The sequence below is a fragment of the Streptomyces nogalater genome, assembly GCF_039532885.1.
In the GTDB taxonomy this organism is placed as follows: domain Bacteria; phylum Actinomycetota; class Actinomycetes; order Streptomycetales; family Streptomycetaceae; genus Streptomyces; species Streptomyces nogalater.
In genome coordinates this window covers 1-56,910 of sequence record NZ_BAAASM010000057.1, presented here as the reverse complement: position 1 = coordinate 56,910, position 56,910 = coordinate 1, and the positions used below count along the sequence as shown (strand labels likewise).

At 72.6% G+C, this 56,910-nt stretch carries 50 protein-coding genes and 2 pseudogenes (1 of these 52 only partly in view); 18 read left to right on the top strand and 34 right to left on the bottom strand.

The genetic code is table 11. The features are described 5' to 3' along the window. Positions 1 to 638, top strand: partial view of an adenosylcobinamide amidohydrolase gene (locus ABD350_RS31215; RefSeq protein ID WP_344352287.1) — the 3' portion only. It extends 112 nt beyond the left edge of the window; the window shows 638 of its 750 coding nt (coding positions 113-750); the start codon falls outside the window, past its left edge; its stop codon occupies positions 636 to 638. Positions 639 to 677: 39 nt separating this feature from the next. On the opposite strand, the gene ABD350_RS31210 is transcribed toward ABD350_RS31215, so the two are convergent. The 5 genes from ABD350_RS31210 to ABD350_RS31190 all read right to left on the bottom strand — a co-directional run bounded on the left by ABD350_RS31210 (position 678) and on the right by ABD350_RS31190 (position 4,019). Then, positions 678 to 1,619 carry a LysR family transcriptional regulator gene (locus ABD350_RS31210; RefSeq protein ID WP_344352286.1) on the bottom strand — a complete coding sequence of 314 codons (942 nt, stop codon included), beginning with the start codon at positions 1,617 to 1,619 and terminating at the stop codon, positions 678 to 680. Positions 1,620 to 1,712: 93 nt separating this feature from the next. Next, complete coding sequence (locus ABD350_RS31205) at positions 1,713 to 2,171, bottom strand: SsgA family sporulation/cell division regulator (protein WP_344352285.1); 459 nt, start codon at positions 2,169 to 2,171, stop codon at positions 1,713 to 1,715. Positions 2,172 to 2,232: 61 nt separating this feature from the next. After that, entirely contained in the window at positions 2,233 to 2,508 is a 276-nt protein-coding gene (locus ABD350_RS31200; protein ID WP_344352284.1) for a WhiB family transcriptional regulator, read from the bottom strand. A gap of 65 nt (positions 2,509 to 2,573) precedes the next feature. Beyond that, complete coding sequence (locus ABD350_RS31195) at positions 2,574 to 2,966, bottom strand: SsgA family sporulation/cell division regulator (protein WP_344352283.1); 393 nt, start codon at positions 2,964 to 2,966, stop codon at positions 2,574 to 2,576. A gap of 201 nt (positions 2,967 to 3,167) precedes the next feature. Next, on the bottom strand, positions 3,168 to 4,019 hold the full coding sequence (locus ABD350_RS31190) for an NmrA/HSCARG family protein (protein WP_344352282.1): 852 nt from the start codon (positions 4,017 to 4,019) through the stop codon (positions 3,168 to 3,170). A 463-nt stretch (positions 4,020 to 4,482) separates the two neighbouring features. Between ABD350_RS31190 and ABD350_RS31185 the strand changes: the two genes are divergently transcribed. The 3 genes from ABD350_RS31185 (at position 4,483) to ABD350_RS31175 (ending at position 8,292) form a co-directional block, all read left to right on the top strand. Further along, positions 4,483 to 5,727 (top strand): MFS transporter, encoded by a 1,245-nt coding sequence (locus tag ABD350_RS31185; RefSeq protein WP_344352281.1) that lies wholly within the window; start codon positions 4,483 to 4,485, stop codon positions 5,725 to 5,727. Between the two features lie 426 nt (positions 5,728 to 6,153). Then, entirely contained in the window at positions 6,154 to 7,224 is a 1,071-nt protein-coding gene (locus ABD350_RS31180; protein ID WP_417801524.1) for an AraC-like ligand-binding domain-containing protein, read from the top strand. Positions 7,225 to 7,302: 78 nt separating this feature from the next. Further along, positions 7,303 to 8,292: an alpha/beta hydrolase gene (locus ABD350_RS31175; protein ID WP_344352280.1), complete on the top strand. Its 990-nt coding sequence runs from the start codon at positions 7,303 to 7,305 to the stop codon at positions 8,290 to 8,292. A gap of 70 nt (positions 8,293 to 8,362) precedes the next feature. Here ABD350_RS31175 and ABD350_RS31170 read toward each other — a convergent pair whose 3' ends face one another. The 4 genes from ABD350_RS31170 to ABD350_RS31155 all read right to left on the bottom strand — a co-directional run bounded on the left by ABD350_RS31170 (position 8,363) and on the right by ABD350_RS31155 (position 11,128). Next, on the bottom strand, positions 8,363 to 8,512 hold the full coding sequence (locus ABD350_RS31170) for a hypothetical protein (protein WP_344352279.1): 150 nt from the start codon (positions 8,510 to 8,512) through the stop codon (positions 8,363 to 8,365). 70 nt (positions 8,513 to 8,582) lie between these two features. Next, a complete protein-coding gene (locus ABD350_RS31165) occupies positions 8,583 to 9,131 on the bottom strand; it encodes a hypothetical protein (protein WP_344352278.1) in 549 nt (182 codons plus the stop codon). A gap of 257 nt (positions 9,132 to 9,388) precedes the next feature. Further along, entirely contained in the window at positions 9,389 to 9,697 is a 309-nt protein-coding gene (locus ABD350_RS31160) for a hypothetical protein (protein WP_344352277.1), read from the bottom strand. 513 nt (positions 9,698 to 10,210) lie between these two features. Beyond that, a complete protein-coding gene (locus tag ABD350_RS31155; protein ID WP_344352276.1) occupies positions 10,211 to 11,128 on the bottom strand; it encodes a LysR family transcriptional regulator in 918 nt (305 codons plus the stop codon). Positions 11,129 to 11,261: 133 nt separating this feature from the next. Here ABD350_RS31155 and ABD350_RS31150 point away from each other — a divergent pair, with 133 nt between their 5' ends. From ABD350_RS31150 to ABD350_RS31120, 7 genes are all read left to right on the top strand, one after another. Continuing rightward, a complete protein-coding gene (locus ABD350_RS31150; protein ID WP_344352275.1) occupies positions 11,262 to 12,257 on the top strand; it encodes a fumarylacetoacetate hydrolase family protein in 996 nt (331 codons plus the stop codon). Next, a complete protein-coding gene (locus tag ABD350_RS31145; protein ID WP_344352274.1) occupies positions 12,254 to 13,210 on the top strand; it encodes a cyclase family protein in 957 nt (318 codons plus the stop codon). The genes ABD350_RS31150 and ABD350_RS31145 overlap by 4 nt, the downstream gene beginning before the upstream one ends. Before the next feature lie 24 nt (positions 13,211 to 13,234). Continuing rightward, positions 13,235 to 14,365, top strand: coding sequence for an FAD-dependent oxidoreductase (locus tag ABD350_RS31140; RefSeq protein ID WP_344352273.1), 1,131 nt, complete (start codon positions 13,235 to 13,237; stop codon positions 14,363 to 14,365). Beyond that, entirely contained in the window at positions 14,362 to 15,363 is a 1,002-nt protein-coding gene (locus ABD350_RS31135; RefSeq protein ID WP_344352272.1) for an amidohydrolase family protein, read from the top strand. The genes ABD350_RS31140 and ABD350_RS31135 overlap by 4 nt, the downstream gene beginning before the upstream one ends. A 4-nt stretch (positions 15,364 to 15,367) precedes the next feature. Continuing rightward, complete coding sequence (locus ABD350_RS31130) at positions 15,368 to 16,300, top strand: VOC family protein (protein ID WP_344352271.1); 933 nt, start codon at positions 15,368 to 15,370, stop codon at positions 16,298 to 16,300. 95 nt (positions 16,301 to 16,395) lie between these two features. After that, on the top strand, positions 16,396 to 17,367 hold the full coding sequence (locus ABD350_RS31125; protein WP_344352270.1) for a fumarylacetoacetate hydrolase family protein: 972 nt from the start codon (positions 16,396 to 16,398) through the stop codon (positions 17,365 to 17,367). Next, complete coding sequence (locus tag ABD350_RS31120; protein ID WP_344352269.1) at positions 17,364 to 18,116, top strand: SDR family NAD(P)-dependent oxidoreductase; 753 nt, start codon at positions 17,364 to 17,366, stop codon at positions 18,114 to 18,116. Before ABD350_RS31125 ends, ABD350_RS31120 begins: the two co-directional genes overlap by 4 nt. Positions 18,117 to 18,260: 144 nt before the next feature. Here ABD350_RS31120 and ABD350_RS31115 read toward each other — a convergent pair whose 3' ends face one another. The 3 genes from ABD350_RS31115 to ABD350_RS31105 all read right to left on the bottom strand — a co-directional run bounded on the left by ABD350_RS31115 (position 18,261) and on the right by ABD350_RS31105 (position 22,487). Then, a complete protein-coding gene (locus ABD350_RS31115; RefSeq protein ID WP_344352268.1) occupies positions 18,261 to 19,562 on the bottom strand; it encodes a C-glycoside deglycosidase beta subunit domain-containing protein in 1,302 nt (433 codons plus the stop codon). Between the two features lie 56 nt (positions 19,563 to 19,618). Beyond that, entirely contained in the window at positions 19,619 to 20,953 is a 1,335-nt protein-coding gene (locus ABD350_RS31110; protein WP_344352267.1) for an MFS transporter, read from the bottom strand. A gap of 262 nt (positions 20,954 to 21,215) precedes the next feature. Next, positions 21,216 to 22,487: an ROK family protein gene (locus ABD350_RS31105; RefSeq protein WP_344352266.1), complete on the bottom strand. Its 1,272-nt coding sequence runs from the start codon at positions 22,485 to 22,487 to the stop codon at positions 21,216 to 21,218. A 110-nt stretch (positions 22,488 to 22,597) separates the two neighbouring features. Between ABD350_RS31105 and ABD350_RS31100 the strand changes: the two genes are divergently transcribed. Genes ABD350_RS31100 through ABD350_RS31090 form a run of 3 tightly spaced genes read left to right on the top strand, consistent with a single transcriptional unit; the run spans position 22,598 to position 26,120 of the window. Then, positions 22,598 to 23,665 (top strand): Gfo/Idh/MocA family protein, encoded by a 1,068-nt coding sequence (locus ABD350_RS31100; RefSeq protein ID WP_344352265.1) that lies wholly within the window; start codon positions 22,598 to 22,600, stop codon positions 23,663 to 23,665. Next, entirely contained in the window at positions 23,662 to 24,582 is a 921-nt protein-coding gene (locus ABD350_RS31095) for a sugar phosphate isomerase/epimerase family protein (protein WP_344352264.1), read from the top strand. The genes ABD350_RS31100 and ABD350_RS31095 overlap by 4 nt, the downstream gene beginning before the upstream one ends. Positions 24,583 to 24,602: 20 nt before the next feature. Further along, a complete protein-coding gene (locus tag ABD350_RS31090) occupies positions 24,603 to 26,120 on the top strand; it encodes a GMC oxidoreductase (protein ID WP_344352263.1) in 1,518 nt (505 codons plus the stop codon). A gap of 28 nt (positions 26,121 to 26,148) precedes the next feature. Here the strand turns inward: ABD350_RS31090 and ABD350_RS31085 are convergent, their stop codons facing one another. The 7 genes from ABD350_RS31085 to ABD350_RS31055 form a co-directional block, all read right to left on the bottom strand. Further along, positions 26,149 to 27,855 carry a RecQ family ATP-dependent DNA helicase gene (locus ABD350_RS31085; protein WP_344352262.1) on the bottom strand — a complete coding sequence of 569 codons (1,707 nt, stop codon included), beginning with the start codon at positions 27,853 to 27,855 and terminating at the stop codon, positions 26,149 to 26,151. Positions 27,856 to 27,931: 76 nt separating this feature from the next. Continuing rightward, a complete protein-coding gene (locus ABD350_RS31080; RefSeq protein WP_344352261.1) occupies positions 27,932 to 30,451 on the bottom strand; it encodes a prolyl oligopeptidase family serine peptidase in 2,520 nt (839 codons plus the stop codon). Continuing rightward, the gene (locus ABD350_RS31075; RefSeq protein WP_344352260.1) at positions 30,427 to 32,208 is read right to left on the bottom strand and encodes an N-acetylglutaminylglutamine amidotransferase; all 1,782 of its coding nucleotides are present in this window, start codon (positions 32,206 to 32,208) and stop codon (positions 30,427 to 30,429) included. The genes ABD350_RS31080 and ABD350_RS31075 overlap by 25 nt, the downstream gene beginning before the upstream one ends. Positions 32,209 to 32,432: 224 nt before the next feature. Then, positions 32,433 to 33,623 (bottom strand): carboxylate-amine ligase, encoded by a 1,191-nt coding sequence (locus ABD350_RS31070; protein ID WP_344352259.1) that lies wholly within the window; start codon positions 33,621 to 33,623, stop codon positions 32,433 to 32,435. 190 nt (positions 33,624 to 33,813) lie between these two features. After that, positions 33,814 to 34,998, bottom strand: a complete 1,185-nt coding sequence (locus ABD350_RS31065; protein WP_382466861.1) for a PP2C family protein-serine/threonine phosphatase — start codon at positions 34,996 to 34,998, stop codon at positions 33,814 to 33,816. A gap of 99 nt (positions 34,999 to 35,097) precedes the next feature. Beyond that, positions 35,098 to 36,315, bottom strand: a complete 1,218-nt coding sequence (locus ABD350_RS31060) for a PP2C family protein-serine/threonine phosphatase (RefSeq protein WP_344352257.1) — start codon at positions 36,313 to 36,315, stop codon at positions 35,098 to 35,100. A gap of 261 nt (positions 36,316 to 36,576) precedes the next feature. Continuing rightward, the gene (locus ABD350_RS31055; protein ID WP_344352256.1) at positions 36,577 to 37,056 is read right to left on the bottom strand and encodes an ATP-binding protein; all 480 of its coding nucleotides are present in this window, start codon (positions 37,054 to 37,056) and stop codon (positions 36,577 to 36,579) included. A 139-nt stretch (positions 37,057 to 37,195) separates the two neighbouring features. Here ABD350_RS31055 and ABD350_RS31050 point away from each other — a divergent pair, with 139 nt between their 5' ends. Next, positions 37,196 to 37,615 carry an STAS domain-containing protein gene (locus tag ABD350_RS31050; protein ID WP_344352255.1) on the top strand — a complete coding sequence of 140 codons (420 nt, stop codon included), beginning with the start codon at positions 37,196 to 37,198 and terminating at the stop codon, positions 37,613 to 37,615. A 110-nt stretch (positions 37,616 to 37,725) separates the two neighbouring features. Here the strand turns inward: ABD350_RS31050 and ABD350_RS31045 are convergent, their stop codons facing one another. The 3 genes from ABD350_RS31045 to ABD350_RS31035 form a co-directional block, all read right to left on the bottom strand. After that, positions 37,726 to 38,040, bottom strand: a complete 315-nt coding sequence (locus tag ABD350_RS31045; protein WP_344352254.1) for an STAS domain-containing protein — start codon at positions 38,038 to 38,040, stop codon at positions 37,726 to 37,728. A gap of 430 nt (positions 38,041 to 38,470) precedes the next feature. Further along, positions 38,471 to 38,800, bottom strand: a complete 330-nt coding sequence (locus ABD350_RS31040) for a putative quinol monooxygenase (protein WP_344352253.1) — start codon at positions 38,798 to 38,800, stop codon at positions 38,471 to 38,473. A gap of 48 nt (positions 38,801 to 38,848) precedes the next feature. After that, positions 38,849 to 39,580 carry an IclR family transcriptional regulator gene (locus tag ABD350_RS31035; protein ID WP_344352252.1) on the bottom strand — a complete coding sequence of 244 codons (732 nt, stop codon included), beginning with the start codon at positions 39,578 to 39,580 and terminating at the stop codon, positions 38,849 to 38,851. A 337-nt stretch (positions 39,581 to 39,917) separates the two neighbouring features. Here ABD350_RS31035 and ABD350_RS31030 point away from each other — a divergent pair, with 337 nt between their 5' ends. Together ABD350_RS31030 and ABD350_RS31025 are read left to right on the top strand one after the other, a co-directional pair. After that, positions 39,918 to 40,427, top strand: a complete 510-nt coding sequence (locus ABD350_RS31030; protein WP_344352251.1) for an RICIN domain-containing protein — start codon at positions 39,918 to 39,920, stop codon at positions 40,425 to 40,427. Between the two features lie 176 nt (positions 40,428 to 40,603). Further along, positions 40,604 to 41,746, top strand: a complete 1,143-nt coding sequence (locus tag ABD350_RS31025) for a glycoside hydrolase family 183 protein (RefSeq protein WP_344352250.1) — start codon at positions 40,604 to 40,606, stop codon at positions 41,744 to 41,746. Between the two features lies 1 nt (position 41,747). Here ABD350_RS31025 and ABD350_RS31020 read toward each other — a convergent pair whose 3' ends face one another. The 8 genes and pseudogenes from ABD350_RS31020 to ABD350_RS30980 form a co-directional block, all read right to left on the bottom strand. Then, complete coding sequence (locus ABD350_RS31020) at positions 41,748 to 44,633, bottom strand: nSTAND1 domain-containing NTPase (RefSeq protein ID WP_344352249.1); 2,886 nt, start codon at positions 44,631 to 44,633, stop codon at positions 41,748 to 41,750. A gap of 344 nt (positions 44,634 to 44,977) precedes the next feature. Further along, a pseudogene (locus ABD350_RS31015) lies at positions 44,978 to 45,247 on the bottom strand (transposase); the annotation flags it as partial. A gap of 196 nt (positions 45,248 to 45,443) precedes the next feature. Beyond that, positions 45,444 to 45,869: a hypothetical protein gene (locus ABD350_RS31010; RefSeq protein WP_344352248.1), complete on the bottom strand. Its 426-nt coding sequence runs from the start codon at positions 45,867 to 45,869 to the stop codon at positions 45,444 to 45,446. Positions 45,870 to 46,441: 572 nt separating this feature from the next. Next, entirely contained in the window at positions 46,442 to 47,434 is a 993-nt protein-coding gene (locus ABD350_RS31005; protein ID WP_344352247.1) for an AraC family transcriptional regulator, read from the bottom strand. 219 nt (positions 47,435 to 47,653) lie between these two features. Then, positions 47,654 to 48,178, bottom strand: coding sequence for an anthrone oxygenase family protein (locus ABD350_RS31000; protein WP_344352246.1), 525 nt, complete (start codon positions 48,176 to 48,178; stop codon positions 47,654 to 47,656). A gap of 86 nt (positions 48,179 to 48,264) precedes the next feature. Beyond that, the gene (locus ABD350_RS30995) at positions 48,265 to 48,630 is read right to left on the bottom strand and encodes a hypothetical protein (protein WP_344352245.1); all 366 of its coding nucleotides are present in this window, start codon (positions 48,628 to 48,630) and stop codon (positions 48,265 to 48,267) included. Positions 48,631 to 49,042: 412 nt separating this feature from the next. Beyond that, positions 49,043 to 49,870: an NmrA family NAD(P)-binding protein gene (locus ABD350_RS30990; protein WP_344352244.1), complete on the bottom strand. Its 828-nt coding sequence runs from the start codon at positions 49,868 to 49,870 to the stop codon at positions 49,043 to 49,045. An 891-nt stretch (positions 49,871 to 50,761) separates the two neighbouring features. Further along, a complete protein-coding gene (locus tag ABD350_RS30980) occupies positions 50,762 to 51,130 on the bottom strand; it encodes a hypothetical protein (protein ID WP_344352243.1) in 369 nt (122 codons plus the stop codon). 685 nt (positions 51,131 to 51,815) lie between these two features. Here ABD350_RS30980 and ABD350_RS30975 point away from each other — a divergent pair. After that, positions 51,816 to 53,192 carry an MFS transporter gene (locus tag ABD350_RS30975; RefSeq protein ID WP_344352242.1) on the top strand — a complete coding sequence of 459 codons (1,377 nt, stop codon included), beginning with the start codon at positions 51,816 to 51,818 and terminating at the stop codon, positions 53,190 to 53,192. 50 nt (positions 53,193 to 53,242) lie between these two features. Here ABD350_RS30975 and ABD350_RS30970 read toward each other — a convergent pair whose 3' ends face one another. The 4 genes and pseudogenes from ABD350_RS30970 to ABD350_RS30955 form a co-directional block, all read right to left on the bottom strand. After that, on the bottom strand, positions 53,243 to 55,162 hold the full coding sequence (locus tag ABD350_RS30970) for a helix-turn-helix domain-containing protein (RefSeq protein ID WP_344352241.1): 1,920 nt from the start codon (positions 55,160 to 55,162) through the stop codon (positions 53,243 to 53,245). A 75-nt stretch (positions 55,163 to 55,237) separates the two neighbouring features. Next, entirely contained in the window at positions 55,238 to 56,110 is an 873-nt protein-coding gene (locus tag ABD350_RS30965; protein ID WP_344352240.1) for a 3-hydroxybutyrate dehydrogenase, read from the bottom strand. A 54-nt stretch (positions 56,111 to 56,164) separates the two neighbouring features. Continuing rightward, positions 56,165 to 56,644 carry an NUDIX hydrolase gene (locus ABD350_RS30960; protein WP_344352239.1) on the bottom strand — a complete coding sequence of 160 codons (480 nt, stop codon included), beginning with the start codon at positions 56,642 to 56,644 and terminating at the stop codon, positions 56,165 to 56,167. Positions 56,645 to 56,724: 80 nt separating this feature from the next. Beyond that, positions 56,725 to 56,910: pseudogene (locus ABD350_RS30955) on the bottom strand (branched chain amino acid aminotransferase); the annotation flags it as partial.

Here is a 56,910-nt window from a genome sequence, read left to right as displayed (position 1 = left end):
ACGGCTGGCGGATGATCAGCAGCGCTGTGCTCGGCGGGGGGATCGGGGAACGCTCCTGGGTGCTCAACGCGCAGGTCTCCCACGGCTACCGGCGCACCGACCCGGACCGCCACCTCGCCGAGCTGGCCCGCGCCGCCGGCGCCCACGGGCCGGGGGTGGGGCTGATGACCGCCGCCGATGTCCGGGCGTACGGTCACGCCTGCGACGGCGGTGTGGAGGCGGTCGCCACCGCCGGGCTCGGGGTACGCGGCTGGGCGGCCTCCCCGGCGGAGGGCACGGCCGTGGCGGCGCGGCCCGGCACGGTCAACATCCTCGTCGCGCTACCGGTGGCGCTGACCGACGCGGCGCTGGTCAACGCGGTGGCCACCGCCACCGAGGCCAAGGTGCAGGCACTGCTCGCGGCGGGCTACGACTGCTCGGGCACGCCTACGGATGCCGTGTGCGTGGCCGCCCGGTCCCCGCGCGCCGACGACGAGGTCCACGCGTTCGCCGGCCCCCGTTCACTGTGGGGCGCGCGGCTGGCCCGCGCCGTCCACCAGGCCGTGGGCACCGCCGCCCGGCACACATATCCGACCCCCGAAGCACGGGCGGCGGAAACATGTGTCTCGGACAGCTATCGGGCACAGAGGGGTTCCTGACACCTGTGTCCTGCGGGGTCCCGGGGCGGCCCGCGGCAGTCATGTGATGTGGTTCAGCAGTGCGGCGACCGCCGGGGGCGCCTCTCCGGGAGGCCGTACCACCATGATCTTCCAGCTCGGCGCGTGCCGGTGGAACGGGTACCGGCGCAGGTCGGGGAACCGGTCCGCGATCGACCTGGGCATGATGCAGACCCCCAGGTCGTTGCGGACCAGTTCGGCTGCCGCGACGATGTCGTTCACCTCGAACGTGGTGGTGTGTTCGACGCCGGCGGCGCGGAAGGACCGGTCGACCGCGTAGCGGATGGCCCAGCCCGGTGAGAAGTCCACCATGGGCAACCGGGCGATGTCGGCGAGATCGACCTCGCCGTCCTGCGTCGTCCCGGGGAGATCCCGGTGCGGCGAGGCCACCAGCACCATGTCCTCGCGGGACAACAGGCGTGTGGTCAGCCCGCGTTGCTGTTGCCGGTCGAGTGCCACGACGGCCAGGTCCACCGTACCGTCGCGCAGTGCCTGGCGGATGTCGGCGACCGCGGCCTGCCGGAGCTGGACCACCACGCCCGGATGCTCCCTGCGCAGCGCGGCGAGGGCATGGTGCAGGCCCGCCCACACCCCCTGCATGGTGCCGACCGTGATCCGGCCGCGGAGCTGTCCCTTGACCGCGTCGACCGCTTCCCGCGCCAGTTCGGCCGCGCGCAGAGCGGCCCGGGCGGCGGGGACGAACGCCTCTCCCGCCGGGGTGAGCGAGACGCGGTGTGTGGTGCGGTCGAAGAGGGGCGTGCCCAATTCGCGTTCGAGGGTCCGGACCGTGCCGGACACGGCGGACTGGACCACGTGCAGACGCCGCGCCGCCGCCGTGAAGCCGCCCGTGTCGGCCACCGCGACGACGACCTCCATCTGCCGCAGATCCATCATCCGCTCCCGCTCACGCAGCGCTCCGCCCGGCGCGGAGCAGACCGTCACCGCCGCATCGTACGCGGGCACGGACGCCCCGTGATGGGGCCGGGAGCGGACGAGGAGCGGGCCCCCGGGTGCCCGGCCACCGTGCCGGAGCGCTACGTCCTGTCCACCGGGCACTCAGCGGTCGCCGAGGAGTCTTCCCACGAGGGTGTCCCAGTCGATCCACGCGTTCTCCTCGCCGGGCGGGACGGCCTCCCATGTGCGTACCAGCCATTCACGCAGCGGCTGACTGGGCACATCCAGCAGAGCCGAGCCGGTACCGTCGCGCAGGAAGAGCCGTACGTCGGCCCTGTTGTTGCAGCGGCACGGCGGCCAGACGCGCACATCGCCCTCCCCGGATGGTCTGTGCATCCCCGACTGCAGGAGCTCGCGGGCGAAGGACCATCGGGCGCTGCCCCCGCCGCCGGGCCTGGGCATGTCCAGCAGCACGGTGAAGGGGTGCAGACGGTCGTAGGAGAAGCGCACGGCAAGAGGCACCGCCTCGGTCCGGCTCATCACCAGGTTGGTCGTGACGGTCAGGGCGACGACGCCGTCCGGTGGCCGTACGCCCTCCTCCGGAAGCGGGTGGGGGTTCATGACGGAACTGCCTTTCGACATAGGGGCGTAGTACGGCCGGCCAGGGGCGGACGCCCGCTCGCTACTTCCGGTCCATCACACGGACCGCGGAACGGCGTTCGGTCTCGGTGTATCCGCCCCAGACGCCGTAGTGCTGCCGGGACGCCAGGGCGAAGCGACCGCACGGACCGCTCACCGGGCAGCTGCGGCAGATCGCTCGCGCCGCGTCCTCGCGCCGTCGGCGGGCCCGGCCCCGCTCACCGGCGGGCGGGAAGAAGACCGAGCTGTCCATGCCGCGGCAGGCGGCGTCGGCCTGCCATTCCCATACCCGCGCGATCGGCTCCGTCCGTATCTTCATCGGCTTCTCCTTCCATGGCACGGCCGTGTCAGACGAGGTATTTCGTCAGGGCGTTCACCTCGCGGTCAGCCGCTTCTTCCCGTGAGTGCGGTGATGACGCCGTCGAGGTCCAGGTGCTCGCTTTCGGTCCCGGGAGGCACCACGTCGAAAGTCCGCCGAAGGAACGCGGCCACCTCCGCGGCCGCCAGTTCGACCAGCGCCGTACCCGTCCCATTGCTCAGGACGATGCGGAGGGTGCGCGGTGTGCGGCAATGCCAGGGAAGCACCTGCACATCACCGGGGCCGGCGGGCCGTGTCAATCCCTCGGCGAGCAGTTCACGGGCGAAGACCCAGGTGACGGGCGGTCCGGTCGACGGTCCAAGGGAAAGCCGGACGGCATAGGGGTCGGTGCTCCCGTAATGCAACTCCGCCGGCAAGGGCAACGATGTCCTCTTCAGGGCACTGACATGTGCCGTCATCGGGCACGTGACCGTGCTGAGGCGTTGTTTCATAAGGGCCCTCGAAACAGAAAATGCGATTACTTCCTATGACCCTAGGGCTCGCTGTCCGGCCGGCTTGCCGGGGAACGCACAGGGCTTTGCCCAAACGAGCACTTCCGCCCGACTTGCGCCAGGCGGAAGCTCCCGCCCGGTGCGCGGGCCCCGCCCCCGGCGGCCGGTTCAGCGCCCGACGGCCCAGGCACGGTCGGCCCAGTCCGCGAAGCGGGTCCAGCGGATGTCCGGGTGGGCGTCATGGAGTGCGGGGATGTCGACGCGGTAGCCGGGGCCGTCGAGGAAGGCCCACATTGCGTGCATGTCCGGGTTGCCGATCGCCGCCAAGGGCGTCTGTACGTGGCGGACTTCCCTTCCCAGCGCCTTGCCCAGCGATGCCGCCATGTCCGCGGGGGTGGGCGCGTCGCCGGCCAACTCGATGCGCTGCCCGGTGTAGGGAGCGGGGTCGAGCATCACTTCCGCCGCGAACGCGCCGAGGTCGGCACGGGCGAGCTGTTGCAGTGGCCGGTCGGGGGGCAGCGGCAGGTCGAGGAAGCCGTCGAGGATGCGCTCCTCGCCGCCCAGCGCGTTGTCGAAGAAGTAGGTCGGCCCCAGCACCGTGTACGGCACGTCGCCGGATGCCAGGTCCGCTTCGACGCGCGCCTTGCTCTCGAAGTGCGGTACGCCGCTGTCCTGGTCGGCTCCTGCCACGGAGCTGAACACGAGGTGCGGGACGCGCTCCCGCGTCGCGGCGGAGAGGATCGCGCGCCCTTGGCCCACTTCCGCCTCCACCCCGGCCTCGAAGGGGGTGGTGTACGCGAAGACGCCCGCCACCCCGCGCATGGCCGCGGCGAGGGAGTCGCGGTCGCTCAACGACCCCGCCACCACTTCGGCTCCCCGTTCGGCCAGTTCGCGCGCTGCCGCGCGCCCCGGGTCACGGACCAGCACCCGGGTCCGGGCCCGGCGGCGCAGCAGGGCGTCCGTCACGGCCCTGCCCTGGCCGCCGGTTGCCGCCAGCACCAGCACCGGTGCGTCGACCATCGAAGACTCCTCTGCTCGCGTGTGCGTCTCGGGCCCCCAGTGGGCCTACGGCCATGATCCGCCGCGGCGGCCGTCCCCGCTCGCCGGTCGGCCCACGGGGCCGGAACAGGGCACTGTGCGGCGCGCGGTGTGCGCGCAGGGTCATGTCCCGCCCTGCCGCCGCGCGCGGGGGCGTCCTCATTGCCCTGGAACGCACCGCCTGTTGCCCACCGGTGCCCGGGCCGGACGCGCACGGCCACATCCGGACGGGGCGTCGGTGAGACTTGGTCCGTCGCGGCCCCCACCCGTCGAAGTCCATCTCGAAACGAGATGACTGACTTCGCGAACCATCGCTCCAGGTGAGGAAGCATGCGAGGCGGCCCGGCGCTTGCACCTGCGTGACGGCGGCGAAGAGGCCGCCGGCCACCGCACGGCGCTTCCGCCCGAGTCCGTTCCACGGCTCGCCTAGTCAAGAAGGTGTTACATGTCCGCATCAACCGACGCCCAGAGCTCGCGCCGGCCGAAGGCCGCGGAGGTTTCCCAGGGCGTGCCGGGCTGGCTGGTGGCGCTGCTGGCCGTCGCCTCCGGCATGACGGTCGCCAACCTCTATTACGCCCAGCCCCTGCTGTCCACGCTCAGCGGTGTGTTCCACACCAGCACGGCCACGGCCGGCGCGCTGATCACCCTCACCCAGGTCGGCTATGTGATCGGCATGCTCTTCCTGGTGCCGCTCGGCGACCGCCTCGAAAAGCGCAACCTGATCACCGTCCTCCTGGCGGTCACCACCCTCGCCCTCCTGGCGACGGGACTGGCCACCAGCTTCCCGATGCTGCTGATCGCGTCGCTGGTCAGCGGCGCCACCTCGGTCGTCGCCCAGATCCTGGTGCCCTTCGCCGCCGGCCTCGCCCCCGACCATGCCCGGGGCCGTGTCGTCGGCCGGGTGATGAGTGGCCTGCTCACCGGGATCCTGCTCTCCCGCACGCTGAGCAGTCTGGTGTCGGACCTCGCCGGCTGGCGGGTCGTCTTCCTCGGCTCCGCGGCGCTGATGGCCGTGCTCGCCGTGGCCCTGCGCGCCGCGCTGCCGCAGCACGCGCCCACCACGACCCTTCCGTACCACCAGGTCCTGCGCTCCACCCTGCGACTCGTCCGCGCCCACCCCGCCCTGGTGCGCCGCGGCCTGTACCAGGCGGCCATGTTCGCCGCGTTCAGCGCCTTCTGGACCACGGTCTCCTTCGTCCTGACCGGCCCCCGCTTCCACTACTCGTCGGTCGGGGTCGGTGTGTTCGCCCTCGTCGGCGCGGCCGGCGCGGCCGTCGCCCCGTTCGCCGGGCACTGGGCCGACCGCGGGCTGGTACGCCCCATGACCGGCATCGCGTTCGTGGTGGCCGCCCTCGCCTTCGCGCTCGCCGGGTTCGGCGGACACAGCGTCATCGCACTCGCCCTGGCCGCGATCGTCATCGACGTGGCCGTCCAGGCCAGCCTCATCCTCGGCCAGCACACCGTCTACCAGCTGGACCCCGCTGCCCGCGCCCGCCTCAACAGCGCCTTCATCGCCATGTTCTTCGCCGGCGGCGCCGCCGGCTCCCAGCTCGGCTCCGTCGTCTACCACGCCGGAGGCTGGAGTGCCCTGACCGTCCTCGGCGCCACCCTTCCCCTCCTCGCCCTCCTCTACTGGAGCACCGAGCGCCGCCGGCCTTCGACGGCGGAACAGGGCACGGCGAACGCGTGAGCCGGCGGCGATGATCCCCCTGCCGCACACCTGCCTGCCGGGGCCGAGGGGGCCGGTCGCGGGCCGCGCGGGACCGGGGCCCGGCGGCCCGCCGGCCCCGCGCCGCACGACGGGCCGGCGCCGGGTCCGCTTCTTTCCTCTCCGTGCCCGGCCCTGTTCCGTCACCGCACGGCGTCGGCCCCGGGCCTCCCGCGCCGAGTTCTGCCTGTGTTTCTGCCTGGAGAGGGGAGCCCCGCGCTGCTTGGCTCAGCCGTGCGGGCGGAACCCGGGCCCCGCCGAAGCGGCCCGGTCACGCTCCGGCGGAATCGCTGCCCGTAGGCCGGGCCCGGCGGTCCCGCCGGGGCACCGGCCATCGTCTCCCGGGAGGCCGCGGCCGTTCGCCCTCCCGTCCCGCTTCCCGGAGTCGCTTCCCCTTGAGGAGGAGAGTTGAGCTGGATGTTGACGACCGCCTCGGTGCCCGACCGGGACAAGGTGGCCTACTGGAACGACGCGGTGAGCAGGGCTCTGGTGCCGATGACCGTGGCGCCCCGCGGCAACGGTCCGTTCACCGGCCGGATCACCACCGACCGTTTCGGGTACCTCCAGGTCTCCACCATGGAGGCCGACCCCAAGCGGGCCAGCCGCACCTCGGCGCTGATCGCCGGCTCGTCCGCGGCACTGGTGGCGGTCGGTGTCCAGATATCCGGAACGGCCACCTTCGTCCAGGACGGCCGGCGGGCCGAGGTCGGCGAGGGCGACCTCCTCGTGTACGACACGAGCCGGCCGTACTCCTTCGACTATCCGCAGCGGTTCACCACGCACGTCTTCCAGCTGCCCCGCCGCATGCTGGGCGTCCCGGACACCGACATCCGCGCGGTCACGGGCGCCGCCATCGGCACCGGGGACGGCTTCGGCGCGGTCCTGCTGCCGTTCCTGGCCACCCTGGCCTCCTCCGCGTCCGCCTACCCGCCGGCCGTGGCGGACCGGCTGGCCGGCCACGTGGTCGACCTGTTCGCCACCCTCATCACCGAGCGGGCCCACCAGGACGCCGCGAGCCCGGACTCCGCCCGAGGGCATCTGCTGCACCGCGTCCGCGACCACATCAACCGGAACCTGGGCGATCCGAGCCTGTCGCCGGAGGGCATCGCCCGGGCGCACCACATCTCCGTCCGGTATCTGCACCGGCTCTTCGAGGGCGAGGGCACCACCGTCGGCCGGCTCATCCAGCAGCGCCGCCTCCAGGAGTGCGGCCGGGAACTGGCCCGCCGCGGCAGAACGGCCCCCACCGTGTCCGCCGTCGCCCAGCGGTGGGGCTTCGTCAACCCCGCCCACTTCAGCCGGGCCTTCCGTGCCGCGTACGGCGTCACCCCCAGCGAATGGCGCAGCCTGCGCACCGCCCGGGGCGCGGACGGACGGTCCCCGGCGGACGCGCCCGCACCCGGAACCGGTCCCGCGGCTGACAACGCTGTCGGCAGTACCGGACTACCGGACACCGGCCTGCTGCCGTGCAGCGGGTAGGGTGCCCGACCGAAGCGGGCCGGATACGCCGAACCGCCTCGCCCCGTCAGCCCATTGCCTCTCCCGGCAGGAGACCGTGTGACCGACTTCGCCCCTTCCTCCGCGCGGCAGCCGGTTCTGGACCACCCCACCCGGGCGTTCGTGGCCCAGCACTCCTGCCCGCCGTCGGCACACGCCCCGGACCTGGAACAGGCGCGGGCGGACCTGGCCCGGCTGTACGGCAGACCCGACCCCTTCGACGACGAGGCCACCTCCACGGAGTGGCTGGCCCTGTCGGGCGGGCCGACCGGGCATGTGCGGGTGCAGGTGGTCAGACCCGTCGACAGCGTCGGCCCGATCCCGGTCGTGCTGTTCCTGCACGGCCTCGGCTGGGCCCTGGGCGACGCCCGCACCCATGAGCACCTGGTGCGCGCGTTCGCACTCGGTATGGACGCGGCCGTGGTGTTCGTCGATTACGCACGCGCCCCCGAGGCCCGGTACCCGGTCGCCGTGGAGCAGTGCTACGCGGTCGCGAAGTGGATCTGCGAGCGGGGTGGCGAGATCGGTCTGGACGGGACCCGGATGGCGGCGGTGGGCGACTCGGCGGGCGGCAACCTGGTGGCGGCGCTGACCCTGCTCGCCAAGGAGCGCGGAGGGGTACGGCTGGTGCACCAGGTGCTGCTCTACCCGGTCACCGACGCCGACTTCGACACCCCGTCGTACCAGGAGTTCGCCCAGGGGTACTTCCTCGCCCGGGAGACCATGCGCTGGTTCTGGGACCAGTACCTGCCCGATCCGCGGCAGCGCGACGAGGTCACCGCGGCACCGCTGCGGGCCACCCTGGAACAGCTCGCCGGGCTTCCCCCGGCGCTGGTGGTCACCAGTGAGGCCGACGTGGTCCGCGACGAGGGCGAGGCGTACGCGGCGAAGCTCCGCGCGGCCGGTGTCGCGGTGGTCTCGATGCGGTACCACGGCACCGTCCACGGCTTCATGGGGCTCGGCCCGCTGCGCGACACGGACGCCGCCCGGGCTGCCCTCATCCAGGTCGTGGACACGGTGCACGTCGCCCTGCACCGGCCACGCGACTGAGGGCGGGCCGGCAGCGCGCCGGGCGATACGCGGGCGGTGAACGGGGCGGGGGCGCCCGCGGGGGTCTCCGTCAGTCGCCCGGCCTGATCACCGCCCGCACACAGCCGTCGCTCCTGGCCTTGACCATCTCGTAGGCGCGCGGCGCCTCGTCCAGGGGCACGGTGTGGGTCGCCAGGTGGGCCGTGCCCGGCTCCCCGGCCGCCGGCCGGTCCAGCAGCATGGGGATGTAACGCCGACCGTGCTGCTGGGCGCCCCGTACGGTCCTTCGGCTTCACCCCTGGACCACGCACTCAGCCGGCTGTCGCGGCCAGCGCTTCCCCTGCCTGGCGGACACGCCACTCCTCGATGCTCTCCTGCTGCCGCCGGGCTCGTTCGAGCAGGGTGTCGAGCCGGGCGAGGTCCAGGCGTTCGTCGGCGGCGCCGAGCCGGCGCAGGGTCTGCCAGCAGGCCGTCTTTCCCTCCACGCCCAGCCGCAGGGCTTCCAGGTCCAGCAGGATGCCGAGCGGCGAGGGCCGTACCAGGCGGCCGTTGGGCTTCAGCCGTCCCAGCTTCTCGGCCGTCCAGCCCGCGCAGACCTTGTAACGGCGCACGGGAACGCCGAGGTCCCGCATGATGTCCAGCAGCGCCGTCCGGTCCTGGGCGATCTCGGCGGCTACGGGCTCCATCGCGCGGCCGAGCGCCGAACCCCGGGCGGTGCGCGCCAGGCGAGCGGCGCGTTGGGTGCCGGCGGCGGCACCGGCGAGGTGGTCGTTGAGATAGATGCCGAGCAGCTTCGTGCCGGCAGTCCGTCCGGTGGGACGGTGCCGGGTCGCACCAGAGGACGGAGGGGTGTTCGTCATCTGCGGCCTCCTTCGGTTGCCGGGGGGTCCCGTGGGTGAGCGACGGATCATCGCGGAGCAGCTCGTCGTCGGTCTGCGGCACCGTCTTCCGTCCTCGGGTCGGTCCAGGCCGTCCCGGGTACCGCGATAGCGCCCCGCGATGTGCGGGTCGGCCGGCCTGTGACACTCCCGCGCCGGCGGGTCACCCCTCGTACCCGCCGCCTGCCGGATCCGGGCACGGACGCGTGGGGCGTTGTACCGCATCAGGGACGCGGTGCTCACGGGCGGGGGCGGACGCGGTACCACCGTGGGCGCGCGTCGCCGCCGCGGCGTCCGGCCACGGAGGCGCAGCGGCGGCACACCCGTCGCACCCGGTCGGCCGCGCCGCCGGATTCCGGGAAGGTCTCCGGCCAGCCGACGTGCGGGAAGCGCGCGAGGCGCGAGCGGCTGAGGGACAGTCCGCACACGGTCTCGTTCCGGCCCGGCTCCCAGGCGTGGACCTCGCCGGCGGGCAGCCTGCGGCGGCCGTCCTCCTCGTCGGTCCACTGCCCGGAGGCGGCGACGGCGTACCGCTTCCCGCTCTTCACCCGCTGGTCCACTCCGTGAGAGGGCTGCTCTCGGTCACCTCGGCACCGTCCTCCACCCGGGTGCTGCGCCACGGTCCGGCCGGCACGCCCGCTCAGGTCGGGCGGCCCGCCCCTGGCGAGTGCCGTCAAAGCCGCTTTCTCACACGCGGCCTGCCGGCCCCGGCCCCGACCGGCACCCGCACGGGACAGACCGCGCTTGGGGCCACAGGGATCCGTCTTCCGTGGGGGCTTCCCGGCGCCGGCCCGGCCGCCGCCGATGACACACCCGGGTCCGTCTGGGGCAGGAACAGCCCCGGGTTCACCATGCCGGCGGTGCCAGGGCTGCGCGAACCGGCCGGTGAAGTCGCAGCCGACTAAGAATCCGCCGGACCAGGTGTACATCTCGTGGCGCGGGAGCAGAGAGAGCGCGTCGGGAGCCCGGCGGCCAAGCCCGGTGGCGCGTCGGCGTCCGGGCAGCGTGCCACCGAGCGTCGGCCACCGGCGTCTGTCAGGGGCCCGGGGGGCCGCATCGTGTCACTCCTCGGCCGGGCGGGGCAGGCGGGACCCGACCCGCGCGGCCGTCTCGCGCAGCCAGATGTGGGCCGCGTCATGAGTGTGCACCGGGTGCCACCACAGCGCTTCCCGCAGCGGCACCGCCTCGTACGGCGGTTCCACCACCCGCACGGCGGCGATCGGCGCCAGCAGCCGAGCCAGCCGTGCCTGGATCAAGGCGATGCGCCGGGTGCCGGCGACCAGCAGCGGCAGGAGCTGGAAGTTGTCGACGGAGACCTCGACGCGCGGCTCGATGCCGAGCATGCCCAACTGGCGCACGGCGGGCGCGTCGTAGGTGCGCTGGTACGTCACCCACGGCCGCCGGGCCAGGTCGCGCCGGGTGAGCCGGTCCTCGACGCCGGGATGGTCCCGCGACACGAGGAACACCCAGCGGTCGTCGTAGAGGTCGGTGGCGGGGAAACCGCTGATCACGCCGTGCGGCATGAGCAGGCCGTCGGTGGCGCTCAGCAGGGTCGCGGTGTCGTCGACGACGGTCGGCGGGGTCTGGGTGAAGCGGAGCCTGATGCCGGGGGCCTCCTCGTGCACCACGCGGGCGAGTTCGGTGCCGAAGACGGCGACGGCGTAGTCGGACGCCACCAGTCTGAACTCCCGGTTCTCCCGGGCCGGGTCGAAGTCGGCCTGGCTGGAGAAGAGGCGTTCGAGCACGTCGTAGGCGGTGGAGGTGCGGTCCAGGAGCACCTGGCCGAGCGCGGTCAGCTCGTAGTGGCCGCCGACGCGGGCGAGCAGGTCGTCGTCGAAGTGCCGGCGCAGCCGGGCCAGGGCCGCGCTCATCGCGGGCTGGCTCAGTCCGACCCGCTGCCCGGCCCGGGTGACGTTCCGCTCCTCCAGCAGGGCGCGCAGGGCGACGACGAGGTTGAGATCGAGACGGGCCAGGTTCACGGAGGGGTCCCTTGCGGTAGGGCGACGAGCGGGGGAAATAAACCGCGTGGATGCCAGCCATCCACAGAATCTATTTCCCTGATCACGGGCAGCGGGTCCAGATTAGTCCCACCGCAATCAGGAGGACACGTCCGTGAAACCCGAATCCTCGTCCGCGCTCTTCGCGGGGCCGTTCGCCCTCGCCACCCTCTCGGCCCCGGACGGGCCGGCCTTCCCCGCCCTCGTCACCCCCGACGGCCAAGCCCTCGATCTGCGGGGCGTCTTCGGCGACGAACGGCTGACCACGCTGGACGTGCTCGACCGCTGGGAGACGGCCCTGCCGCGGCTGCGCGCGGTCGCGGCCGACACCGGCCAGGCCCGCACGGCCGTCGCCGAACTGCGCGTGCACGCGCCGGTGGCGCCGCGGCAGGTGTTCCAGTCGGGCGCGAACTACCGGCAGCACGTCATCGACCTGCACGTCGCCCACCGCGCTCCCGGCGACGACCGGCCGGTAAGCGAACGGCGCGCGGAGGCCGCGGAGATCATGGACCGGCGGGCCGCGGAGGACCTGCCGTACGTCTTCATCGGCCTGCCCACCTCGATCACCGGCCCGTACGACGACGTCGTCCTGCCCGCCTGGGCAAAGCAGCCCGACTGGGAACTGGAGCTGGCGGTCGTGATCGGCAGGCCGGCCTACCGGGTCCCGGTGGAGGAAGCGCCGCAGTACATCGCCGGCTACACCATCGCCAACGACCTGACCGACCGGGCCACCGTCTTCCGCCGGGACATGCCGCAGATCGGCACCGACTGGCTGCGCAGCAAGAACGCGCCCGGCTTCACCCCGCTCGGCCCGTGGATCGTGCCGGCCGAGTCGATCGCCGACCCGGACGACCTGCGCGTCACGCTCACACTCAACGGCGAGACCATGCAGGACGAGTCCACCAAGGACATGATCTTCAAGGTCGCGCGGATGGTGTCGTACGTCTCCCGGACCGCGCGCCTGCTCCCCGGCGACCTGGTGCTGACCGGTTCACCGGCCGGCAACGGCATGCACTGGGGCCGGCTGCTGCGCGACGGCGATGTCATGGAGGGCACGGTCACGGGGCTCGGCGTCCAGCGCACCCGGTGTGTGGCGGAGGGCGCCGAGTGAACCGCCACGACCCGGAGGGCGAGATCGCCGCGGCCGCCAAGGCGTGCTCCAACTGGGGACGCTGGGGCGCGGACGACGTCCTTGGCACCCTCAACTTCCTGGACGAGGACAAGCGCCGTGAGGGCGCGGCCCTGGTGCGGCGGGGCGTCAGCTTCTCGCTGTCCCAGCGGTTCGACATGAACGGCCCGCAGAAGGGCTGGCGGCGGCGCACCAACCCGGTGCACACCATGCTGGACACCGGCACCGACGCGGCCCTCGGCAACCAGGGGTTCCCGCACGGCATCGGCGGCGCCGACGACGTGATCGCGATGCCGCTCCAGTGCTCGACACAGTGGGACGGGCTCGGCCACATCTTCGACCACGGCAAGGCGTGGAACGGGCGGGACGCCGAGAAGGTCGTCACCTCCGACGGTGACCTCGTCACCGGGATCGAGCACATGGCGCCGCATGTCGCGGGCCGGGGTGTGCTGCTGGACGTCGGCCGGGTGATCGGCGACGACGGGGAGCTGCCCGACGGGTTCGCGATCACCGAGGAGCACCTGACGGCGACGGCCGAGGCGCACGGGGTAGCCGTCGGCCGGGGTGACATCGTGCTGGTCCGCACCGGGCAGCTGGCGCGGGCCCGCCGCGACGGCTGGGGCGACTACGCCGGCGGCCCCGCGCCCGGTCTGTCGTTCACCACGGCCGGCTGGCTGCACGCGACCGAGATCGCCGCGATCGCCACGGACACCTGGGGCTTCGAGGTCCGCCCGAACGAGTTCGAGCACGCCTTCCAGCCGCTGCACCAGGTCGCCATCCCCCATATCGGGCTGCTGATCGGCGAGATGTGGGATCTGGAGGCGCTGGCCGAGGACTGCGCGGCCGACGGCGTGCACGCGTTCTGGCTCACCGCCGCGCCTCTTCCCATCACCGGCGCGGTCGGCTCCCCCGTCAACCCGATCGCCGTCAAGTAACGAACGGAACAAGGGAGTTCCCTTATGAGCACAGCCCGCACGGTCCTGGTGATCGGCGGTGGCGCCGCAGGCAACGCCGCGACGGTCCTCCTGCGCCGAGCCGGCCTCACGGTGGATCTCATCGAGGCCAAGGACGACTGGAACGCCACCGCCGGCTCCGGCATCACCCTCCAGGGCAACGCCCTGCGCGTCCTGCGTGAACTCAGTGTCTGGGAGCGGGTGGAGGCGTCCGGCTTCGCCTTCGACTCGGTCGGCATCACCGCCCCCGACGGCACCGTCCTGCACATCGCCCGGGACCAGCGCACGGGCGGCGACGACCTGCCCGCCGCCGTCGGCATGCAGCGCCCGCAGCTCCAGCGGATCCTGAGCGACGCCGTACGGGCCAGCGGCGCCACCGTACGGCTCGGCACGACCGCCGAGATCCTCGGCCAGGACGCCGACGGGGTCTCGGTACGGTTCTCCGACGGCGGCGAGGGCCGGTACGACCTGGTCATCGCCGCCGACGGCCTCGGTTCCGCCACCCGCGCGGCGATCGGCATCACCGACAAGCCCGAGCCGACCGGCATGGCCATCTGGCGTGTCGCCGCCCCGCGCCCGGCCGGAGTGATCCGCACCGACCTCGCCTACGGCGGCCCGGCCTACATCGCCGGGTACTGCCCCACCAGCGACACCACCCTCTACGCGTACGTCGTCGAGGCCAACCGCGACCGCGCCTCCATCCCGCCGGAGACCTACGCCGACGAGATGCGCCGCCTCGCCCGTGCCTACGGGGGCCACTGGCCGGAGATCACCGCACACATCACCGACCCGGCGAAGGTCAACTACACCTGGTTCGACCGGCTGCTGGTCGAGGGCTCCTGGCACCGCGGCCGCGTGGTGCTGATCGGCGACGCCGCGCACTGCTGCCCGCCCACGCTGGCGCAGGGCGCGGCCCTGTCCCTGGAGGACGCACTCGTGCTCGCCCGGCTGCTGACCGCCTCGGACACCTGGGACGACGCCCTCTTCCAGGCGTACTACGAGCGGCGCGTGGCCCGCGTCCGCCCGGTCGTGGAGGCGTCCGTGCGGATCGGGCAGTGGCAGCTCGACGGCGTCCGCGACGCGGATGTTCCCGGCCTGATGGGCCGCACGATGACGATGCTGAGGGAGCTGCCGTGAGCAGGACCCCCACCGTGGACGTCCACGCCCATGTGCTGCTCCCCGAGGTCGAGGCGCTGGTGGCCGGCCGGCCGGGGCTGGCGGAGGCGAAGGCGCTGGACGCCCGGCGCAACGGTCCGGCGGCCCTCGCCGTGAGCGGGCCCATGGTGCGCGAGCGCATCCCGAAGCTGACCGACCCCGCCGTGCGGCTGGCCGCGATGGACGCCCAGGGCGTGGACGTCCAGTTGGTCAGCCCCTCGCCCTCGCACTACCACTACTGGGCGGACGAGGAGACGGCGAAGAAGGTGTACCGGCTCGCCAACGAGGCGACGGCGGCCCACTGTTCGGCCGCCCCGGACCGGCTGCGCGGGCTCGGCCTCGTGCCGCTCCAGCATCCCGGACACATGGTCCGCGCCCTCGATCACGCCCTGGCGCAGGGCCTGTCGGGTGTGGAGATCTCCAGCCACGCACCCGGACGGGAACTCTCCGACCCGGCGTACGAGCCCTTCTGGAGCCGGGCCGGGGAAACGGGGGCGATCGTCTTCCTGCACCCCTTCGGCTGCACGCTCGACGAGCGGCTCGACCGGTGGTACCTGTCCAACACCGTGGGCCAGCCGGTGGAGAACGCCGTCGCGCTCTCCCACCTGATCTTCTCCGGCGTCCTGGACCGGCACCCGGGCCTCAAGCTGATCGCCGCGCACGGCGGTGGCTACCTGCCCACCCACATCGGCCGCTCCGACCACGCCTGGTCGGCCCGCTCCGACGCCGGGACCGCCTGCGCCCACCTGCCCAGCAGCTACCTCAAGCGCCTGTACTTCGACTCTCTCGTCCACGACCCGCACGTGCTGCGGGAGCTGGTCCGGGTCGCGGGCGCGGACCGGGTGCTGCTCGGCTCCGACTTCCCCTTCGACATGGGCACGGAGGACCCCGTCGGCGCACTGCGCGCGGCCGGTCTGGCCGACGCCGACTTCCACGCCGTACGCGGCGGCAACGCCGCCGCACTCCTTCGGAAGGACTGACACCATGCGTCTGCTCACCCATCTGCGGCACGTCGACCTCGCCGTGCCCGACTACGACAAGCAGCTCGACTTCTACGCGGGCGTCTGGGGCCTGACCAAGGTCGCCGAGGACTCCGGAATCTCCTTCCTGGCCGCCGAGGGCTCCCCGGAGCAGTACGTGGTGCGGCTGCGCAAGGCCGAGGAGAAGCGCCTCGACCTGGTCTCCTACGGCGCCGCTTCCGCCGCCGACGTGGACACGCTCGCCGAGCGGCTCATCGCCGGCGGCGTGCGGTTGATCACCCAGCCGGGCAAGCTGGACACCCCCGGCGGCGGTTACGGCTTCCGTTTCTTCGACATCGACGGCCGCACCATCGAGGTCTCCGCCGACGTCGGGGTACGGCAGCACCGCAGGATCGCGGAGAAGGAGTCGATCCCGGTCAAGCTGAGCCATGTCGTCCTCAACTCCCCCGACCTGAACCGCACCCGGGAGTGGTACGAGACCCACCTCGGCTTCCGCCTCTCCGACACGCTCAGCTCCCCGCACATGGGCGAGGTCATGCACTTCATGCGGATCTCCAACCAGCACCACTCGATGGCGCTGGCCAAGGGCCCGCACACCTCCCTGCACCACATCTCCTTCGAGATGCGCGGCATCGACGAGTACATGCGCGGCTCCGGCCGCGTGATCCGCGCCGGGTTCAAGAAGATCTGGGGGCCCGGCCGGCACATGGCCGGCGACAACACCTTCACCTACTTCCTCGACCCGCACGGCAACACCGTCGAGTACACGACGGAACTGGAGTGCCTGGACGAGGACACCTGGCACCCGCACGTCTACGACTTCTCGCAGCCCGAGGTCACCGACCAGTGGGGCACGGCCAACCCGATGAACGAATTCGTCGCCAAGGAGTCGTTCAACGACCCCGACCGCGGCGTCTTCGTCGCCCCGCCGGTCTGATCCCACCCCCTCGCTCCCGGGGGCGCGGCCGGCCCTGCCACCTGCCCTGACCCGGTCCCGCCGGGCCCCCGGGCTCCCCCGCCAGGAGCCGCACCATGCGTTTCGCCACCTACGAACACCATCACCGCCGCCGCGTGGCCGTCGTGGAGGACGACGGCACCCTGCTGCCGCTGCCCGGCGTCACCTCGCTCACCGGCCTGCTGCGGGAGTCCGGCGGTCTGCCCGGCCTGCTCGCCGCGGGTGCGGCGGCGCTCGACGTGCCGCCCGGCCCGCATCTGTCGGAGGTCCGGCTGCTGCCGCCGCTCCGGCCCGCCGCCGTCCGGGACTTCGTCACCTTCGAGGAGCACGTCGAGGGCGTACGGCGCTCGGTGGACGGCGCCGCCGGCGTACCCGAGCAGTGGTACGCCGCGCCGACCTTCTACTTCACCAACCCGCACGCCGTGTACGGCCCGTACGACGACATCCCCGTCCCGCCCGGGTCGAGTGCGCTGGACTTCGAACTCGAGGTGGCCGCCGTCATCGGCCGCGAGGGCCGCGACCTCACCCCCGGGCAGGCCCGTGACCACATCGTCGGCTACACGGTCTTCAACGACTGGTCGGCCAGGGATGTGCAGTCCGCCGAGATGAACGTCGGCCTCGGACCCTGCAAGGGCAAGGACACGGCGACCACCCTCGGCCCCTGGCTGGTCACCGCGGACGAACTGGAGCCGTACCGGGACACCGACGGATTCCTGCGCCTGGCGCTCACCGCGGAGGTCAACGGCGAGCGGGTCGGCACGGACCTGCTGTCCAACATGAGCTGGACCTTCGAGGAGATGGCCGCCTACGCCTCGCGCGGTACGCGGGTGGTGCCCGGGGACGTCCTGGGTTCCGGCACCTGCGGCAACGGTGGCTGCCTCGCCGAGCTGTGGGGCGTGCGCGGCGAGCGGACGCCACCGCCGCTGAAGCCCGGTGACACCGTCACCCTCACCGCGGAAGGGATCGGCAGCGTGTCCAACACCGTCGTGCCCGGCGCGGACCCGGTGCCGCTGCCCGCCGGCCGGCGCCGGTCCCGGGAGCGGCCGTGAGCGCCCCGCACGCCGGGCGGCTGCAGGGCAAGGTGGTCGTGGTCACCGGTGCGGCACGCGGCCAGGGCGCCGCCGAGGCGGAGGCGCTGGCCCGGGAGGGCGCGCGGGTGATCGGCACCGACGTACGGCCGGAAGGCGGCTGCCGCCGCCTCGACGTGACCAGCGAGCAGGACTGGGCCGACCTCGCCGCCGAGCTGAGGGAGTCGTACGGGCAGGTGCACGGCCTGGTCAACAACGCGGGCGTCACCTGGCGCGCCCGTGTCGGCGCGGTACGGGCCGAGGACTTCGACCGGGTGCACGCGGTCAACGTCACCGGTCCGCTGCTGGGCATCCAGCACCTCGTGCCGCTGATGCCGTCGGGCTCCTCGATCGTCAACGTCGGCTCCTCGGCGGCCCTCACGGCCCACTACCCGGTGGCCTACACCGCCAGCAAGTGGGGGCTGCGGGGGCTGTCCAGGACGGCCGCGCTGGAACTCGGGCCGCGCGGCATCCGCGTCAACACCATCCACCCCGGCTACATCGAGACCGCGATGACCGCCTCCGCCGCCCCCGCCTTCCACGAGGCCAACATCCGCGAGACCCCGCTCGGCCGCACCGGAACCGTCGGCGAGGTGGCCCCGCTGGTGGTATTCCTGCTGTCGGACGAGTCGTCGTTCATCACCGGCGCCGAGATCCCGGTCGACGGCGGCCTGACCGCGCACGGCGGGGTCAAGTCGGTCTCGGACGCGCTGCGCGAGGGGGCCTCGTAGAGCGGCCGGGGGAAAGGCCGCCGCCGGTCTTCGGCACGGCCCCCGGTCGGGGCCGTGCCGCCGCGGTGCGGTGCGCCGCCGGGGGCACGCTCGTGATCGGCGGCGAGCGGTGCGTCCACCGCGCCGGCGCGTACCCGCCCGGCGTCATGCCGGGCCCGTGCTCCCGTTCAGCGACCGGAGCAGGGCATGCTGGCGGCGGACCTGGTCGCGGCCTCGGTAGGGCTCGCGACGGCCCTCGTACTCGCTGGAGAGCCAGCCCTGCCAGCCGGCCGTGCGCAGGGTGGCGAGGATGTCGTGCCAGGGGATGTGCAGGTCGGTGAGCCGGTCGTCGATCTCGAAGAACTTCGCCTGGATGAAGTGCACGTACGGCAGGACGTCGGCAAGGTCGGACATGGGGACGGCCAGGGGTTCCAGGAACGCGGGGCGCTTCTTGCCCTCGAAGCCCTCGTGGCCGTCGTCGACCGGTGCCGTCTGGAAGATGCCGGTGTCGATGAGCAGCTTGAAGTGGTCGCTGCCGGTCCGGTCGATGAAGTCGAGGTACGCCTGCGTGACCGGGTGCCTGATCGGGGTGGGGCTGTGGATCTCGGGGCAGATGACGATGCCGAGGTCGGCCGCGAGGCCGAGGACCCGCTCCACGGCGGGCTGCCAGACGGGGTGCGGGTCGAGCTCCGGGGTGACGACGCCGAACTTGGGGCGGATCGAGGTGAAGCCGAGCAGCTTGGCCAGCCGCAGGTCGCGTTCGAGCTGTGCGCGGCCCTCCTCGGCGGTGAGGTCGCGGTCGCGCCACATGGCGGTGTCGACCCAGGAGCCGTAGTTCGTCGGCGTGAGGCCGTACCGGTCCAGGTTCCGGTGCCAGGTGTCGATCCAGTCCGGGTCGGGGTGCGGATAGCCGGGGATGTTGCCTTCGCCGAGGATCTCGATGCCGGTGGCGCCCAGGTCGGCGATGTCGGCCATGGCGTCCTGGAGCGTCATCGACGTGTACAGGTCGCCCGAGTAGCTGTAGAGGGAGACGCCGTAGCGCAGCCCGTGGGGGGTGCCCTCCCGGCCGGGCACGATCGTGGCCGTGGTGGCGGAGCGGAACACGGAGGGCCCGGCGACCTCGGGGATGTAGGGCCGGCGCAGGTGGACCGCGGCCTCGATCCGGTGGACGCCCGCGCTCAGGCCTCCCGGGTGGTCGACGGTGAGCGTGGCGGTCTCGTCGAGTTGCCAGCGTACGTCCGTGGAAGCGCGCAGTTCGTCGAGCGTGAACGTGCGGCCCTGCAGGGTCCAGCGCTGTGCTTCGCGTGGGAACGGGTGTCCGTCGACGATCACGTCCGCGCCGTCGACGAGACTGCCGGCGATGCCTCGGTAGTTGGGGTTGCGCAGGAGGAGCTGGAAGCCCGTGACACCGGTGTCGTCGGCCGTGTTGCGGAATCCGCGCTGCTGGATGATCGGGCGTTCGAGCATGGTCGTCCTTCGTGACTGGATGCGGGGGAGGGGGAAACCGGGGGCGGGCGGCGGGGTCAGCGCTCGCGGTCTTCGAGGCCGTAGAGGGCCATGCAGGCCGCCTGCGCCAGGCAGAGCAGGGCGGGCAGTCCGATGAAGGCCCACTCGATGGCCTGGCTCGCCCGCGCGGAGACGTGTTCGGCGCGGTATCCGCCCCAGGCCAGGGCCCAGGCGAAGAGGGAGCCGCCGAGGGCCGTGCCCACCTTGGTGGCGAAGCTGTAGCCGGCGTACAGCAGGCCCTCGTCCCGACGGCCGGTGAGGGTCTCGTGGTGGTCGATCGTGTCCGAGACGAGCGCCGGGGCCGCGACGAAGCCGAACCCGCCGGTCAGGTTGGCGAACAGGAAGACGGCGAGGAACACCATCGGCTGTCCGTCCAGGAAGAAGAGGAGGACGTACAGGGCCGCGGTGACGGCGAGGCCGCTGTCGATGCCGCGGCGCTTGCCGGCGCGGCGCAGGAACCAGGGGGTGACAAGGGAGCCGGCCAGGGCCGACAGGGAGAACGCGAGCAGGATGTAGCTGGTGGCCCAGGCGTCGTCGAGGACCTCGCGGGCGTAGAAGACGGCGCCGGCGGTGATGATGCCCAGGCGGACGAACGCGATCAGGGACGCGGCGCTCACGCCCAGCCAGTGGCGGTTGCCGCGCAGCGACGCCAGTGCGCGCCAGGTGGTGGCCGCGCGGGCGGCCGGTGCGGCGGGGCGTTCGCGGCACAGCACGGCGACGATCCAGTAGAGCAGCGTGCCGACCGTGCCGAGGATGATGGCCATGCCCGTGAAGCCGCGTCCCCGGTCGGCGCCGCCCAGCGCGCCGACGAGCGGCATGACGGCGAGGGAGACGGCGATGAGCCCCAGCGAGGCGCCGACGAACCGGTAGCCGCTCATCTTCAGGCGGGTGCCGGCGTCGTCGGTGAGCATGGGCAGCATCGCGCCGTAGGGGACGTTGACCAGCGAGTGGCTGATGCCGACGACGACGAAGGTGAGCGCCGCCCAGACCACCGCCGCGGTGCCGCCGCCGGGCGAGGAGAAGGCCAGGGCGAAAGCGATGCCGAGGACGGGCGCGGCGAAGATCAGGTAGGGGCGGGCGCGGCCGAAGCGGCTGCGGGTGCGGTCGACGACCAGGCCGACCACCGGGTCGATGACCGCGTCCGCGATCCGGCCGACCAGCAGGATGGTGCCGGCGGTGGTGGCGGCCAGGCCGGCGACGTCCGTGTAGTAGTACAGCAGGAACACCGTCAGCGTGGTCCACGTCAGGTTGGACGCCAGGTCACCGAGCCCGTAGCCGAGCTGGGCCGCCTTGGCCGGCACGGCCGGCCGAGCGGAGGTTTCCGGGGTCACCGCGGGGGCGGGAGGGGGCACGGCACTCATCGTCGAGTCCCTTCGGGAGGCAGAGGGCACGCCGCCACGACGCGCAGAAGGCGGGGGACTGTGGGCGGCTGCCGGGGGCCGCGGCGGATCTCGTCCGGAGTCCGCTCGCTGTCGACGGAACTTATGCACGCGGCAGACATAAGTCAATGGTTTCTTGCCTCCCCTCCGCACGCCATCACCACCATCGATGAGGAAGGCCAAGGCATCGCGTCCCGGCGGACATCCCCGAGCGCGCGTGGCAGGCCTCGACGCCTCAGGCCCCGCCGACGAGCCGGGCCGGCTCCACCGCGGAGGGCCTTCCGGCCGGCGCCCAGGCGGCGAGCGCGTCCGCGGACAGCAGGGTCTCCACGGCGAGATGGGCCCCGCCGACGACGCCCGCGGTGTCGCCCGCCACCGAGGCCCGGATGGTCAGGTCCGCCGCGGCCAGCGGCAGGGCCCGGCTGCGCACGGTGTGGTCGACGACGCGGAGGAAGGTGTCCCCGCCGGTGACCGCGCCTCCGCCGAAGACCAGGCAGTCGGGGTTGTAGAAGTTCACGAGCGCGGCCATCAGGCTGCCGATGCGCTCGGCGGCCCGCGCCACGGCGGTCAGGCACCAGGCGTCCCCCGCGACGACACCGCGCCCGATGTCGGCCGGGGTGATCTCGCCGGTGGCGCGGTGGATCTCGGCCAGGAAGCGGCTGCGGCCCTCGTGTACGGCGCTCACCGCGTCGCGGGCCAGCGCCCAGCCGCCGGCGAGCGCCTCCAGGCAGCCGGTACGTCCGCACCGGCACATCACGGAGTTGTCCTCCAGGACCCGGGCGTGCCCGATGTCGCCCGCGGCGCCCTTGCTGCCGCGGTGGACGCGGCCCCGGCTGACGACCCCCGCGCCGATGCCGGTGCCGGCCTTCACGAAGATCAGGTGCCGGTCGTCGTCCAGGCCGGTGCTCCTGGCCTCGCCGAGGGCGAGCAGATTGGCGTCGTTGTCGACCCAGACCGGCACGCCGTGACGGTCCTGCAGCCGGCCGCGGATGTCGAACCCGTCCCAGCCGGGCATGATCGGCGGCTGCGAAGGCCGGCCGGTGGCGAACTCCACGGGGCCGGGGACGCCGATCACCACGGCCCACAGCCGTCCCGGGTCCCGCTCCTTGAGCAGGTCGGCGAACTGGTCGTCGAGGAAGCCGAGGGTCTCCTCGGGGCCTCGGGCGACGGGCCATTGCAGGTGGCGGTGGGCCAGTACGCTGGCGTCGAGGTCCGTGACGGCCACGTCGAGCGCGGCGGCGCCGAGGACGGCGGACAGCACGAGCCCCTCCTCGGCCCTGAAGCGCAGCCGCCTGGGCGCCCGGCCGCCGCTCGACGGACCGGTGTCGGCGTCCTCCAGCAGCCCCAGATCCATCGCCTCCTCCACCCGCTGGGAGATGACGGTGCGCCCCAGGAGCGCGGTCGCGCCGAGCTCCGGGCGGGTGCGCGCCCGGTTGCGCCGTACCAGGCGCACGACGATGGAGAGAGCCTCGTACTGATCGATGGCGGTGGGCGGGCGACGTGACATGCCGCCATCATTTCGCACTTCTGCCGTGGTGGAGCACACTCTTGACGACTTTTGCATGCTGCGTGCAATAGTGGTCCGGATCATTCGTTCCGGAGAAGCGGGAGGCTGCCATGACGCAGCGGATCCAGGCCGCGATCGTGGGCACGGGATTCATGGGATCCGTGCACGCCCGCGCCGTGATGACGGCCGGAGGCCGGGTACGCCTGGTGGTCGGCAGCTCGCCGGGACGTGCCCGGAAACTGGCCGAGGCCCTGCCCGGCGCCGAACCCGCCGGATTCGAGGAGGCGCTGGCCTCCGGCGTGGACGTGGTCCACCTCTGCGTACCCAACCACCTGCACCACGACATGGCCCGGCGGGCGCTGGCGGCCGGCAAGCACGTGGTCTGCGAAAAGCCCCTGTCCGTCTCCGTGCGGGAGGCGGCCGACCTGGCCGGCCTCGCCGCGCGCACGGGCCGCGTGGCCACGGTGCCGTTCGTCTACCGCTTCTACCCCTCGGTGCGGCTGGCGCGTTCGCTGATCGGCGCCGGCACCCGCCGGCCCTGGCTGCTGCACGGCTCCTACCTCCAGGACTGGCTCGCCTCGCCGGACGCCGACAACTGGCGGGTGGACGCCGCCCGGGGCGGCGCGAGCCGGGCCTTCGGCGACATCGGTATCCACTGGTGCGACCTGATGGAGTTCGTCACCGGGCAGCGCATCACGGCGGTGCAGGCCATGCTCGGCACCGCCCACCCCGTGCGCGCGGGACGCCCGTCGGCCACCGAGGACGGCGGCGTGATCTCCTTCCGTACCGACGGCGGGGCACTGGGTTCCCTGGTCGTCAGCCAGGCCAGCGCCGGACGCAGGAACCGGCTGTGGTTCTCCTTCGACGGCCCCGACGCCAGTTATGTCTTCGACCAGGAGAATCCCGAACACCTCTGGGTCGGCGGCCCGGACGCCAACCGCACGCTGACCCGAGACCCGGCCCGTCCCGGAGGCCGGCCCGACGCGCTGCCCGCCGGACACCCCCAGGGCTACCACGAGTGCTTCGCCGACTTCGTCGCCGACACCTACGCCGCCGTCCGGGGCGAGACCCCCGACGGCCTGCCCACCTTCGACGCCGGGCTGCGCGCCGCCCGGCTGACCCAGGCCGTACTCGACTCGGCCGCCTCCCACTCCACCTGGACGGAGATCCCCGCATGAAACTCGGCCTGCTCACCGCCTGCCTGCCCACCTGGCCGCTGCGACGCATCGCCGACTGGGCCGCGAAGACCGGCTACGAGCGCCTGGAGGTCGCCGTCTGGCCCGGCACCGGCGGCCGCGCCTTCGAAGCCTCGCACATCGACGTCGCGCGCTTCGACACCAGGGAGCGCGAGCGCGTACAGCGGTTGCTGCACGAGACCGGGCTCAGGATCTCGGCCCTGGCCTACTACGAGAACAACCTCCACCCCGACCCCGGACGGCGCGAACGGATCCGGGCCCACCTCAAGCACGCGATCGACACCGCACAGGCGCTCGGGGTGCCGTACGTGGGCACCTTCATCGGCCGGGACCCGGCTCGCAGCGTGCCCGACAACCAGCGCGAGGCCGAACGCGTCCTGCCGGAACTCGTCGAGTACGCCGGCGAACGCGACGTGAAACTGATCATCGAGAACTGTGTGATGGAGGGCTGGCACCCCGACGGCCACCCGGGCAACATCGCCTACTCCCCCGAGCTGTGGGAGTGGATGTTCTCCCTCGGCCTGTACCTCAACTGGGACCCCTCCCACCTGATGTGGCTGGGCATCGATCCCCTGGCCACCATCACGCCGTACGCCGACCGGATCGTGCACGCCCAGGCCAAGGACATCGAGCTGGACCCGGTCGCCCGCAACCGGTACGGGTTCTTCGGCACGACCGCCAAGAACGGCGACCCGTGGGCCACCGGCTGGTGGCGCTACCGGGTCCCCGGCCGCGGCCAGGTCGACTGGACCCGCGTCGTCGACCGCCTCTACGAGGCCGGGTTCACCGGCACCCTCTCCGTCGAGCACGAGGACCCGCTGTGGGGCGGCACGCCGGAGAAGGTCTGCCAGGGCCTGACCATCGCCCACCACACCCTGCGCCCCCTCGTCGTGGCCTGACCCTCACCCCGGAGCCCTCCATGTCCCTCCCCGCGGCAACCGCCTACGACCTCGTCGTCGTCGGCAGCGGTCCCACCGGCAGCGCCTACGTCCGCGAGGTGTACGAACAGCACCCCACCGCTTCGATCCTGCTGCTCGACGCCGGCCCGCGCCTGACCGAGCGGCCCGGCACCCACGTCAAGAACATCCCCGACCCGGACGCCCGCGCCCGTGCCCGGCGGGACTCCGAGGGTCCCGGCCCGGCGGGCCGCCCCGGCACCCGGCTGCTCGGCTCGCCCGAGCTGCCCGCCGCCGCCCTCTCCACCAACGTCGGCGGCATGGGCGCGCACTGGACCGGCGCCTGCCCCCGCCCCGGCGACGGCGAACGCGTCGGTTTCGTCCCCGGCGCCGAGCTGGACGCCCACCTCGCCCGCGCCGAGGAACTCCTGCACGTCGACGCCCACGCCTTCGACCGGGCACCCTTCGCCGACGAGGTACGCCGCCGGCTCTCCGCACTCTTCGACCCCGGCCGGCCCGCACACCGGCGCGTGGCCCCCATGCCGCTGGCCGTCACCACCCGTCGCGACGGCGCCCACGCCTGGAGCGGCACCGATGTCGTGCTGGGCCGGGCGGCGGCGGACGCGCGCGTCGAGATCGCCGACCGGTGCCTGGCCCTGCGCGTCGTCCTGGACGGCGACACCGCCACCGGGGTCGTCGTGCGCGACCTCGTCACCGGCGAGGAGAGAAGCGTCGCCGCGCGGGCGGTCGTCGTGGCGGCGGACGCCCTGCGCACACCGCAACTGCTGCACGCCTCCGGCATCCGCCCGCCCGCGCTGGGCCGCTATCTCAACGACCAGCCGCAGATCGTCTACGCCGTCCGGCTGCCCGACGACATCGTCGCCGCGCACCGCGCCACCACCGGCCGCACCCGCGACGAGGACGGCGCCATCGTCCCCCAGAGCGGCGTCAGCTGGGTGCCGTACACCGAGGCCCACCCCTTCCACGGCCAGGTGATGCAACTCGACGCCTCCCCCGTCCCGCTCGCCGGCGGCACCGGTGTCGAGCCCGGTGCCGTCGTCGGCCTGGGCTGGTTCTGCGCCAAGGACATCTCCCCCGACGACCGCGTCGAGTTCACCGACGGCGAGTTCGACGCCTACGGGCTGCCCGCGCCGCGCATCCGTTACCGCTACAGCGACCGCGACCTGGCCACCATCGAGCAGGCCAAGAAGGCCGTCACCGAAGCGGGGGCCGGCATCGGCATCCCCCTCGACGACGGCCCCGTCCTCCTGCCCGCGGGCAGCTCGCTGCACTACCAGGGCACCACCCGCATGGGCCCCGCCGACGACGGCACCAGCGTCTGCGACAGTCACAGCCGCGTCTGGAACATCCGGGGACTGTGGGTCGCCGGCAACAATGTCATCCCGACCGCCACCGCCTGCAACCCCACCCTGACCTCCGTCGCCCTCGCCGTCCGGGGCGCCCGCGCCCTCCTGGACCACCTGAACGCCACGGCCGGGCGGAGCACGCGGGCCGCGCGGGCGGGCACCGGCACCGCCTGAGCCGTTCCGAACCGGGCGGGGCGGCGGCTCAGGGCGATGCCCCGCTCTCGTCCGGGCCGCTCACCACGGTGAGCAGATCGTCCCGCGCGGCCAGCGCGTCCAGGGAGAGGGTGCGGTAGCCGACCTCGTCGAAGAGTACGGTGATGCGGTCGCCCTCCTCGCTCAGCACGGTGCCGCCGCCCCACTCACCGTGCCGTACCGCGGCTCCGGGCGGATAGGCGCCGGCGTCCGGATGCCGCTCGGTGCCCGCCGTGCCGCTGTCGCCGCTCTCCGGCTCGTCGCACCTGTCGCAGTTGCCGCACGGGGCCTCGTACTCCTCGCCGAAGTAGCCCAGCAGGAAGCGCCGTCGGCAGCCGGTGGTCTCGGCGTACGCCCGCGCCATGTCCACGCGTGAGCGGTCCATGCGCTTGTGGGCCTCGGCGGTGTCCACGGCTCGGCGCACCGCGCGGGACGGTGTCGTGCCCGGGACCGGGCGGACGGCGCCCGAAGCGTCCGTGACCAGGGCACCGGCCTCCTCCAGCAGGTTCACCGCCGTGGTGACCCTGGCGCGCGACATGTCGGTGTCCCGTCGCAGTTCCGCGATGTCCGCCGGCGCGCCACGGTGGGCGTGCACCGCCCGTACGACCGCGTCGACGGCCTCCGGACGGGGTGTGCGGCTGCTGAAGTACGCCTGCATCCCCGTGTCCTCGGCGCGGTAGTGCAGTACGGCGAGGGCGGGCCGTCCGTCGCGGCCGCAGCGACCGATCTCCTGGTAGTAGGCGTCCAGGGAGCCCGGCAGCGACGCGTGCAGCACGAACCGCACGTTCTCCTTGTCGATGCCCATCCCGAAGGCCGAGGTGGCCACCACGACATCCAGGTCGTCGGAGAGGAACGCCTCGTGGATCCGGCGGCGTTCGGCGGCGCGCAGACCCGCGTGGTAGGCGCCGGCGGCGAACCCGAGGGAGGCCAGCTCCGCGGCGTAGGACTCGCTGTCCTTGCGCGTCGCCGCGTAGACGATGCCGGGCTTGGGAGCGGCCGCGGCATCCTCAAGGACGCGGGACCGCCGTTCGTCGTCGTCGAGGTGGCGGCGCACATCGAGCCTGATGCCGGGGCGGTCGAATCCGGTGACGAGCTGCCGCGGCCGGTCCATGCCGAGCCGTTCGACGATGTCCTGCCGTACCGGTGGCGCGGCGGTCGCCGTGAGCGCGAGGACGGGCGGCCGGCCCAGCCGGTCCGCCGCCTGGGCCAGGCGCAGGTAGTCGGGCCGGAAGTCGTGGCCCCACGAGGACACGCACTGGGCCTCGTCCACCACGAAGAGGGCCGGGCGCGCCTCGGTCAGCCGCTGTACGACCTCGTCCTTGGCCAGTTGCTCCGGGGACAGGAAGACGTACCGCGCCGCACCTTCGCGCACCGCCGCCCAGGCCTCCTCGGTGCCGGCCGCGCCGAGGTCGGAGTTGACGGCGACGGCGCCCGGGCCGCGGTCGCCACCGGGCAGTCCCGCGATCTGGTCCCGCTGGAGGGCCAGCAGCGGCGACACGACGACGACCGGCCCGGACAGCAGCAGGGCGGGCACCTGGTACACGGCGGACTTGCCCGATCCGGTCGGCATGACGACGAGACAGTCCCGTCCCTGAAGCACCCACTCCATGGCGGTGAGCTGTTCGGGTCGCAGCTCCTCCCAGCCGAACACCTCGGCGGCCGTCTCGCGCAGCCGCCCGGCCCACCGTCCGCGGGCCGGTGGTCCTTGCCCGGTCATGCGCACTCCTCGCTCGGCGGCAGGGGCTGTCCCGGGTACCCCGGGCCGGTCCGGCGACGCGAGTGTGTCCCGACGGTCAGGTGGTCAGCTGCCGCTGGAGCCAGTCGGCGGCGGCACGGCGGAAGAGCCGGCGGTTGTCTGCGCGGAGGAACTCGTGTCCTTCGTCGGGCAGGGTGAGCAGCTCGGCGGTCACACCGCGTTCACGCGCCGCCCGTACGAACTGCTCCGACTCCCCCGGCGGCACATTGGTGTCGTGCTCGCCGTGCACCGCGAGCACCGGTGCCCGCAGTGCGTCGATGCGGCTCATCGGTGACAGCGCCCGCAGCAGTTCCCGGTCGCGTTCGGGGTGGCCGTACTTGTGGGCCGCCGACTGGGCGATCCACGGTTCGGTGCCCTCGAAGAACGTCGCGAGGTCCGACATGCCGCACACCGCGACCCCGGTGCGGAAGAGGTCCGGGTGCCAGACCAGCGAGGCGAAGGTGAGATAGCCGCCGTACGAGCGCCCCATCACCGCCAGCCGGGCGGGATCGGCCAGGCCGGCCAGCACGGCGTGGGCGGCGCAGTCCGCCACGTCGTCGATCGCGGCGAACCGTCCCCTGCCCAGGTCCGCGTCGACGAACGACCGGCCGTATCCGGAGGACCCGCGGACGTCGGGTGCGAAGACGTCGATTCCCCGCCCGAGGATCTCGTGGTACAGCGGGTCGAGGACGGGGCGCTCCTGGTCCTCGGGTCCGCCGTGCAGATGGATGACGCAGGGTGCCGGTTCGCCGGGGGCGCGGCCCGGCGCACGGTAGTACCAGCCGTTCAGCGGCAGTCCGTCCCGGGCGGTGGGGCGCAGGGGGACCGGCCGCACGGGCGGGCGGCCCGGGGGGACGGCGTCCTCGTCGCGTGACGACCACGGGGTGCGCACCGGGGTCGCGCCGTCGGGCAGCCACCAGATACCGGGGCGACGGCGGGACCCGGACAGGGCCAGCAGCAGCCGGGGACCGGCGGCCGAGATACGGGTGACCACTTCGTGCGGCAGCGGCACGGCCCGGAGCGGGCCCGTGCCCGCCCCGGCCCGGACGACCGCGTCCCGGTCCCGGCCGTCCTGATCCCAGCCGCCCCGGTCCCGCCCGTCCTGATCCCAGCCGCCCCGGTCCCGCCCGTCCTGATCCCAGCCGCCCCGGTCCCGCCCGTCCCGGTCCCGCCCGTCCCGGTTCCAGCCGTCCCGGGCGGATACGTCCCGCTCCCGCCCGGGCCGGCCGGACGGGGCAAGTCGGCCGGACGGGGCGGGCGGGCCGGGCCTCCCGGGCAAGTCGGCGTCCGACCCCGGTCGGCCGGCCGCGCTCGTGCCCAGGACCTCCACCTCGCTCATGCCCCGGATGTTCCAGGCGAGCACGGCGGAACCGCCGTCGCGGGCGCACCGCAGCAGTTCCAGGTCGCTGTCCTCCCGCGAGGCGGCGACCGACCAGCCGGTCGGGTGGCCTTCCGGGTCGAGCCCGGCGGCGAGCAGGACCGCGAACTCCCGGTGGGCGTTGCTGCGCAGCCAGAGGGTGTCCGCGCGGGGTGAGAAGCCGCCGATCCACGGGTCTCCGTCGGCCACCGGCATCACACAGGTCGTCACCAGGTCGGCGGTGCGCAGTACGACGGCCTCGCGCCGGCCGCGGGGTCCCCGGCGCAGCAGCGCCAGCGCGCCGTCCCGGCTGAGATCGCACACGCGCAGTGTCGCCGCGTCCTTCTCGACGGCGAGCAGGACGGGGGCGGCGACACCTTCGGGGTCGACGAGGTACGCCGACAGTCCGTCGCCGAATCCGGCTGCCGGCGCGGTCCGGCCGCCCGGTGCGCCGACCGCCGTCGTCTCCACCGTGAGCACGGGGGACGGCCACCCGGGTCCGGGGTCCGTGTGGGGTGCCGGACCGAGGAGCTTCGTGTCGCCCGTCCCGCCCTGCCAGTGGCCCGGCAGGTGGCCGTCGGCCGGGCCGGGGCCGGGCGCGCCGGCCTCCGCCGTGGTGTCCGGGGCGGGTACGGCGGTGGGGACCGCGACGGTGACCGCGATCGCCGATCCGTCGTAGGCCCAGCAGCCCAGGTGGGCGGAGCTGCCCGGCTCGGCCCCGGCGAGGATGTGCCGGTCGCCGCCGTCGGGGCGGACACACAGCACCCGTGTGTGCTCACCGCCGCCGGGGGCCGTGGTGTAGGCGATCCAGCGGCCGTCGGGCGACCAGGACACCTCCGTCACGGGGTCCGGTCCGTCGTCGAGCAGGTGCACGTCGTCGCCGTCGACGGGGCCCGTCCACAGCTGTGGCACACCGCCTCGGTCGCAGATGAAGGCGACGCGCGTGCCGGACGGGTCGGCCGAGGGGTACCAGCAGCCGTGCGCGATGAGCCGCGTCGTCGCCTCGCGCGGCCCGGAGGCGTTCGGCAGCGGGACGCGGGCGGGTGCGGCGAAGGCGGCGGTACGGCCGGCCTGGGCCGGCGGGGACGGGGGGACGGTCCGCTTCAGGGGGACGGCGTGGACGGGGCGGACGGCGGTGGGCCGCCCGGCACCGGCCGGGCCGGCGGCGGGTGGCCGTACCGTGAGGGGCTCCCCGGTCAGATTCCGTGCGTCTGCAGCCATATCTCCAGCAAAGCCACTTGCCACAGTGCGTTCGCTCCGCGCTTGGTGCGGTGTCGGTCGGGGGCCGCCAGGAGTTCGGCGACGTAGGAGTCCTGGAAGACGCCGCGCCGCTTCGCCTCGGGGGCGTTCAGCGCCTCCCGCACCCTGTCCAGGACGGGTCCGGCCATGTGGGTGATCGCCGGGACCGGGAAGTAGCCCTTGGGGCGGTCGACCACCTCGCGGGGCAGCAGTTTGCGGCCGGCCTCCTTGAGGACGCCCTTGCCGCCGTCGGCCAGCTTCAGCTCCGGCGGGCACGCGGCCGCCAGTTCGACCAGTTCGTGGTCCAGGAACGGCACGCGGGCCTCCAGGCCCCAGTCCATCGTCATGTTGTCGACCCGCTTGACGGGGTCGTCCACCAGCATGACATGGGTGTCCAGGCGCAGGGCGGCGTCGAGCGCCGTCTCGGCCCCGGGCGCCGCCATGTGCTCCCGGACGAACCGGCCGGAGACGTCGTCCGGCGGCAGCATGTCCGGTCGCAGCATCGCGGCGAGGTCGGCGTGCGTCCGGTCGAAGTACGTCTCGGCATACCGCTGCGGCTCCTCTTCGCGGGCCGCGGACGCCAGCCGCGGGTACCAGTGGTAGCCGGCGAAGACCTCGTCGGCGCCCTGCCCGCTCTGGACGACCTTGACGTTCCGGGACACCTGCTCGGACAGCAGGTGGAAGGCGACCACGTCGTGGCTCATCATGGGCTCGCTCATCGCCGCGACCGCCGCGTCCAGGGCCGTGGACACGCGCTGTGAGGGGACCACGAACCGCTGGTGATCGGTGGCGAACTCCCTGGCCACCAGGTCGGAGTAGCGGAACTCGTCCCCTTCGTCGCCGCCCTCGGCCTCGAAGCCCACGCTGAACGTCGCCAGGTCCCGCTGCCCCTCGTCGGCCAGCAGGGCCACGATCAGGCTGGAGTCCAGTCCCCCGGACAGCAGGACACCGACCGGGACGTCGGCGACCATCCGCCGCCGTACGGCGGTGCGCAGCGCTTCCAGCACCGCGTCCCGCCACTCGGCGGCGTCCATGCCGGCGTGCTCGGGGCGGCGTGTGTACGACGGCTGCCAGTAGCAATGGTCCCGGTGGGTGCCGTCCGGCTCGACGACCCGCACGGTGGCCGGGGGGAGCTTGCGCACCCCCGCCAGCACGGTCCGGGGGGCGGCCACGGTCGCGTGCCAGCTGAGGTACTGGTGCAGGGCGGCCGGGTCGAGCGAGGTGTCCACGCCGCCGGCCGCGAGCAGGGCGGGCAGCGAGGAGGCGAAGCGCAGCCGTCCCGGGGTCTGTGCCAGGTACAGGGGCTTGATGCCGAGCCGGTCGCGGCCCAGGATCAGACGGCCGGTCCGGTGCTCGACGAGGGCGAAGGCGAACATGCCGTAGAAGCGGTCGACGCAGGCGGTACCCCACTGCCGGTAGGCGGCGAGGACGACCTCGGTGTCGGAGGTGGACCGGAACCGGTGGCCGAGGGCCGTCAGTTCCGTGCGCAGCTCCTGGTAGTTGTAGACGCACCCGTTGAAGACGCCGGTGATCTCCTGCTCGGTGTCGGTCAGCGGCTGCGCCCCGCGCTCGGACAGGTCGATGATCTTCAGACGGCGGTGTCCCAGCGCGATGGCGTCCCGTGCCCACACCCCCTCACCGTCGGGCCCGCGGGCGGCGAGCCGGTCATTCATCCGCTCGACGGCCGCGAGGTCCGGACGCGTGCCGTCGAAGCGCATCTCTCCGCTCAGGCCGCACATCGGCAACGACCTCCCTGCTGCGCGTACGGGTCGCACGGCGTGCGCGGCGACGAGGTGCGCGGCGGGCCGCCCGCCGGTATGTGACCGGGACTGATCGACACGGTGCTGCTTCTCCTTCGCGACAAGGGTGGGTACGGGATGTGGCGCGTACGCGGGTACGGCGTGTGGCGCGTGCCTGGGCAACCGGATGCGGCGCGTGGGCGGGTACCGGACGCGGCGCGTGCTCAGCGGCCGGCGATTCCGGCCCGGCCGGCCCCGGAAGGGTGGGCGACGGGCCGTCCCGGGGCGGCGAGGTGCCGGGCGGGAGCGGCGGGCCTGCGGCGCGGGTGGGCGTCGCCCCGGGTCTCCGCGATCACCAGATCGGTGCAGGCGAGCAGGTCCTCCGCTTCGGCGGTGCGGCGCATGCGGTGGGCGGCGCTGCCGGCCGCCAGGGCCCGCTCCGCGAGGTCGCGGACCGTGGGCCAGTCTCCGGCGGCCTCGAGCGCCGGGCGCACCCGTGCCAGCAGACGCCGTACGACCTGGGCCGCGGGTGCCTCGTGACGGGTCTCGGGGTCGATCAAGGCGCCTTCGAGGCCCGACCGCGCGGCCCGCCAGGAAGCGGCGCGCAACCACTCGTGCCGCCCGGCGCACACGGGCGCGTCAGCCGCCTCCAGCCGCCGGCGGGCCTCGGTCACCAGGGCGCGGTAGAGCCCGGCGACCAGCACGACCGTCTCCGGCCGGGGGCAGGCGTCGCAGATGCGCAGTTCGAGGGTCTGCTGGTGGGCGGACGGCCGGATGTCGTGGTAGATCATTCCGGCGTCGGTGATGACACCCGAGTCGATCAGGCACCGCACGGCCGCGTCGTACTCGGCGGCGTCGGCGAAGCAGCCCGGCGGGCCCGCGGTGGGCCAGCGCTGCCACACCATGGTGCGCCAGCTGGCGTAGCCGGTGTCGGCGCCCAGCCAGAAGGGAGAGCTGGCGGACAGCGCCAGCAGGACGTGCAGCCACGGGGCCACCTCGCACATGAGGCGCACGGCCAGGTCGCGGTCGGGCACGTCGACGTGGACGTGGGTTCCGCAGATCAGCTGCTCGTCGGCGACCATGCGGTATTCGTCGACCATGTGGCGGTAGCGGCGCCCGGCGGTCGGGCGGGTGTCCTGGGTGCGGGCCAGCGGCACGGTACCGGCGGCCACCACAGCCAGCCCGTGGGCGCTCGCCGCGGCATCGAGCCTGCGTCTGGCGCCGATCACGTCGTCGTACAGGCCGGCGAGCGTCTCATGCACACCGCTGTTCGTCTCGACGGTCGCCTGCTGCAGTTCGGTCGTGAAGGTGTCTGCGGGGAGCTTCTCCAGCATGGTGTCGGCTCGTGGCGCGAGCAGGCCCGTCTCCACCTCGACGATGTGGAATTCCTCTTCCACTCCGATGCGAACGGTCACGGCACTCCTAAGGTGACGGGGCGAACGCTGACTGCCTCACCCGGGAATCGACCCCGCCCCGCCGGACCTCCGGAGGGGCGCTGTGCACCTCCGACTTCCCACCAGACTCATTGCTAAGCAGGCACGCTCCTCGGAGTACGACACCTCACAGACGAGCACACCACTTGAGCGCCTCTGCGTGAACCACGGTTCACGGGTTCAGCTCCTCCTGGTGGCCGCCGCGCCATTCGGTGAGCAGGACGGTGGCGTCGTCGTCGAGCTTCCCGTCGTGGTGTTCCACTACGGCGGCCATCAGCCGGCGCAGGGTCTCATGCAGAGTGTGCTGGCCGGAGTGATGGCGCTTGATGAAGTCGACGAACCGGTCCCGGCCGAATTCTCTTCCGCGGGCGTCCCGGGCCTCGACGATGCCGTCGGTGTAGAGCAGCAGGCGGTCTTCGGGCTGGAGCTGCTCGGTGGCCATGGTGACCGGCAGGCCGAGGCCGGCGCCCATGGGGCCGGCCGGAGGGCAGGCGAGTTCGGTGGTCCAGCGGTTGCCGCGGATCAGGATCGGCAGATGGTGGCCGCGGTTGATCCACGTCAGCCGACCGCTTTCCATGTCGAGGTCGGCCAGGATGCCGGTGACGTAACGGCTGTTGCTGAACTGTTCGATCAAAGTCCGTTCCACCTGCTCGCTGGTCTCGGGCAGGGAGGCGCCCTGGCGGCGGGCGTTGCGGCAGGCGGCCACGGCGACGTTGGCGGTGATGCCTGCCGTGGTGTCGTGGCCCATGGCGTCGAAGACGCCCAGGTGGAGGGTGCTGCCGGCCACGGCATAGTCGAAGACGTCCCCGCCGACCTGGTAGGCGGGTTCCATCACGGCGCCCACGGTGGCGTTGTGTCCGGCGTAGGCGGGCGGTGGGGTGAGGTTCCACTGCATCTCCGCGGCCACGTTCATGGGCTCGGTACGCACCAGACGTGCGTAGGAGTCGCTGAAGGACCTCTTGCTGAGCAGCAGCAGGGCTGTCATGGACGCCAGGTCGCGCAGTGCCTGCCGGATGGGTTCGTCATCTGTTCGAGTGTCGGCTCGCAGGACACCCAGCCGCTCGACACCGTCGGTGACGGCCACCCACCACCTCCGTCCGCCCGCCTCGTCCCCTTCGGATTCCGGGAGCAGTTCCACACGCTGGTATGCCTGGCCGGGCAGGCTCCCCGAAACGGTGAACTCCTCTCCGCTCTCCCCCGCGGTCGGCCCCTTGCCGGTGAGCCGGCGCAGCACCGTGTCGCGGACATCGACCACGAAGATCGCCACGTCGTACATGCCCGCCGCGGCGGCGTGCTCGGCGATCATTGCCGGAAGCTGCTCAAGCGTGGCCGTATGACTCGCCTGCATCAGCCGCATCAAGGACACCGCACAGTCCCTCACGGACGCCACGGGTACCCGTCTCTCCCGACACGAACGCCTGCACCGTGGGATGGCCGGCTCGTGCACGGGGCGGCGTCAGCGGACGGGCCGTAGGGGATGATCGCGCGTGTTGGAGCCGGCGTCGGTGGTGCGTTCCCAGGAGTCGGTTCCGTGCCAGTCGAGAATCAGCGCGGTCGCGTCATCGGGAAGATGCCCTTCGCAGGCGTCGTGGATCGCTTCGGTCAGGGCCCGTACCACCTCACGGGGGTGCTCCTCCCGGGTGGCGTGGACAAGAGCGGGCAGATCCACGGCGCGAGCGTCGCGTTCCTGCATGCCGTCGGTGATCAGCACCAGGCGGTCTCCGGGCAGCAGCTCCAGTTCCTGTGCCTCGTAGGTGACCGGAGCGGGGATGCCGAACGGCAAGTTGACCTTCAGCGGCACCTCTTCCACCCGGCCCTGCCGCAGCCGCAGCGGCCAGGGGTGACCGGCGTTGACCAGTCGGCAGGCGCCTGTGTCCAGGGTGATGCGCAGCAGCTGGCCGGTGGTCATGCCCCGGCCGTAGGCGTGTACGGCCTCGTGTGCGGCCCGCGCCTGCTCGGTGATCCCCCACCCGGCTCGGCGCGCGCCGCGGAGGGCGTTGACGGTGAGGGTGGCCAGCATCGCCGAAGCGGTGTCGTGGCCCATGGCGTCGGTGATCGACAGGTGCAGGGTGTTCCGGTCGAGGGCGTAGTCGTAGGTGTCGCCGCCGATGTCGTCGGCCGGGACCAGACCACCGGCCAGGGTGAACTGTGCCGCCTCGCAGCACGGAGCCGACGGCAGCAGCTGGTACTGGATCTCCGCCGCCAGGCTGGTGCGGGTCGTGCGTCTCCCCCAGTGGTACAGGTCGGTGAAGCGCCGGTCGGTGACCACGATGTACGCCAGCGCGTGGGCAGCCTGCGCCACCTGCTCGCGGACGTCGTCATCGACGCAGGGCAGTGTCAACTCCAGGACGCCGATGCAGTCCCCTCGGTTCGTGACCGGCGCGATCAGGCGGGCCCCGCCCTCGTCGTCGGTCTCTTCATGGAGCCGCTGACCGCGCAGGACCCGGTCGTACACGCTGCCACGCAACCGCCGGCGCTCCGGACCGCCGGGAGGATCACCGGCGCGTGGCAGCCGGACTATCTCCTGCCCGATCAGATCCACGAGCAGGAAGGACACTTCCTGCGCCCCGAACCGCTTCTCCAGGTTCCGGGCGACCACGTCCACCGACTCCACCGGCGCGGCGTCCTCCGCCGCGCGCAGCACGTCGTCCAGTTCCAGACGTCCGCCGTCCACCCACGCACCTCCCCGGTCGCGACCCCTTCTTCCCCCGACCGGCCACCACCACTCAGCTGCCGTTGCCGGGTCGCCATACGTCGGGTGGAGACGGCGTCGACATCGTCCGTGACGCCCCCGGCCGGCGCCACGGCGCACGAACCCGACGCGGGCCGCCGACGGCCGCACCGCCGTGATCCAAACGGCCGCACGAAGGTCGCATCCAGCGCGAGCGGTGAGACGAGCCGACCGGCCCGGCCGATGCGAGGGGCCTCCCGGGGCCTACGGGGCGCTGCGGCCGGCGACGTTTCCGTCCGGGTCGTCGGCCAGTGCGATCAGCGCGGTGACCCGTTTGCCGACCGGTTCGCGGTGTACCTCGAAGCCCTGGCTGACGGCGAGGGTGATCTCCAGTCCGTGCCGTCCCACGCGCCGAGGGTCGGTGGCGGCGACGTCGGGCAGGACCGGGTCGCTGTCCCATACCGATACCCGTACCGCGCCACCGGTGATCCGCAGGTCGAGGATGACCGGGCCGGGCGCGTACTTCACCGCGTTGGTGACCAGCTCACTGACCACCAGCTGTGTCATGCCCAGCGCCCGCTCCGAGACGGGCAGGCCGTACACCGCCTGCACCTCGGTGAGAAAGCGGGTGGCCAGTTGCCGGGCGTCACCGATGCAGGAGGGATCGCCGTCGTAGGCGGCCGACGCCGACAGCTCCTGGCCGCGCCGTGTTGTCTGTCCCTCGTCCCCCGCGGCCTGCTCCATGCCCTCGCCCGCCCCAAATGATCGTTACACAGGATGCGTGCCGTGTCCGCGTAGCATCCCACAGCCACATGCCGAGTGCCCCGTGTACGGGGGCTTCATCCCTGCCCGGACACGGTTGACGTTAGGCTGCACCCTGCGCTTGCGTGGAGGCAGAGCCTTCGCGGCAGCGGGCATCCACCTCAAGGAGCGGGAGACGGACGGTATGAACCAAGCCCAGTTGACCGTCTCCCGGCGCGCCACCGCCGACGGCGTGCACGTCGTCGCCCTCGCCGGGGAGATCGACCACACCACGACCGATGCCCTGCGTCACGCCCTCGTCCCCGAGGACGAGGGCGCCCGGTGCACCGTCATCGACTTCCGCGAGGTCACCTTCATGGACTCCAGCGGCATCAACGTCCTGGTCGCCGCCAACAACGCCGCCCGGGCCCGCGGCGGGTGGCTGCGCCTGGCTGACACCCCGAAGCTCATCACGGACCTGTTGCACATCGTCTGCCTCGATGACGTCATCCCGCTGCACGCCACCCTTGACGAGGCCCTTGAGGCGGAGCACGCCGCCTGAACCGCGACCCCACCGCTCGCGCGCCGCATTCGGCTGCGCCGGCCGCCGCACGGCAGCTCGTTGTCCGGCCGACGATCAGGCGCCGCGGCGTGGACGCGTGGGAGGTGCCGTCAGGCGGCCAGAGCGTGAGGGAGCGTGGCGTAGCAGGGGATGATGCTGTCCAGGCCGACGATCTGGATGACGCGCAGGACGGATGCGACCGGGCCGGCCAGACGCAGCCAGCCGCCTGAGCGGCGGGCGGCGTGGTGGGCGGTGATGAGGGCGTTGATGCCGCTGGAGTCGATGAAGGTGACGGCGCTGAGACTGATCACCGTGCGGGCCGTGGCCGCGCCGTGGGGGAAGAGCAGGACGTCCCGCAGGTGGTCGATGGTGTCGTGGTCGATGTCGCCGTGCAACGTGATGACGCTGATGTCGTCGGTGGCCATGGTCTGCCCGGATGACAGCGGACCGTGTGGCACCCCGTAACAGGCTGGCATGGAAGCCTTCGATGAGCTGTCGGAGACGGCGGAGTGGGGCCCTGTGCGAACACGACCGGCCGGCGGGCTCTGTCGAGCCTCAGCGGTATCCGGTCGTGGCCGCAGCGAGGACCCGATGGCCGCCACACTTCCACAAGACGTGGATTGCTGCACGGGATCTGGTGAAGAAGGCCGGGCTGCAGGGCCGCCGGGAGGTCCGACCGCCCCACGGCGGAAGCGGGCCGGGCGGCCCTACCGGCGCGGATGCCACGGCGTCACGGGCGCCGGCCGTCACCGGGAAGGGCCCGCGGCACCTCGTCGCGCACCCTGGAAGCCGGTGGCCTCCTCGTCGGGTGCCGTGCTGCGAACGCCCCGGCGTACGCGGGCCCGGCCGGCACGTTCAGGCCCGCGGCGTCAGCTCGGCCATCCGGTCCCAGCCCGTGCGGTCCGGCAGCGGGACATGGATGATCTCGGGGATCTCGGCGATGGCCTCGGCCATGACGGACAGGCCCCGCTCGAAGTGCGGGGACCGGACGTGGGCCGCGCCTGCGGCCTCGTCGGCGAAGGCCTCAAGGAGGGTGTACCGGCACGGGTCCTCGACACTGCGGGACCAGTCGAAGAAGAGGTTGCCGGGTTCGGCGCGGGTCGCGGCGGTGAAGTCGGCGATCAGGGCGGGCCAGTTGTCGGCGGCCTCGGGACGCAGGGTGTAGCGGACGGCGATGAAGATCATGCGGTCAGTCTGGGCGGGGCCGGACGGACGGCACAGCCCGAGGGCGCCTTATTCCGGCAGGGCCGGAAACCTGGCCGCCGCGTCGGCCAGGAGAGAGCCGACGCGCGGGCCCCGGCACCGGTAGTCGGCGACGGAGAGGGACACCGAGAGCGCGTGCCGGGGGTGCCCGGGGACGGGAACGGCGAGGCAGGTGTAGGCCGGGTCGGCCTCCGCGACGGAGACGGCGAGGCCGCGGGTGCGGACCCGGGCGACCTCCGCCTCGAAGCGGTCCTGGTCGGTGATGGTGCGCGTGGTCAGGCGGGCCATGCCGTGCGCGGTGAGGTAGCGGCGCCGCTCGGGGCGCGAGAGGCCGGCGAGCAGGACCTTCCCGTGGGCGGTGGCGTGCGCCCGGGTCTCCGGGCCGATCTGCCAGGGGCTGGCCGGGTCGGCCAGGGGCGCGGTGGTGTCGACGGTGGTGATCAGCCCGTCGCGGTAAACCGTGAAGTACGCCGGTGCGCCGGTGGCCCGCCTCACCCGTTCCAGCAGCGCGGGCACGGCGGTGTCGGCGCCGACGTGACGGCGGAACGCCGTATGGAGGGCGGAGACCCGGGGCCCGGGGCCGTAGCCGCGCGGGCCGCGGGCCACGTAGCCGCGGGCGGAGAGGGAGCCCAGGAGTTCGTACACGGTGGACAGGGAGCAGCCCAGGCGGGAAGCGAGGCTCTTGGCGCTGAGGGGGCCGTCGGCGTCGGCCAGTTCGTCCAGCAGGGCGAGCGCGCGGTCCACGGACTGGGGGTGGGGCATGGCGGGGGCCTTCTCGTGGCGGAACTGCGAGGAGTGAGTTTACCGGGGCCCGCGTCGCCGCCTCACGCTCGCCGCCGGGTGCCGCAGGCCCGCCGCCGATGCCCGGGGGCGCCGACGGGGGCGCCCGTGCGGGACCCGGCCTCCGCCGGCGACGAGCGCGGGAGTACGAGCGGCAGGCGTCCCGCCCCGGCCGGGTGCATCGGGCGTGTTCAGGATTTGTTTGTTCGGAAGGAAGCCCCCGAACGTGAACAAACGGGAGCGGCTAGACCTGTCCTGGCGATGAACGCCGGGCATCAGCGCTCCGGCGGCGCCGCACGACGAAGGGAACGTGATCACGATGAATCAGCGCGTGAAGGTGCTCCGGGCCGTACTCCTGTCACTGGCCACCACCGGTGCCCTGCTGTCCGCGTCGGCGGCCGGTACGGCCGCGGCCGACGGGCCCGGGAACACCGGCACGGGGACCCGTGTCACCAAGGCCGTGTCCCGCGCGGCCGACCCCGTGCAGACCTTCCGGAACGTGGCCACGAACAAGTGCCTGGACGACAGCAGCGCGGGTGTGCGCACCTTCGACTGCAACAACCTGGACTTCCAGAAGTGGGAGGTGCACGTCTTCCAGGACGGCACCCGGCGCCTGAGGAACATCGCCACCGGCCAGTGTCTCGCCAGTGGCGGCGGGCGTCTGACGATGGGCGGGTGCAACAGCTCCCGGGAGGTCAGCTGGTGGGTGCGCAAGGGAGGCGGCAACGTGGTCTTCCAGAACCAGGCGGCCGGCACGTGCCTGGACGACAGCAACGCCGGGTTGCGCCTGTTCGCCTGCAACAGCCTCGACTTCCAGAACTGGCGGTAACCCGGTTCCCGTAGCGGCAGCCGAGCGGGGGACGGGACGGGCTCGGACGCCGGCCGCGGGCCGGCCACCGGGCCCGTCCCGGCGCTTCGGACGCCGGGCGCACGGACCCGACCCGTGGAGCCCCGCCCCAGGACGGGGCCGGTCTCCTCCACCACGTCTGACGACGAGGAGAGTTCATGAGCATCACGGAATCGCAGGGAACGCCGGCCGGCCCACGGCACCCGGCAGTCAGCCGCAAGACGTTCCTCCGGGCCGCGGCGGGAGCCGTCCTCACCGGCGCCTCGGCCCTGGTCTCCGCCCCGGAGGCACAGGGTGCCCGGCCCGCGCGGTCGCGGGCCGGGGCTCTCCGGGTCGACAAGGTCGCCGATCTCACGGGCCCCGGGATCACCACGCGTTTCCGTATGGAGGCCACCGACCTCGGGGTGCCCGTCCGTACGCCCGACGGCCGGCTTCTGTTCGTCTTCGGTGACACCTTCGAGCACGCCCGGGTCGGCGGCGGCTGGTGGCGCTCGCCCGTCGCCCTCTACGGGGAAGCGGACCCGCTGACCAAGCGCGTGCGGTGGACCGGCGCGGTGGGCGGGGAACACGCCCAGCAGCTTTGGGCCTACGACCACGACAATCCCGAGTTCTCCACCGTGCTGCCCTCCGACGTGATCGCCATCGGCGGCACGATCTACCTGCACGCCATGGTGAACAAGCCCTACCCCAACGTGGTGTGGACCGAGATCTGGCGCTCGGACGACTCGGGCGCGACCTGGACCCACACCGGCGCCAAGTTCCCCGCCGACCTGCACGGCGGGCTGTTCCAGCTGCTCACCTGGGCACTGGGCGACGACGGGTACGTGTACGTGTACTCGACGGGAAATCAGCGCGACAAGCCGATCATCCTGCACCGCGTACCGCCCGGCCGGATCACCGATCCGGGCGCCTACCAGCCATGGGGCCGGCGCGACGGCTCCTGGGGATGGGGGAACCCGCCCACCCCCGTCCTGGAGGGCGGGTTCGGGGAACTGTGCCTGCGTCCGCTCGACGGGAAGTGGGTGCTGACCTGGTTCAACCAGGGCGACTACCGTATCGACGGCATCATCGTGGACCACCCCGCGTCGAACCTCCCCTCCGCCCGCCGCGAGACCCTGATTCACGGCGGCGCCTGGGGCCATGAGGACGATACGCACGTCGCCCAGCTGTACGGCGGCTACATCATCCCGGGCTCGACGCTCCGCGACCTCCATCTGTCGGTGAGCCAGTGGAACAACGACGGGAAGGTGAATTGGCCGTACCACGTCATGCAGTTCCGTGTGCGGGGCTTCGGCGGTTGAGTCACGGACGCGTCCGGCCGGCGCAGGGCGGACGGTAGTCGAGGCCCGGGAAGTGGCGGGACCACTCGGCGCGGCTGAGGGGGGTGCGGACCTGTCCGCAGGCATGGGTGAGTGTCCAGGACAGGTCCGTGTTCCAGATGTCGACGGCACCGTCCTGGCTGAGCGTCACGATCAGGCCGCGCGTCGGGAGGGGGAGCGCGGTGAAGAATCCTCCCGAGGAGAGGGGGAGCGTGTCCCGTTCGACGGGGTGTGCGAGGTCGGTCGTGTTCCAGATCCGCACCGTCCCGTCCCGTGAGGCCGTGGCGGCGGTCCGGTGGTCCGGGCCGGCGTAGTGCACGCTGGTGACTACGCTGGTGTGGCCGTTGAGCCGGCCGCGCATGGGGTGTCCCGCATCGGTCGGGTCCCACAGGCGCGCGGTGCCGTCGTCACTGCCGGAGAGGAGCGAGCGACCGTCCCGGCTGTAGGCGAGCGTGTCGACGAAGTCCTTGTGGCCGCCCCTGAGCACGGTGATCAGTCGGGCGTGGCGTGGGTTCCTCACGTGCCACAGGCGGACGGTGCGGTCGTCGGAGCCGGAGGCCAGGGTCGTGCCGTCGGGGCTGAAAGCGACCGGTTTGACGTTGCCGGTGTGGCCGGTCAGCTGCTTCAGGAAGCGGGGACGGGCCGGGTCGGCCACGTCCCACAGCCGGATGGTGTCGTCGTAGCTGCCGGTGGCGATCATCCGGCCGTCCGGGCTCACGTCCAGCGAGAAGACGTAGTCCTTGTGGCCGGCGGGGAAGACCGACAACAGGTGCGGCCGACGGGGGCCGGACACATCCCAGAGCTGGATCTCGCCCTTCCAGCCGACGCCGGCCAGAAGGTTCCCCCGCGGGCTGAAGGTCACCGTCGCCAGGCCGATGCCCTTGCCGTGGCCGTCGGGGCGGGCCTGGAGGGCGGGGTTCCGAGGGTCTTCGAGATCCCACAGTTCCAGACGGTCGCCGTCGTGTGCCACGGCCAGTGTGCGTCCGTCCCCGGTGACGCTCACCGCGTGGACGTGGCTGGTCAGGCGGCGCGACATCACGTTGAACAGGCCGCTGCGGCTGTGCTTGCCCGGGTGCAGACGGTGGGCGGTCAGCGCCAGCTGGGTGGCGAGCGAGAGGTCGCGGATCCGCAGATCGGCCGAGGTGTCGACGGCCTTGAGGGCGAGGGCCTGGTTGCGCTGCGCCGTGGAGATCTGCTGGAAGTGCACGGCGACCGCGACGGCCGAGGCCGCGCAGACGAGCAGTGCGACGAGAGCCGCGACGAGCCGGCGCAGACGGCGGAGGTGGCGGCGGACGCGCCGTGCCTCGCTCTCCTCCGCGCTCCGGCTCGCGTCGAGGAAGGCGCGTTCCCGGGCGGTCAGCACATCCTCGGGCAGGTCCCTCACCGCGGCCAGGCGCACCCCGCGGTAGAGGGTGTCGGGATGGTGGTCCAGCGACTCCCACACCGCGGTGGCCTCGGTGAGCGCCCGGTGCAGGCGCAAGTGCTCCCGGTCTTCGCTCAACCAGCGGCCCAGGCGGGGCCAGCAGCCGATCAGGGCCTCATGGGTGATCTCGACACGGTCCCGGTCGACGGTCAGCAGACGTGCCCGGGTGGCCTGTTCCAGGACATGGGCGACGTCCGCGGTGTCGTCGAGCTCATGGCGTGGCACGCGGCGCTTGGTGTCTTCGGTGCCCTCGCCCAGAGCGATGAGCCGCAGGAAGAGCTGCCGGGCGATCCGCTGCTGGGTGCCGCTCAGACCGGAATGGAAGTCTTCGGCCGTCTGGGCGAGCGCGCCTTCGAAACCGCCCGCCGCTTGGAAGCCGGCGAGGGTCAGGGCGTTTCCCCGCCGACGGCGCCAGGTTTCCCGCAGGGCGTGGGAGAGCAGGGGCAGGGTGCCGGGCCGGCCGTGGGCGGCGGCCGTGAGGGTCGCCAGGAGAGCGCCCTCGACACTCAGCCCGGCACGGGCGGCGGGCCGGACGATCGCGGCGCGCAACTCGTCGACGGTCATCGGCCCGACGGGGACGTGCGCGTCGGCCAGGACATCGACCAGGCCGGGGACTCGGGTGCAGTGCGTATAGAAGTCGGACCGGATGGCGAGGACGACGCGGCAGCGGCTGTCGGGAGTCCGCGCGGCGTGCAGGAGCGAGGCCACGAAGGCGTCGCGCTCCCCCGCGTCACCGCACTGGGTGAACACTTCCTCGAACTGGTCGACGGTGAGGAGGACTTCCTGCCCCGGATCCGGCGAGCGGGCGAGGACCTGCCGCACCGCACGGTGAAGTGTGCGGGGCTCCACGGCGAGTTCGGCGCGCAACGGGCCCGAAGAGATCCCCGCCATGGCCGCCAACTGGATCGCGCACTCCTCCAGAGGGTCCGGTCCCGGAGTGAACACCAGGGGCAGGGCCGCCGGGAACCTGGGAAGCACCCCGGCGCGCAGCACGGACGACTTGCCGGACCCCGAGGCCCCGAGGAGAACGAGCAGCCTCTTCCGCTTCAGGTGCTCGGCCAGCCGGTCGGTGAGACTCTCCCGCCCGAAGAACATATCGGCGTCCGCCTGCTGGAAGGGTGTCAGGCCCACATAGGGCGCACAGGCCGTCTCCTCGCTCCGCTCCGGCGCCGGGCCGGCGGCGCATTCGGCCGCCGTCCTGCGCCAGATCCGCTCCCATTCCCGCTCGTCACCCCCGCAGGCGCGGACGTAGGCGAGAGTGACGGCCAGTGTGGGCAGTTGACGTCCCCCCGCGGCCGCGGAAAGCGTCGCGATCGAATAGTGCGCCCGGCGTGCGAGGTCCCGGTAGGTCGGGCTCCCCGCCTGTTCCCGCACCTTCCGCAGCTTCGTGGCGAACTCCAGCAGCGGTCCGTCCTCGACATCCAGCGGACGCTCTCGACGCGGCACCTGCAGAACACCTCCCCCTGTGGACGGGGTCGTCGACCACGCGTTCGTTCCGTGCCCTCGTCCCCCGAACCTGACTAACGCCCAACGGCGGCAAACGGCACGACCGGCAGGGCAACGGCACCGGCAACCGGGTGCCCGTCACCGGAGATGATGTTCCCCCCGGAGAGCCGGCGGGCCATGAGGCCGACCCTGGCGGAACCACACCACCCATAGTGTTCACGGGCACTCCCGCGCCCAGAACTATGGTGTCCCCACACGTATGCCTCTGACCTGCACGTTCCTTCAGTCACTCAGCGTGTCCACCGCATCGGCAGGTCCAGGGGCACGCTGCCGCCGGGGACTGTCGGGTCCCCGAGTCTCTCGGCGACGTATTCCTGCAGGTCGTCACGGGTCTCGTCGGGGTCCCAGCGGGCCCGGCTCAGCAGGTGCTGCAGCCCGGCGGGGGTGCGGTGACCGGCGTGCTCGGCCAGCTGCCGGCTGTTCTTGCGGCCTACCGGTCCGAGCAGGCCGTGCACACAGACCCGCATCCGCCGACGCAGGTCCACCCGGCCGAAGCAGTGGCCGATCCGCACCCGGAGGAACGAACTCCAGACACCTGACGGCACATCAGCCAAGTGCCCTCACAAGCACGCTCCTGCCCAGCAGGAATAGCGAACTGCCACTGGAGTATCGGGTCGCCTGCATGCTGGCGAGCTTCTTCGCGGCCTTGAGGCGCTGCGGATCCTCGTTGTCCTCCCGTGGCGAGCAGTGCGGCTCCGGCGGCGACACCGGCGAATCCTCTGAGCAGGGTGCGGCGCGAGAAATCGGTGTTTATGAGATCACCCCAGAAGTTTTTCTCACTCGCTTGCGCAGGTATACGGAGGTGCCGGCCGAGACGGAGGCGGCACCCGTCAACAGGCATACGAACACAGTGACCGACATCGAGACGTACTCCACGGTCGACCCGTCGGAGTACACGCAGGCGTTTCGAAGAGGCCAATACTGTTGCTTGATGGCCGTCAAGTCGGCGCCGGCGTCATTCCGGCTCGTGCACAGTTCGGGGAAAGGCCCTCCCGTTGTGACGGAGAACCAGCCGTAGCAGTACACCGCCACCGCCGAGGAAGCCAGGATCAGGGCAACAAGCGCGTAAGTTCTGGGCACGGGCAGCGGTGGGTGGCTCAACAGGAGGAGGACCACCACCGCGCCCACCGCTGTAGTGACCGAACTGACAACCAGCAACGCGCCCATCAGGAACATGCGACACCTACCTCTTCTCTGCCTTCTGCCCGACAGGAACTTCACCCGGCGCGCCACCTGCTGGTCGACAAGCTTCTGCAACGTCTCGGCGAAACCTGTATAGAACGCCCGACCGTCTGTCGGGGGCGCATCCGGGTCCGTCCCGGTGCCGGGGAGAGGCCCGCGCAGGACACCGCCCAGCCGAAGGGACGGGGTGACGGCACGCACGCCGGGTGTGCCCGTGGGCGGTGCGTCGATCGGTACGAGCAGCGGAGCGCAACTTCGGGCACGGGGCGGCCGGGCGCTCCCCATGTAGGCCGGTGCGCCAGATCTCGTACGGGTCGACGCGTCCCGTCCCGCACAGGCCTGTGCGCCGCGTCGCCTCCGGGCTGACGCGTCCCATCCCGCAGCGGCCGACGGACCGTGTCGCGTGCGGGGGCCGCGACACGCGGCCGCCGTCACCGCCGGGACTCCCGCGAGGGCTCCGGGCACGGCCCGGTGACCAACCCGAAAAGCCGCCGCCGGGTCGCGCCCCGGTCCGTACCCCGCCTCCCCTCGGCTCACCGGGCCGGAGTCCGACGGCCGGACACGCCTCAGGTTCTGAGGATCACTGTCCGCCCGTCCGAGCCGGTGGTCAGGGTCTCCTCGGACCGCTTGCCCCGGCGGAACTCCTGCGGGCTGACGCCCCGTTCCCGCTTGAACGCGGCACTCAGCGCGAACGGCCCCGAATAGCCCACCTGCTGGGCGATGTTGGCGACGGACAGGTCCGGATCGCGTAGCAGTTCGGCGGCGAGCGTCAGCCGCCATCCGGTCAGGTAGGACATCGGCGGCTCGCCGACGAGTTCGGTGAAGTGCCGGGCCAGCACCGCCCGGGAGACCCCGACGGAGGCCGCGAGCGAGGCGACCGTCCACGACTGGCTGGGCCGTTCGTGCAGCAGCCGCAGCGCCCGTCCCACCACCGGGTCGCTCTGCGCCCGGAACCAGAGCGGCGCGCCCGTGCCCGGCTCCATGAGCCAGGAGCGCAGGACATTGATGAGCAGCAGGTCGAGCAACCGGTCGAGGACGACCTCCTGGCCGATGTCCTCCTTGTCCACCTCGGCGGCCAGCATGCCGATCAGCGGGGTCCGCGCGGCCGAGGCGGGCTGGACGAGCAGCGCGGGCAGGCTGGCGAGCAGTCTGCGCCCTACCTCGTTGGGCGCCTGGTAGGTGCCGCTGAGCATCACGGTCGACCCGGTGCGGTGCGGCTCGCCCCAGGTGCGCACGCCCAGGGACATCGCCTCGGTGGCGTCCTCGCCGTCAGTGGTGTTGCAGCGCTGATCGGGGCCGACGGTGATGCCCGGAGGCGTCGACGGGTCGTCGACGAGCGTGTACGGCTCGGGGCCGCGCAGGACTGCCACGTCCCCCGCCGCGATCTGCACCGGGTCGACCCCTTCGCGGAGCACCCATGCCGAGCCGTGCAGCATGGTGACCAGCGACAGGGGCGCCCGGTCCTCGATGTGCAGTCCCCACGGGGGGCTGAACACCGATTTCAGCAGAAAGGCGCCCCGCGCCTTGGGGCTTTCCAGCAGACCGCTGAGCGTATCCACAACCTTCACCTCGCACCGTCTCACCGTCGTTTCTCGCGGGGCGCGCTCGACCCTGGCCGTGCCTCTCCCGCCCCGTGAAGCCGCGCCGTCGGGCGGCGCGGCTCCCTAAAGGAGGCGCGCGATCGTAAGTCCAGACTCCCGTGGGGGGTTCCGGACCCGCAGTGGTTCCCGCGTCCAGTCTGTCAACGGTCCCGGCGCCATGTCCGGTTGTCGCGACGGTCACTGCGTCCGCACGGCCGTCCGCCGCCGCGCCGTGGCACCCAGCAGTGTGAGAGCGCCCAGGCAAGCTGTCGTACGGACCGCGTTGGCCCGGCGCCAGGGGCCCTCGTATGCCTTCCTGCTCGCGGCCAGGGCTGCGGCCGATGTGCAAGTGGCGGTGCGCAGCCGGCGGTTCAGGGGCAGATTGACGCAGAGCGACACCACGACGCTGAGGCCGTACAACACCGTGGCGGCCCGGGCCAGGCGGGCGGCGTCGCTGCGGTGCGCGCGGGCGAGTCGGCGAGCGGCCGCGCCGGTCGCCATGAACACGCCGAGGAAGAGTGCCCCAAAGGCAGTGTCATCGTCCAAGGCGTCATTGACCCGGCGCATCGCGGCGACGAATCTCTCGTCCTCGCGGCGCGCGAGGACGGGCATCACGCCGACGTCGAACGCGAGGTAGAGACCGGCCATCAGACCGGTGCCGAGGGTGGCCACGACGAGCACGGGGTCTTTGGAGGTGATCTCGGGGAGGGCGTCGGCAGTCATCGTGTACCTCGGGTCGGTTCTGTGGGGCGGGTGTGCGGCGCCGCCGGGGCGGTCGTCGACCGCGAGCGGGCCCGGCGGGCGGCCGTTCACCGGGGTCCCAGGATTCCGGTGAGCGAACGGCGGTAGGCGCCTTCCAGCAGGGTGCGTCCGACCAGGCGCACCGGTCCGGGCATCAGCCCGTCCGGCTGCGGGAGTCCGTCCACTAGCCATGGCGGCAGGACCCGCTTGCCGCGGAGGGGCGCCGCCGCGAGGACGCGGCGCTCCAAGGCGGCGAACACGCCGGCCGGTACGCGGGCGAAGGCCGGGAAGGTCAGTTCTTCCTCCACGTGCAGGTGCCGGTGGAGGACGGTGTCGAAGGTGTCGACGGGGCCGCCGATCAGCTCCGCGCGTCCGTCCTTCAGCGCCGTGGTCACGCGGAACATCGAGTCGTCGAGCGCCACGTGGTCCTGCACCCATGCGGTGGGAACCGACGGCAATCTCCGGCACGTGCTCGATCAGGCCCGGCCAGAGGATCTCGTCCTCCGTGCGGTGATGCCAGTCCACGATGGCCCTGAGCTGCCGCCACCACTCCGCGGCCCGGGGAAGACCGACGGATGTCAGAAGCGGCGCTGCGGCCACCAGTCGCCGGGAGTCGCGCCGCAGCGCCAAGTGCGTCTGTGCGAATCCGCGAAGGTGGCGGGGCAGCGCGTTCACACCCTTGCCTCCCCACAGCAGCCCGTCCATCGCGTCCCTCTCTTCTCTGGGCCCCCGGTGCTCGGCCACCGGGGCGCCTGGCTTGGTCGGTCTGTGGCGATACACGGTCGGTGCGGTGTCCGCCGGCCGGGTGCCCCGGTCCGGCGGACACCGCTGTGGGACACCGTTTCGTCAGGCGTCCCAGACGCCGGTGACCGCGGCCTCCTTGGCGTAGTCCGCGAAGTCCTTGGGCTCCCGCCCGAGCGCTTCCCTGACGCCGTGCACGAGGCTGGCGTTGCGGCCGTCGACAATGACGGTGAAAAGGTCCGCGAACTCCTCCGGCTCACCCAGCTCGCGCAGCGCCGCGCGGTAGTCGTCGACGCTGACCGGGATGTAGGTGATGGTCCGGCCGGTGGCCGCCGACAGCTCGCGGGCCACGTCGTGGAAGCTCAGCAGGCGCGGGCCGGACAGCTCGTAGGTCTTGCCGATGTGCCGGTCGTCGGTGAGGGCGGCGACCACCACGTCGGCGATGTCGTCGGTGTCGACGAACGGCTCGACGGCGTCGCCGGTGGGGAGCGCCAGTTCGCCCGAGCGGACCGGGTCGAGGAAGAAGCTCTCGCTGAAGTTCTGGTTGAACCAGTTGGCGCGTACGACGGTCCAGTCGCAGCCGGACGCCTTGAGGCCGTCCTCGCCGGCGACGGCGCCCTCCTCGCCCCGGCCCGAGAGCAGCACCAGGCGGCGGACGCCCCGCTCCACGGCGAACGCGGCGAACCGCTCGACGGCTTCCTTCGCACCGGGAAAGGCGAGGTCCGGATAGTAGGTCACGTAGGCGGCCAAGACCCCGTCGAGCGCGAACTCCCAGGTGCTCTCGTCCTCCCAGACGAAGGGGATCTCGCTGCTGCGCGAGCCGCTCCGGGCCGGGCGGCCGAGTCCCTGCAGGCGCTCGACGACACGCCGTCCGGTCTTACCGGTGCCGCCGATGACGAGGATGGGCGCGGCGGTCTGTCCTTGAGTGCTCATGGCTTCATTGAATTCTCCGCGCGGCAGACGGTACATAGCTCACCGGCTCGCATTCATACGCGATCGTCTCGATTCGCGAGCGCAAGACGTAGGTCCGCACGACCCCGGCCCGGGGCGCTCAAGCACCGGAAGGGTTCGACCCGAGCGCCTTGCCGGAGGTTCAGCGGGGAGGGCCGCGGCCACGAGGACGAAGGCGGCGACGGCGAACAGGGTCCGCGCGCCGTGCAGGGCGTTCCAACGTCCCTCGAACGCCGCCCGGGCGACCCACCCGCCACCCTGGTCGCGCGAGGACTCCTGGTCGCCCCGCTCCCGTCGCGCGCCTCCGGTGCCACGAAGAACGAGGCGCCGTCCACCTTTTTCAAAGCGGCATGACACCTGAACAGAACAGCGAGCACGTATCCGGCTCACAGCCCGGTGCAGACAAGGGCGAGGATCTCAAGAGCGTCCGACATTCCGATCATCATCGCCGCTTCTCCCCTGTCTTCGTAGGTATCACGCCAGCTACAGAAAGAAGACGATCCGATCGAACAAGCACTCTATTTTCTAGCCGCCGCTCCGGCGAAAATCTGCTCCGCCGTCATTAGACTGACAGGTGATCACCGTAGCTGCGCCTGATGATTTGACGCGCCGGTAACCATGAGCGCCTCCAAATACCGGTAGAGGCAGTTCGCTGTGTGCCGGGCTACCGATTCGAGGCGCAGGTCAGTTTGGTCAGCTCCTACTGACTGAGCGTCCACGAGGGAGCAACACGCGTGGCGCCATGGCGGGATGGCACGTTTGACGCACTGGCCAGGACTGCGCCTCAATGCGCAGCGAGCGACAACGCGCCCGCGAGGGCATGGCCCGGTGGAAGGCGCAGCTCGACGAGGGCGGTGAAGCGGTTGGCTGCGGTCACGTCCTCAAGGGGCCTGGTGGTGATGTCCTTGGGTGGTGCGGCAGCATCCGCGGCGGCGAATTGGTAATAGCGCACCGGTTCCTCACAAGCGGAACAGGAGGTTCGGCAGCGGCGCGGAAGAGGTAGTCCAGCACGGCGGTGGTGGACCGCAACTGATCGAGGAGCAAGCCCCCGTCGCGACGTGTGCGTGCGATGGCGGGCATGTCGATCGGCTGGCATGTGGCGATGTGCGGGTGGTCCAGAAGGAACACCGCGATCCATTCGTAGGCGTGACCGTCGACGGCCGCCAGCCGGTCCAGCAGCATGGGGATGTAACCCTCACCGTGCTGCTGGGCGCCCCGTACGGTCAGGCTCTTGTTGATCATCGCGCCGTTCCATGCCGACGGCCTCGCCGCACACGTCGGGGCCGCGGCCACCGGTGCGCTCGCGCAGACCCTCCCGGCTGCATCCGGCCCCCGGACAGCGAGCGCACTTTCCGCGCCGTACTGGCCGAGCACCGGCCGTACGACGGTCCTGATCAAGGCAGAACGCCACTGCCGCCCGCAGTGGGGCGCGATCCTTCACCGGCCCGATCGGCAGAACCACCGACTACGTCTACAGATCCCCGGACTGGGCGGTCAGCACGCCCGCGACCGAGACCAAAGCAGCCTGCCTCTCGCCGGCATGGTCATCCAGCCCGCCCCCGGACTGCTGACCGAAGCCCGGTCCGGTACCCGCGCTCCCGCGAACGGTACGCCACCCGTTGCCAGGGCCGGCCATACCTCTTCCACACACAGCGGAGGCCGTACAACGGTCCGACTTCCAGTCAGCACCGAACCAGCACGGAAGTCAGCACCGCACCGTCGAATCACCCCCAACTACGCGTCCCGGCCAGCACTGCTCTCGACCACTCCCCAGCCCCCGAACCACCCCTCCCCCACCCCGGCATGGTGCCCGCACGCATACCCGCCCCCCGAACTATGGTGCCCCGCCACATGTGCCCCTGACCTGCGGCTTCCTACCGTGTGCCGACACGTACCCGTCCCCACCGCACACGAGGAAGTGGCGCACATGGCATCCGGAAACACCGCTCCCCCACCCCCCGCGAGCCTCCCGAGGATCGTCGCCGCCAGCCTCATCGGGACCACCATCGAGTGGTACGACTTCTTCCTCTACGGCTCCGCCGCGGCGCTGGTGTTCAACGAGTTGTTCTTCCCGGACTCCGACCCGCTCGTAGGGACGCTGCTGTCGTTCCTGACGTACGCCGTGGGGTTCGCCGCGCGCCCGCTGGGGGCGCTGGTGTTCGGGCACTACGGTGACCGGCTGGGGCGGAAGAAGCTGCTGGTGCTGAGCCTGGTGCTGATGGGCGGGGCGACGTTCGCCATCGGGCTGTTGCCCACGCACGCCACCGTCGGCTCCGCCGCGCCCCTGCTGCTGACCGCCCTGCGGCTGGTGCAGGGGTTCGCGCTCGGCGGCGAGTGGGGCGGCGCCGTGCTGCTGGTGTCGGAGCACGGCGACGCGCGGCGGCGCGGCTTCTGGGCCTCCTGGCCGCAGACCGGCGCCCCCGCCGGGCAGCTGCTCGCGACCGGTGTGCTGTCGCTGCTGACCGCCGTACTGTCCGACGACGCCTTCGGCACCTGGGGCTGGCGGATCCCGTTCCTGCTCTCCGGGGTGCTCGTGCTCGTCGGTCTGTGGATCCGGCTGTCCGTGGACGAATCACCCGTCTTCAAGGAGGCGTTGGAGCGGGCGGAGGCGCGGCGGGCCCAGGTGGACGAGCAGCCGCCGCTGGTCTCCGTGCTGCGCCACCACTGGCGGGACGTGCTGGTGGCGATGGGCGCCCGGATGGCGGAGAACATCAGCTACTACGTCATCACCGCGTTCATCCTCGTCTACGCCACCACCTCGGCCGACGTCTCCAAGCAGACCGCGCTCAACGCCGTGCTCATCGGCTCCGCCGTGCACTTCGCCGTCATCCCGGCCTGGGGCGCGCTGTCCGACCGGGTCGGACGGCGGCCGGTGTACCTGCTGGGCGCGGCCGGTGTCGGGCTGTGGATGTTCCCGTTCTTCGCGCTCGTGGACACCGGGTCGTTCGGGTACCTGATCCTGGCCGTGACCGTCGGGCTGGTGCTGCACGGCGCCATGTACGCACCGCAGGCCGCGTTCTTCGCCGAGATGTTCGCGACCCGGATGCGGTACTCGGGTGCCTCGATCGGCGCCCAGTTCGCCTCCGTGGCGGCCGGCGCGCCCGCCCCGCTCATCGCCACCGCGCTGCTCGCCGACTACGACAGCTCCACCCCGATCGCGCTGTACGTGATCGCCGCCGCCGTGCTGACCCTGGTGGCCGTGGCGCTCGCGCGCGAGACACGGCACCGGGACCTCGGCCGGATCGCGGACGAGGACGGCGAACCCTCGGGGGCCGGTCCGGCCGCCGGGGCGCGGACGCGCTGACCGGCGCCGGGGCCCGCGCCCGCACCGGCCGGCCTTGTCTCGGGGGCCGGTCAGTGGCGTATCGGCATCGCCAACCGGTGCAGTCTGAGGGCCAGTTGGATCTCCAGGGCGCGGGCGGGGGTCTGCCAGTCCGGGCCCAGCAGGCGGCCCACCCGCTCCAGTCGCTGGGCCACTGTGTTCACATGGACGTGCAGCGCGTCCTTGGTGCGTGCCGGGCTCATCCCGCCCTCGAAGTAGGCGTCGAGGGTGCGCACCAGTTCCGTGCCGCGCCGCTCGTCGTACGACACGACCGGGCCGATGGTCCGCTCGACGAAGCCGGCGATGTCCCGTTCGCCCGCGAGGAGCAGGCCGAGGAAGCCGAAGTCCTCGGCCGCCGCGCCGTCCCCGGCCCGGCCCAGCAGGCGCAGCGCGTCCAGGCAGCGGCGCCCCTCGGCGTAGGCGGCGGCCACGGTCTCGGGGTTCCGGGCGAGGTCGGTGACGGGTGCGGAGGCGCCGACCGTGACCGGCTGGTGGACGGCCGTGCCCAGGTGGCGGGAGGTGCGGCGGGCCACCTCGGTGGCGGTGTCACCGGCGCGGAGCGGCAGCATCAGGACGGTGCCGCCGTCGCGGGCCGCGGCCAGCCCGCGCCGGGTGGCGGCGAGGTGGGAGGCGGCGGACCACAGCCGCCGCCGGGCCGCGGCCTCCTCGTCGGCGTCGGCCGCCGGGCCGTCGAGGCGGGCGGCCAGGACGACATGGGTGGCGTCAAGGTCCGCCTGGAGCCGGCCGGCCCGCTCGCGCAGCAGCCGCGGATCCCGGTCGCGCGCGTCGAGCAGGTCGTCCAACAGCTCGCCGCGCACCCGCTGTTCGGCCTCGGCGGCGGAGCGGCGGGCGAGCAGCAGCAGGGAGGTGACCATCGCCGCCCGCTCCAGGGTGCGCTGGTCGACCGGATCCAGGCCGGGGTGGCCGCGCAGCACCAGGGCGCCGAGGAGTTCGCCGCCCGCGGCCACGGCGGCGATCCAGTCCCTGCCATGCCGTACGGCGTGCCCCTCGGCGCGGGACGCCTCCAGGGCCTCGGCCGGTGCCGCCGCGGCCTCGGTGAACGTCACGGTGCCGTCGAGGACCTGGGAGACGGCGGCGGCCACGTCGTGCACCCCGCCGCCGCGCAGGACGAGTTCGGCGAGCCGGTCGTGGACCTCCGAGGCTCGCTCGATGACGGCGCTGCGGTCCCGGATGATCTCGTTGGCGCGCTCCAGGCCGGCCAGGGCGGAGCGGGTCTCGGTGAGCAGGTTGGCGGTGTCGATGGCCGCCGCGGCGAGTGCGGCGAAGGAGCCGAGCAGGGCGATCTGTTCGCGTTCGAAGACCCTCGCCCGCCGATCCGCCGCGAACAGGACGCCGATCACGTGCGGGCCGAGCATCAGGGGCACGCCGAGGATGGCGACCAGGCCCTCGTCGCGGACGCCGGCGTCGATGGCGCGGGTGTGCTGGAAGCGGCCGTCCTCGAAGTAGTCGTCGGTGACGTAGGGCCGCGCGGTCTGGGCGACGAGACCGCCGAGCCCCTCGCCCATGCCGAGGCGCAGTTGCTGGAAGCGGGCGGAGACGGAGCCCTCGGTGACCCGCATGTAGGTGTCGCCGCGGGCCGGGTCGTTGAGGCTGAGGTAGGCGACGTCCGTGCCGAGCAGGGAGCGGGCGCGCTGCACGATCGCCTGGAGGACGGCGTCCACGTCGCGCAGTCCGGCGAGGTCGTGGGCGGTCTCGAAGAGCGCCGAGAGTTCCGCCTCGCGCCGCCGCCGTCCCTCCAGTTCGGCGCGCACGCGCAGGGCGAGCAGTCTGGCCTCTTCCAGCGCGGCGATCCGGCCGGCCGGCTCGGCGGCGGTTCGGGCGCGCAGGACGGGCTGCTCGAAGGCCTCCACGGAGGCGTCGCGGGCGAGCAGGTCGAGGTACGGCGCCTCGGCGCTGCCGGTGGGTGCCGGCTGGAGGTGATCGCGGGACATGGTCACAGGATTCCGTATCGGCCACCGGTCCGGCAGGCCTGTGGACAACTCGCGGATCCGGTGGTTCCGGGCTGGTCAGTGGGCCGTCCACCCGCCGTCCAGGACGAGCGAGGTACCGGTGACGAAGGAAGCCTGCGGGCCGCACAGATAGGCCACGGCCTCGGCGACCTCCTCGGGCTCGATGAGCCGTCGCAGCGCGCTGTCCTTCAACAGCACCTCGGACACCACCCGTTCCTCGGGGATGCCGTGCGCCCGGGCCTGGTCGGCGATCTGCTTCTCGACCAGTGGGGTGCGCACATAGGCCGGGTTCACACAGTTCGAGGTCACACCATGGGCGGCGCCCTCCAGCGCGGCCGTCTTGGACAGTCCTTCGAGACCATGTTTGGCGGCCACATAAGCAGCCTTGTAGGCGGAGGCGCGCAGACCATGGACGGAGGACACGTTCACGATCCGGCCCCAGCCCTGGGCGTACATGTGCGGAAGGGCGCCGCGGATGAGGCGGAAGGGTGCTTCCAGCATCACGGTCAGCACCGTGTGGAACACCACGGGCGGGAACTCCTCGATGGGCCGTACCAGTTGCAGCCCGGCGTTGTTGACCAGCACGTCCGTGCCGGCGGCGGCGCGTTCGGCGGCGTCCAGGTCGGTGAGGTCCACGACCCGCGGTACGACGGTGCCCGCGAGGTCGCCGGCCCGTTCCGCCTCCCGGGCCAGCTCGTCCAGGCCGGCCGCGTCGCGGTCGACGGCGCGCACCTCGGCCCCGGCGGCGGCCAGCCGCAGCGCGCAGGCGCGGCCGATGCCGCCGGCGGCCCCGGTGACGAGCGCGGTCCGGCCGCCGAGGTCGAGGGCGAGGGACCCCGGCCGGGGGCCGGGGCCGGGCACGCGGGCGGAACCGGACGGCGCGGCGGGACCGGACAGCGAGGCGGCGGGCAGGGGGGTGGGCGAGGTCATACACCGACCCTAAGCGGGAGCCCACCGTCACCACATATGGCCACCACCCATACTTCAGCCGCCGGTCATAGGGTCGAACCATGTGGGTGCATCGGACATGGCCTGCTTGATACGGAAGAGGCCGAACTCGTCCAGTCCGGGCAGGGCGTCCACCGCGAACCAGCCGACCTCCAGCGACTCGTCGTCGTTGACCCGGGCCTCGCCGCCCACCGCCCGGCAACGGATGGTGATGTCCATGTACTGGCAGATGTCACCGTTGGGGTAGGTGACCGGCGGCAGCGCCTGGACGAGGACCACCCGTTCGGCCACACAGTGCACCGCCGTCTCCTCGAAGACCTCCCGCACCGCGCAGGCCGCGGGCTGCTCGCCCGGCTCCGGGATGCCGCCGATCACCGACCACTTGCGCGTGTCCGACCGCCGGCCGAGCAGCACCCTGCCGTCGTCGTCGAACACGATCGCGGTGATCCCGGGCAGCCAGATCAGCTGCTGCCCGGCGGAGGCCCTGAGCGCACGGAGGAATTCGGGAATAGCCATGCCCCGACCCTAACGGCCGGAACCCGGCACCCCGGCCGGTTCCCGGGTCGTACGACGGTCGTACCGCTCGGGGCGCGGGCCTAGCCCAGCTTTCGCATCCATCCGTGCTTGTCCTCCGTGAGGCCCCGCTGGAGGGAGAGCAGCGCCTCGCGCAGCCGCATGGTCACCGGCCCGGTCGAGCCGTCGCCGTGGGACCACTGGCCGGTCTTGGTCTTGACGTGGCCGATCGGCGTGACCACCGCCGCGGTGCCGCACGCGAAGACCTC

Coding starts and splice junctions, on each gene's coding strand:
- ABD350_RS31205 (WP_344352285.1), bottom strand. CDS start 2,171: ATGAACCCCCACCCGCTTCCGGAGGAGGGCGTACGGCCACCGGACGGC.
- ABD350_RS31200 (WP_344352284.1), bottom strand. CDS start 2,508: ATGAAGATACGGACGGAGCCGATCGCGCGGGTATGGGAATGGCAGGCC.
- ABD350_RS31195 (WP_344352283.1), bottom strand. CDS start 2,966: ATGACGGCACATGTCAGTGCCCTGAAGAGGACATCGTTGCCCTTGCCG.
- ABD350_RS31190 (WP_344352282.1), bottom strand. CDS start 4,019: ATGGTCGACGCACCGGTGCTGGTGCTGGCGGCAACCGGCGGCCAGGGC.
- ABD350_RS31185 (WP_344352281.1), top strand. CDS start 4,483: ATGTCCGCATCAACCGACGCCCAGAGCTCGCGCCGGCCGAAGGCCGCG.
- ABD350_RS31170 (WP_344352279.1), bottom strand. CDS start 8,512: ATGCTGCTGGACCGGCCGGCGGCCGGGGAGCCGGGCACGGCCCACCTG.
- ABD350_RS31165 (WP_344352278.1), bottom strand. CDS start 9,131: ATGACGAACACCCCTCCGTCCTCTGGTGCGACCCGGCACCGTCCCACC.
- ABD350_RS31140 (WP_344352273.1), top strand. CDS start 13,235: ATGAGCACAGCCCGCACGGTCCTGGTGATCGGCGGTGGCGCCGCAGGC.
- ABD350_RS31130 (WP_344352271.1), top strand. CDS start 15,368: ATGCGTCTGCTCACCCATCTGCGGCACGTCGACCTCGCCGTGCCCGAC.
- ABD350_RS31125 (WP_344352270.1), top strand. CDS start 16,396: ATGCGTTTCGCCACCTACGAACACCATCACCGCCGCCGCGTGGCCGTC.
- ABD350_RS31115 (WP_344352268.1), bottom strand. CDS start 19,562: ATGCTCGAACGCCCGATCATCCAGCAGCGCGGATTCCGCAACACGGCC.
- ABD350_RS31105 (WP_344352266.1), bottom strand. CDS start 22,487: ATGTCACGTCGCCCGCCCACCGCCATCGATCAGTACGAGGCTCTCTCC.
- ABD350_RS31100 (WP_344352265.1), top strand. CDS start 22,598: ATGACGCAGCGGATCCAGGCCGCGATCGTGGGCACGGGATTCATGGGA.
- ABD350_RS31095 (WP_344352264.1), top strand. CDS start 23,662: ATGAAACTCGGCCTGCTCACCGCCTGCCTGCCCACCTGGCCGCTGCGA.
- ABD350_RS31090 (WP_344352263.1), top strand. CDS start 24,603: ATGTCCCTCCCCGCGGCAACCGCCTACGACCTCGTCGTCGTCGGCAGC.
- ABD350_RS31085 (WP_344352262.1), bottom strand. CDS start 27,855: ATGACCGGGCAAGGACCACCGGCCCGCGGACGGTGGGCCGGGCGGCTG.
- ABD350_RS31080 (WP_344352261.1), bottom strand. CDS start 30,451: ATGGCTGCAGACGCACGGAATCTGACCGGGGAGCCCCTCACGGTACGG.
- ABD350_RS31075 (WP_344352260.1), bottom strand. CDS start 32,208: ATGTGCGGCCTGAGCGGAGAGATGCGCTTCGACGGCACGCGTCCGGAC.
- ABD350_RS31065 (WP_382466861.1), bottom strand. CDS start 34,998: ATGCGGCTGATGCAGGCGAGTCATACGGCCACGCTTGAGCAGCTTCCG.
- ABD350_RS31055 (WP_344352256.1), bottom strand. CDS start 37,056: ATGGAGCAGGCCGCGGGGGACGAGGGACAGACAACACGGCGCGGCCAG.
- ABD350_RS31045 (WP_344352254.1), bottom strand. CDS start 38,040: ATGGCCACCGACGACATCAGCGTCATCACGTTGCACGGCGACATCGAC.
- ABD350_RS31040 (WP_344352253.1), bottom strand. CDS start 38,800: ATGATCTTCATCGCCGTCCGCTACACCCTGCGTCCCGAGGCCGCCGAC.
- ABD350_RS31035 (WP_344352252.1), bottom strand. CDS start 39,580: ATGCCCCACCCCCAGTCCGTGGACCGCGCGCTCGCCCTGCTGGACGAA.
- ABD350_RS31030 (WP_344352251.1), top strand. CDS start 39,918: ATGAATCAGCGCGTGAAGGTGCTCCGGGCCGTACTCCTGTCACTGGCC.
- ABD350_RS31025 (WP_344352250.1), top strand. CDS start 40,604: ATGAGCATCACGGAATCGCAGGGAACGCCGGCCGGCCCACGGCACCCG.
- ABD350_RS31010 (WP_344352248.1), bottom strand. CDS start 45,869: ATGTTCCTGATGGGCGCGTTGCTGGTTGTCAGTTCGGTCACTACAGCG.
- ABD350_RS31000 (WP_344352246.1), bottom strand. CDS start 48,178: ATGACTGCCGACGCCCTCCCCGAGATCACCTCCAAAGACCCCGTGCTC.
- ABD350_RS30990 (WP_344352244.1), bottom strand. CDS start 49,870: ATGAGCACTCAAGGACAGACCGCCGCGCCCATCCTCGTCATCGGCGGC.
- ABD350_RS30980 (WP_344352243.1), bottom strand. CDS start 51,130: ATGATCAACAAGAGCCTGACCGTACGGGGCGCCCAGCAGCACGGTGAG.
- ABD350_RS30975 (WP_344352242.1), top strand. CDS start 51,816: ATGGCATCCGGAAACACCGCTCCCCCACCCCCCGCGAGCCTCCCGAGG.
- ABD350_RS30970 (WP_344352241.1), bottom strand. CDS start 55,162: ATGTCCCGCGATCACCTCCAGCCGGCACCCACCGGCAGCGCCGAGGCG.
- ABD350_RS30965 (WP_344352240.1), bottom strand. CDS start 56,110: ATGACCTCGCCCACCCCCCTGCCCGCCGCCTCGCTGTCCGGTCCCGCC.
- ABD350_RS30960 (WP_344352239.1), bottom strand. CDS start 56,644: ATGGCTATTCCCGAATTCCTCCGTGCGCTCAGGGCCTCCGCCGGGCAG.